Here is a 57,671-nt window from a genome sequence, read left to right on the forward strand (position 1 = left end):
ACGGTACTACACTTGAGGTTACAGCCAAGAGCATCATAATGGCCACCGGCGGTTTTTCGGGCAACAAAAAGATGGTTAAGGGGGGCTTTTGGTTTTGAAGGATCAATAGCGGGGCGGGGGCAAAAATTGGCGGAGGNTTGAGAAAAACGGGGGCCAGGTGATTACTGAGACGACCGCCAAAAAGCTGATAACCGGAACGAATGGCGAAGTTACGGGAGTGGTAGCCGAGAAGAAGGACGGTACTACACTTGAGGTTACAGCCAAGAGCATCATAATGGCCACCGGCGGTTATGCGGCCAACAAAGAGATGGTTAAGGAGGCCTTTGGATTTGAAGGCATCAATGGCGGGCTGGGGCAAAATATCGGCGAAGGACTGGAGATGGCCTGGGCAGCGGGAGCCAAGGTCCCGGACAACTTCGGCGGCCAAATGCTGCACCAAACACTTGCCAGAGCTACTGGTAAGCTGAAGGAGCAATACACTTCATTTGAAGCCAGCTATCCGCTGATGCTCAGCTACTTGCCAAACTTTATGAATGTCGGGCCATCCGGGGCAAGATTCCGCGATGAGGCGGCCACGTTAGAAGCGGTAGCTGCCGCTAATACAAGTGCCTTTAACGGTCCTTATCATTTGGTTATTGTATCTCAATCACAAATTGATGCATTGACGACACAAGGCATGAACGGTGTGAGAGCGCCTGGCCTTCCAGGCATGCCACCGGAGTTTTATGCCGACTTCCAAGCTCAATTCAAGCTGGATACGCCATGGAAAAATGCACAGCAAGTCTTTGACTCGATGGTGGAGAACGGAGACGGGTACAAGGGCGGCACGATCGAGGAGCTGGCGAAGAACGCCGGTATGGATGCCGATGTATTGAAGAACGCCTTCAATAAATATCAAGAGGCTATTCGTACCGGGGTGGATACTGAGTTCGGCAAATCGAAGGCTTATTTGCAATCGATGGGAGAGAGTGGATCGTATTATGCCATTATCGCTGAGATCAACAATCTCGGCTCAGTAGGCGGTTTACTCGTTAATACCGATTTTCAGGTACTGAATGACAAGCGGGTGCCGGTTCCTGGATTGTTCGCCGTGGGTCTGGAATCGGAAGGCGTACTGTTTAATGATACCTATGTCGGCAACGGCGTCGGGATCGGTTATTCATTTACTTCCGGTCGGCTTGGAGGAGAACGTGCGGCCGCTAAAGCGCTGGCCAACTGACTTTACTTGGGCTGTGAAGCTGTAAAACAATCTGTTTAATCATTTGATTCCAAAAAGGTCCAGCCGAGGGGGAAACCCCCGGCCGGACCTTTGAGCACTTATTCGAAATCAGAGGTTAAAAAATTTGAAAGGATGAAAACACAATGAGACTTACAAAAAGCAGTCTTATTTGTCTTGCCCTCGCGCTGATGATGTCGTTCACTTTTGTTGCTTGCAGCAGTGAAAGAAATATAACAAGCAATACCTTTTCCAGCATTGACAACGCTGACATTCCCGATATTTTAGAACAGACAGTTGGCACGTTAGGGAACACATATTTCACCTCCGGCATAACTGACAACAAGGAGTACCAATCTTATTTTCGCGTAATCTTTGAGAACACGACGGAAGACGATTATGCCACACTGATGACGCATTATCAATCGGATTCATCTGGAACCGATGAGAACGGCTCCCTGCTCTTTGAGTGGGGATGGCTCCAAGTAACTCCTGAAGATGGTTCAATAACTATTAACGCATACATCAAGTAAATATTTGGTTATAAGGGATTCTAGGAGAAATGTAAGGCTTGGGAGAGCCTAGAATTGTGGTGACTGTCCTTTTGACAGTCACCGTGCTTCGATTTGTACATTAGCTGAACAAATCGTAAAGGATAACGTATTGATGTCTTAAGACGACATAAGATAAAATGAAATCGAGACGCAAAACGAATAGGTGTGGCGAATCCGGACATGGAACAACAGTTACTATTTGATCTGAAAAGTACTTTTGAAGACCTCATGAAACAGAATCTTGCCGTAACAACTGAACGCATTAGAAAAAAGCTCAAAGCCAGTTATGAGGAAAGGCAAAAGAAATGCAGCAGAGGCATTTTTGGATATGATATTGCAGATAGGCGGGAAGACGAGGGGATCCCCTCGTCTTTTGCATGGGAGCCGCTTTGATTTCTATAAAAAGCTAGAATATAGTGGAGACATGGAATCGTGAGAACCTATCGGGGAGGAAATTACAATGCGTGTTGGTATTATAGGACTTGGCGATATTGCCAAGAAGGCGTATTTACCGGTAATGACAGATCGAGAAGATATCGAGCTCGTGCTGTGTACGAGAAATAGCCAGACTTTGGAGCATTTACAGGCTAAATATCGGGTCGCCGAGACGGCGGGAAGTGTGGAGCAGCTCATCCAGTCCGGAATCCAGGCGGCTTTCATACATACAGCGACAGAATCGCATGCCCGGATCGCTGAACAATTAATCATTCACGGAATTCATGTGTTTGTGGATAAGCCTATTTCATATCACTATGCGGAATGCGAGAGGATTGCCAAGCTGGCGGAGGAGAAGCAAGTGCTGCTTATGGTGGGCTTCAACCGCCGTTATGCACCCATGGTCGCTTCTTTGAAAAGCGAAGCAGCACCGCGAATGATCATGCTGCAGAAGAATCGCATTGCCCTGCCTGACATGGCGCGGCGGTTTATTTTTGACGACTTCATCCATGTGATTGATACCCTGCGTTACTTAGCTCCAGGTGGAGTGAAGCAGGTGAAGGTTTCGCCTTATATTCATGAAGGACAGCTCTACCATATTACGCTTCAGCTGGAAGGTGAGGGGTTTACGTGTATCGGAGTGATGAACCGCGACTCCGGTACGAATGAAGAAATTCTTGAGGTGATGAATCCCGGTAATAAATGGGTCGTGGATGGCTTGAATACTACCGTTCATTTTGCGAATGGCGAGAAGAAGCATCTAAAATTCAAGGATTGGGACCCCGTGTTATACCGAAGAGGCTTTGTCGATATGACAGATCACTTCCTGAGTTGTGTTCGGGAGGGCAAGCAGCCTCAAATTTCAATAAGCGATATGTTGGAGAGTCATCGAGTTTGCGAGTTGGCAGTGCAGGAGGCGGAAAGGTTAGGGGCCCTAACCTGGGAATCCAGCTCAGATACTTGATGGATGAAACCAATTTGCATTCTCTACGTTATAACTATCAAGAGTCAAAATAGGTTCTGGAAGGGTCTTCGGATAAAATGTCTCATCTGTATGACAGGCGGAGCGTCCATCGTGTTATTGCTGCAAGCCGGATATGAAATGCAACTTGGGGGCTATATGGGTTTGTCGCTATTCTTATCAGCATAATTATCCGTTCCGTTCGGTCGGACGAGAGTTATCCAGGCCTCTATGATTGGGGAGTTTGAACGTTAATCCGAACTAGGAATCCATTTTCAGAAAGCAGGGATGCGAATGTTTGAGGATTTGAATGAACGGCTTGCTGCGATGAAGGAAAAGGCACGCGGGATAGAGAAATGGGAGGCCAGGCTCCATCAGCTGCAGGAAGAATTGGCCGAGCTGGAGCGTACTAGGGATCAATCATATAGAAAGCTGGCTGCTGAGGAGAAGGATGTTGAACGCCTAAGCGGTACATCGTTATCCGCCTTTATCTACTCGATCCTCGGCAAGAAGCTGGAGAAGCTTGACCAGGAGCAGCGGGAAGCGCTGGAGGCGAAGGTTAAGTATGAGCATGCCGAACGGGCGGTTCAGGATGTGCAGCAGCAGATCGGGCAAGTACAGCAGCGGATTCGGGAGGTTCACAATTCGAAAGCGGACTATGAGCATTTATTTCAGGAGAAGGAACGACGTATTCTGGATAGCAACCCGGAGTTAAGGGAGCTTGCGGATCGTCTCGCTGAACTTATGGTACAGAAAAAAGAATTGCAAGAAGCATTGGATGCGGGAAGAAGTGTACAGGAGGATTTAAAACTGGCGGAGGAGAGTCTGAATTCGGCCAGGAACTGGGGCACTTATGATATGTTGGGCGGGGGTATGATCTCGACCCATATCAAGCACAGCCGCATTGATGAGGCGATGGAGCATGTGTATCGGGCGGAGAACCATCTGCAGCGATTCAGTAAGGAATTGCGCGATGTAGGCGGTACTTTAGCTGTAGATATGAAGATCGAAGGCTTTCTCACCTTTACCGACTATTTCTTCGATAATTTGATTACGGACTGGTTTGTTCAGGGACGGATCAAGGAGATATTAAATCAGGTCATCACCAAGGCATCCCAAGTGGATGAGCTCATGGATCATTTGTCCGGATCGGAGCGTCAAGCCGAACAACAAGTTGAAGTATTGCACCGGCAATATGTACAGATGGTTGAGACCTATCAATAGTGAACCGCGATGGAATAGAGACTGCGCACGTATGAAGTAGATACGTCCGTGGTCTCTTTTTTTATGAAATAGCGAATCTTTGACAGAAGTAACCTTCACAAAAAATCAGTTTGCCCGATTTGGAGAAGCAGTGTTACACTGTAACGCGGACAGTATATCAATGGACAGGAGTGTTCCTTCGTGTCAAAGATTCGCAGATTTTATCTCAATCATCTGAAGCGAAAAATGTTCAACAAGATTATTCTGTTGTATTCAGCGGTCATGATGGTGCTGTTCGTAACCGCAGCGGTTCTGGTGTATCAGTATCAGCTGCAGCGGATTATCCGCGAAGAGACGGATGCCAATATGAAGACGGCGCAGGTTCTCAGCATTTATCTTAATAGGCAATATGAGAATATTCAGAATACGATTCAGCAGATCTATGGGGATGCGACGCTTAGCGATGATCTGGTCTATTTTCTTAATAATCCCTATGAAAACTATCTGGGTTACCGTCTGAATCAATTTACGAAGACGAATGAGCAGCGGCTGCGCTCCTACAGCACCTTAGTTAAAAATTATATGGAGCAGGAGTCTGGGGCTAAGAGGGTGTCCATCTACAGCTACCCGCGCAAATTTGGCATGAATTTTGAAAGAGAGAAGCAACAGTTGCAATATGAAAGCGGTTCCGATGAGACATGGAACAATTGGCTGATGACGCGCCGCGCCTACACTTGGGACACGGTGAGCAATAGTCCGGAAGCCGGTACCACGGCAAAATCGACTTCTGCCCAGATTTATTCCTATGCGCGGGAGCTTCAGGATCCATGGACACTGGATCGAATTGGCATGCTGGTCGTTGATTTTGACAGCAAGCAGCTGGCAAATTGGTTAAGCAGTCGGGTACCTGCTACGCATGGGCAAATGCTGGTCATGACTTCACAAGGCAAGGTTCTATACGATTCCACAGGGGAATATGTTGGACAGGATTATCCTTATCGCTATGAGTTGAACACAGCAGGCAAATGGGTCGACTTGGATGAACCCTCCAGGATCAATGTGCTCGATACCGGGAATGCCGGATTGACCGTCATAGGCATCGTGTCCAAATCCTCGATTGAGGCAAGCACCGGCAGCCTTCGCAATACATTGATACTCATTACATTATTGTTCTTTGTGGCCAGCTTCGTGCTGACTTCTACCGTGATGAGGAAATTCTCCAAGAAGATTCGCAGAATCATCGTCTCGATGAGCCGCATAGGGGAAGGAGACCTGTCAACGCGGATTCAGATGCCTGGGGAGGATGAATTGCAACAAATTTCACAAAGATTTAATGATATGTGTGAGAGGCTTGAACAATATATTGATAAAATGTACACCTCGGAAATCAAACAGAAGCATGCTGAGCTGGTAGCTCTGCAATCCCAGATTAACCCGCATTTTTTGTACAATACGCTTGAGTCGATTCGGATGAAGGCATATTCGGAGGGAGCTCGGGATGTCGGCAAGATGGTGTATAGTCTTTCCGTGATGTTCAAAGGCATGGTGAAGAAAGACACGGTGATTACGATCAAGGAAGAGATTGAGATGTGCTCTATCTATCTTGATTTGCTGCAAATCCGTTACGAGGGCCGGATTGAAGTCGCCATCGAGGTGGAGCCTGTGATCAGTGGCTGTAGTATCATTAAGCTGCTTGTGCAGCCGATTGTAGAGAATTATATTGTGCATGGATTCCGATCTCTCGATGTTGACAATCAGGTGAGGATCTCTGCGGTGCGGGAAGGGGAAAGGGTGGTAATTACTGTTCGGGACAACGGAACGGGAATTCCGGCCGAGCGCATGCAGGAGATCGACAAGATGTTGTCCGGAGCTTCTCAGCTGTCCTCCAATCTCATGGAGAAGAGCAATCCTTCAATCGGACTGATTAATGTGCATGATCGAATCCGGATGAACTATGGGGAGGAATATGGTCTGAGCGTGTCCAGTGAGCCTGGAAAAGGTACGGAGGTGCGCATGGAAATACCGATGCTGAAAGAAGGGATACTTTAATGAAAAAGGTGTTTTTTGTAGATGATGAGCCATTGATCGCTCAAGGTCTCAGCTCGATTACCGACTGGCAGCAGTACGGTATTGAAATAGCCGGATCGGCGAATGATGGAGAGACCGCCTTGCAGCGGATTATGGAGGAACCGATCGATCTATTAATTACGGACATTATGATGCCCCGTATGAACGGACTGGAATTGATCCGCAGGGTGAAGCAGATTCATCCTCGCACGCGCTTTATAGTGCTGAGTGGCTATGAGGAATTCGAGTATGTAAAAGTGGGAATTACGCTCGGAATTGAGAATTACATATTGAAGCCGATTAACATTGATGAACTGGAATCGACGATCCGACATATTCGCGGAGATTGGGAGCGGGAAGAGCTGAATCTGTTCCGGTATGAGGAGGATTGGAGGGTGCTGCGCAGCAATATTCTGCAGCGCTGGGTTCTGGGCGAGATCGAAGGTCAGGAATTCAAGCATCGTGCCGAATTGCTGGGAATTCCGCTCCATTATAAATATGTTCAGGCCGTGATGTTCCGCGTCATCTCGGAAGAGAAGCCGATCTCCCGGCTGTACCGTCTGCACGGATTGTGCGAGGAATGCGGAGTTATCGCACGGGAAGCTATCGAAGAAGAGGATGAGGTGATCTGCTTCCCGGATGCGGACGAAGATCTGGTGATGCTGTATGTCTCTGATCATCCCGAGCATCATCAGTCCATACTGGAGAATGCCCCCGACACGGCGAGGAGAATCTCTGAGATGACGGGATTGCCGGTATGGGCGGTAAGCAGTGCTGTAAGCAGCGATTTCTATGGTGTTCAGGACAGCTACAAGCAAGCCAAGCAGGTGTTCCAGCAATGGCTGATCTCTTGTCAGGATCAAACGGTATATATGAATGGACCGCATACGAAAGTGGAGGGGGCTCATTCAGTAATATGGGATCAGGAACATTATGTGAGACTACTGATCGATGGGAAACAAGAGCCTGTTATCGAATTCATCGAGTCGCTGCTCCTCGGGCAGTTCGAGCATGATATTATCCCGAGAAGCGAATGTATGAATATGGCGATTCAGCTTATGCTGAGTGCGAAGGATATGGAGGCTCACCCCGATTATAGCGAGGTATTTGCCGCGCTTGCCAGGATGAACACGATTCAGGGATTGATTCGCCATGTTAGCTCTGTGGTACAGCGCAGCCTGGGGAACAGAGACACCGTTCAGCAGGAATATAGCGGGCATGTGGCCATGCTGCTTGAGCAGGTGAGAGAGCACTATGCCGAGGAATTGTCGCTTAAAACGTTAAGCCAGAAGCTGGATATGCATCCGAACTATTTAGGTCAGCTGTTTCAGCAGGAGGTTGGCCTTAGCTTTTCGGATTACGTGAACCAGTATCGGATTGAGAAAGCAACGCAGTTGTTAATTCATACGGATCAGAAGACGGCGGAGATTGCAGTCAGCGTGGGTTATATCGATACGTCTTATTTCTACCGGCAGTTCAAGAAATATGCGGGGGTATCTCCGACAGAACTAAGGCATATGTACACGAAGTAAATATCCTTTACCAGCGCTGGGAATCGTCCGTGTAATACGGGCGGTTCTTTAATTTTGTACATATTTCTTTAATTTGTACATATGATTCGAGCATTTTTCAACTTGTTGCAGGCAGCGCTTTCTTGGGAAAATAGAAGCAGTTAGAAGATGCTAGATTCCATATTCCATCCAAGCGGGCTTTTTAGGCACCAGAGGATGACAGCAGTAAAGGGGGGAGAGAATCATGGCAGCATTTTTGAAAAAAGTGATTAGAAACAGGGCCTTGCTGATCATGATTTTGCCAGGGACAATTTGGTTTTTAATTTTTGCTTATTTGCCTATGTTCGGTACGGTTCTTGCATTTAAGGATTTCCGAATTAGCCGCGATGGCTTCTTTGCCAGCGTGATTAACAGCAAGTGGGTCGGGTTCAAAAATTTCGAGTATTTGTTTTCAACTAATGATGCTTACATCATTACCAGAAACACGATATTGTACAATCTGTTCTTCATTTTCCTGGGGCTTATCATCGCGGTTGCTTTTGCGATTATGCTGAGTGAATTGGTGAACAAGAAGATGGCGAAGGTGTATCAGACAGGGATGTTCCTGCCGCACTTCCTATCATGGGTTATTATCAGTTATTTCGCCTTTACCTTCCTGAGCATGGATAAGGGAACGCTGAACCACCTTATTACACTCTTCGGCGGAGACAAAATAAGCTGGTATTCCGAACCGAAGTATTGGCCGTTCATCCTTGTACTTGTCGGGATCTGGAAAGGGGTTGGCTATAACAGCGTCGTCTATCTCGCTTCTCTTACAGGTATCGATAAATCCTATTATGAAGCTGCGGTCATTGATGGGGCGACGAAGTGGAAGCAAATTCGTTATATCACGATACCTCTGCTTAAACCGTTAATGATTATTTTGACGATTCTGGCTATCGGCGGAATTTTCCGTTCAGACTTTGGTCTGTTCTATCAATTGCCTAAGGATTCGGGTGCGCTGTATCCAGTGACCAACGTTATCGATACCTTCGTATATCGCGGCCTGATCAATATGGGTGATATCGGAATGAGTACGGCAGCCGGGCTGTATCAATCACTTGTTGGCTTGGTGCTGATCTTGCTCGCGAACTACATCGTCAGAAAAATCGAAAGAGATCATGCGATCTTCTAATTTAACGGAGGTGCTCATATGCCACAAGTTACGACTCAGCCCGCCGAACCGTTAGAAGCGGGGAGAAAAAAGAAGCGCGATTACAATTCTATATCGCCTTTCTGGAACGCAATATTTAACGTCATCATCGGATTGTTTACATTCTCTTGCGTCTTTCCGTTCATCTTCGTCATCATCATCTCGCTAACCGATGAACAGACACTGGCGCTTAATGGTTTTAGCTTGTTTCCAAGCAAATTAAGTACACAGGCTTACGAATATATTTTCAAATCAGGCAGCGAGCTGCTGGGTTCCTTCGGGGTAACGCTGCTCATCACTGTATTGGGAACCTTGCTCAGCTTGACGCTTGTTACGACCTACGCCTATGCGCTATCAAGAAGAAGCTTTGAATTCCGCGGATTTTTCAGCTTCCTGGCGTTCTTCACGATGTTATTCTCAGGCGGTATGGTTCCGGGCTACATCGTAATGACTCAGTTCCTGCACTTGCAGAACACGATTTGGGCTCTGATCTTCCCATTGTCGATGAACGCCTTTTTTATCATCGTCATGCGGACGTTCTTCCAGACTACGATTCCGGAGGAAATCATTGAATCTGCGAAAATCGACGGGGCAGGAGAGTTCCTGACCTTTGCCAGAATCGTATTGCCGGTATCGCTGCCAGGGATTGCTACGATCGGGTTGTTCAGCTCGCTCGGATATTGGAATGACTGGTTCAACGCGCTGTTGTATTTCAATAGCCCGAAGGTTACGCCTCCGATGCAGTTCTTGTTGATGAAGATTGAGAAGAACATGGACTTCCTGATTCAGAATGCGCAAAACATCGGTTCTTCGGTAGACTTTGCTGCAACGATTCCGCAGGAGACGGTGAGGATGGCGATGGTTGTTCTGGCAACCACTCCAATCGTTCTGGCGTATCCGTTCTTCCAGCGTTATTTCGTACAGGGCTTGACGGTAGGCTCCGTGAAGGGCTAAGCCAATCAGGAAGTTTAAAAAGATCGCTTTTGATCACGAAGCGAATCAAGAAGTAACTCGGCATCGAATCTTGAATTCACCCGGGTCTTCCGGTGCTCACGTACAAACTTCGTACGCTGCGCTCCTCAGACCCTAGCTTCATCCAATCTCTCGGTGCTGAAAACCGAACTTTTTGAACACTCATTAGTAAAAACCTAATTATGGTTGTCACCGCAGCAACATTTCGCTTCAGAAATTGGCCGGACATGGGGTCGGCCGGTTATCCGGGCAAATTGTTAAGCGGTTTCAATAAATGCAACACAAAATTTAGTCAGGGGGAAAGAAAATGACCAAGAAGAAGTTATCATTGTTGTCACTCGCGCTGGTTATGCTGCTGTCCGTAGTGCTTGCCGGATGCGGAGACAAGAAAGAGAACAACGCATCATCCGGTAAGGAGCAGAATGCCGTTCAGAATGACGGTACGATTGATGCTTCCAAGCTGGACCCGGTAACCTTGAAGCTGTATTTGATCGGACCTAACCAGAAGGATCTGCCTAAGGTACAGGAAGAGATCAATAAATATGTAACTGAGAAGATCAATGCGAAATTAGATATTACGATGATTGACTGGGGCGATTATAGCCAGCGCATGCAGGTGATCACCAGCTCCGGTGAAGATTACGATATCGCGTTTACAAGCTCCTGGGCATTCGACTACCTGCCAAACGCGGCAAAAGGCGCGTTCATGCCATTAAATGAATTGCTTGATAAGTATGGCCAAGGAATCAAGGAAGTGCTTGACCCTCGTTTCCTGGAAGGTACAAAGGTAAACGGAGTTAACTATGGTATCCCGGCCAACAAGGAATTGGCACAACAATTCGTATGGCGCTTCAACAAGAAGTATGTTGATAAATATAATCTCGATATTTCCAACGTAACGACTCTTGAGGATCTTGAGCCATTGCTGAAAACCATCAAAGAAAACGAGCCGTCGGACATTACTCCATTGGCCGTTCCTAAGAGCTTCAAGCCATATCTGCCAGTAGACTTCCTGCTCGGTGACGAAATTCCGATCGGTATGTATCTGGATACGCAGGATTTCAAATTCACAAACCTGCTGGAAACACCTGAATTGAAAGCTGCTCTGAATACAATGCGCAACTACTACAAAGCTGGTTATGTACGCGAGGATATCGCTACTTTGGATGGCATCGACAACATGAAGACCGGCAAATGGCTGGTTGACCGTGAGATTACTCAACCGTATGCGGAGCTTGGCTGGTCAAGAAGCGCCGGTTACGACATCATCACCAGACCGATGCAAGATCCTGTCATCTACACTAGCTCTGCTGCCGGTTCCATGCTTGCGATTTCTTCTTACTCGAAAAATCCTGAGCGTGCGATGATGTTCCTGAACTTGCTTAACACAGATACTTATCTGCGCAACTTGATTCAATACGGTATTGAAGATGTGCACTACAAGAAGCTGGAAGATCCGTACATTGAAGACCTTCCTGCCATGCAAGAGAGTTATGCTATGCCAGGCTTTGCGCTTGGTAATATGTTCCTGACTTATCTGCATGACGGTGAACCGAAGGATAAATGGGATGCATTTGAGAAATTCAACTCCTCGGCGATCGTAGCACCAACCTTTGGCTTCAACTTCGATACGGCTCCTGTTAAAACAGAAGTGGCTTCGGTAACGAACGTAGCTAAGGAATTCATTCCTTCGCTGTACACAGGCTCTGTAGATCCGGACGAATATTTGCCGAAGGCAATCCAGAAGTTTAAGGATGCAGGTATTGATAAAGTAATCGCTGAAGCTCAAAAGCAATTTGATGCTTGGAAAGCGGAGCAAAAATAATCGATTCATAAGGCAACAATTGGAGAAACGGTTGAAGGATGAACCGTTTCTCTCTTTCTAAAGAGGACTGCTTCAATAGATTTTTAATCAGACAAAGGAGGCAATTTCATGAAACGAGCAAAAGATAATTACTTGATTAGATCCAAGAGGAAGCATCAGATTGCCATGATGGCGGGGAGCGCAGTGCTTGCCATGACCTTGTTCGGCTTCAGCGGCCAAGCCAAAGCTGCGCAGCCCCATTCCTCGTATTGGTATCCGAATACACTCTTGGAATGGTCTGCGGCGAAGGATAAGGATGCGCCATTTAACCGGGGGACAGTGGAGTTGAAGGAGGGGCGTTTCCAGGGCTTAAAGACCAATGATACCGCTAAAGTTCAGCCAAAAGTGACAGCGCTTTCTTCAATGTATCCGAGTACGAGCGATGCTCCGTCTCAAGGCTCGGAGAACTTCCATTCCTATACGTTCAGTTTCTGGCAGTATATCGATAAGCTGGTGATGTGGGGCGGATCAGCCGGCGAAGGCCTGATCGTACCGCCGAGTGCGGATGTGATCGATGCCGCTCATAAGAATGGCGTACCCGTGCTAGGAACGGTGTTCTTGCCGCAAACAGAGCATGGCGGGAAGATCGATTGGATGAAGGATCTGCTGCAACAGCGCGAGGACGGAACCTTTCCGGTAGCTGATAAGCTGATTGAAGCAGCTAACTATTATGGCTTTGACGGTTGGTTCATTAACCAAGAGACTCAAGGGGCCAATAAGGAAGAAGCGGCGAAGATGCAGCAGTTCCTGAAGTATATGCAGCAGATCAAGGGGCCCAAGATGGAGGTTGTCTGGTATGATTCCATGATCGACGAAGGGCAGATTAAATGGCAGGGCGCTCTCACCGACAAGAACAAGCTGTTCTTCCAGGATGACAAGACCCGCGTCTCCGACCAGATGTTCCTCGATTTCCGCTGGCAGTACAAGGATGAAGTGAACGGCAAGTACGACTACGTGACGCCTTATTTGAATTCACCGCAAAAAGCAGCAGAGCTTGGCCGCAGCCCGTATGATCTGTTTGCGGGCATTGATGTGGAAGCGAACGGATACAATGGGGAGTATAATTGGCCGGTTCTCTTCCCGGATGGCAAAGAGGCTACGACCTCCTTGGGCATCTATCGTCCGGACTGGACGTTTAACAGCTCGAAGACGCAAGAGGAATACATGGAGAAGGAAGAAATATTCTGGGTTGGCCACAACAAAAATCCGCAAAATACCGCATCATCTGAGGCGGACAATCCGTACTCCTGGAGAGGCATTGCGCATGATATTGTCGATAAGAGTGTGATTGACGGCTCGGAATTTATCACGCATTTTAATACCGGCAACGGACATTTGTATGCGCTTAACGGCAAGGTGATGCGCGAGAAGGATTGGAGCAACCGCAGTCTCCAGGATATTCTGCCGACTTGGCGCTGGATCGCCGAGACGAAGGAGGGTGCAGCTCCGCTTGCTCCGAGCTTTGACTTCAGCACAGCCTATAATGGAGGCAGCTCTTTGAAGCTGGAAGGGGACCTGTCACCTGCAAATCCGACGCATCTGAAGCTGTATAAGGCGAATATGCGGGTTGAAGCAACCACGGAATTATCGGTGATCTATCAATCGAATTCAGAGGCTGGCAAGGTGAAGATCGGCGTTGCTTTCTCAGACGTTCCGGATAAGTATACTTTCTTCGAACCTAAGAAATGGACGCAGGTTGGGGACAGCAAGGATTGGCTGCAAGGTCAGGTGCGCCTGAATCAATATAAGGGCCGGACGATCGTCGGCCTGTCGCTGGAAATTGAGAGCGCGACGGCGATTAAGAATTACCAAGCGAATATCGGCCAGTTGGCGGTAACCCAAGTGAATGATAACGCCAAGACACCAAAGGCGGTTACAGATATCAAAGTAACGGAAAATGAGTTCCGCGATGGCATTTACGGCGACGCCAGATTGTCATGGAGTGCTCCCAAGAACCAGGAGGATGTGCTGTACTACCAAGTTTATCGCGTGAAGCCGGATGGCAAATATGAACTGATGGGGCTGACTGGAAATACGGTCTATTATATACCGGAAATGAGACGGCTTGAGAAGGAAGCGGAGACGAAGCTGGTCGTTATTCCGATGAATCGTCACTATGAGGCAGGCAAACCGGCTGGGGTTACCTTTGAGTGGCCGGCTTATCCGAAGCCAGTAGCTGCCTTTGAAGCGGATCAGACCCTAATCGCGCCTGGGGATAAGGTGAAATTTACAGATAAATCATCCGAAGTTACGGAGAGTTGGAATTGGAGCTTCCCGGGTGGTGAACCTTCTTCCAGCACGGAACAAAATCCAGTAGTTACTTATAAAGAAGAAGGAACCTATACGGTTACGCTCACAGCCAAAAATAGTGAAGGCGAAGATGCGGTGACTCGTCAGATGATTACGGTGACAAAGGAAGCGGCTGGCGGAGTTGCGGATCTTGCCTTGAATCAGAAGGCGACCGCATCCAGCTTTGTGAATGAGAAGGAAGCACCTAAGTTTGCCGTTGATGGCGATGACCGTACGAAATGGTGTGCGGTTGGCGATGCGCCGCATGCGCTGACCGTGGATCTTGGCGGGGAGCATAAGGTCAGCGAATTCGTCATCAAGCATGCCGAAGCAGGCGGAGAGCCAGCGGCGTTCAATACGAGAAGCTTCAAAATTCAGCTTAGCCTGGATGGGGAGAACTGGACGGATGTCGTAGATATCAATGACAATACGAAGGGAGTCAGCAAACATGCAATTGCGCTGACTTCGGCCCGCTATGCCAAGCTGATCGTTGAGAAGCCGACGCAGGGCGGAGACACTGCAGCGCGAATCTACGGATTCGAAGTGAAGGGATTAAAGTAACATAAATGAAGAAAAGACAGCGTCTCTATGCAGCAGATCTCTGCGGGAGATGCTGTCTTTTTGCCGTATATGAAGCAGGATCATCAGATAGCAGGATACCAGTTCAGTCCTTAGCGTTCATTTTGTAGCCCTTCAGAGCCTCAAGCGGGGTTTTTGCATAATCGTCCTTAAGGTATGAATGCTTAGCCGGGCGAGGCTTGTTGCTCTCTGGCAACGGCGGTGTTCTGTCCAGAAGTTCTTCCAAATAATAGGCGTTCATATCAAGACGTTCGATAATCGCACCGAGCGCTACAAAGATAATTCCGGACAGAAATCCGGATCCGATGACCGTAAATGCAGCGCCCCAGGCATGCTCTACCCATCCGAAATAGAGGAAACCCGATAGTAATCCGGCAAGGATGAGAACGCCGCCGACGCTGTATAGCAGCTTAGCCATCTTGGCAGAAACCTCCTCATTACTAGCATTTTCATAATAAGCCCTGACTGATTTATCTGCTACTTCAGATTATAATTCTTTCTTTGCACGATGAGAAGATAACAGATGACAGCACCGATATCCGCAACGGCGATCACGATCCCCATCGGCAGGGCATTCATGTCTCCGCCAAGACCGACCAGCGGTGCTACAGCGGCACCAAGAATATAAGGAAGCAGGCCGAGCAAAGCGGAGGCACTGCCTGCCGATTCGCCTTGATCCTGCATGGCCAGCGTGAAGCTGGCGGTTCCGACGATTCCGACGCAGGAGACGACGAAGAACAATGGAATCAGGATCGATAGCAAGCCTCCATGAACAAGAATGGCGATCAGCAGGGCAACGGATGAGATCGCAGCCAGGGCTAATCCGAAGCGAAGCAATTTGGTCTCTTTAAAGCGATTGACCAGACGTCCGGTAAGCTGGCTCGCGATAATAATGCCGGCCCCGTTCATCGCAAAGATTAAACTGTAGGTCTGTTCGGATACGCTATAAATATTTTGCAAAACGAAGGAGGAGCCGGATATATAAGCGAACATAGCCGCAGTAATCAATCCTTGAGACAAGCAATATCCAATAAACAAGCGATCCGCGAGCAGCTTGCGGAAGGTGCGAAGCGTGACTCCTAAGCCGCCGGATTGACGTCTCTCCTTCGGTAATGTTTCGGGCAGGCCAAGGAGAACCGACAGCATCATCACAACGCCGATGATGGACAATACGACGAATACGCCGCGCCAGGATACGTAGGCCAACAGCTGACCGCCGAAGATCGGTGCCAGGATGGGAGCTGCCCCGTTCACCAGCATGAGCATCGAGAAGAACTTGGTCAGTTCAGAACCGGAGTACATGTCGCGTACGACGGCACGGGATAACACGATGCCAGCTGAGCCTGACAGACCTTGGATGAAGCGAAGTACATTCAGCAAGCCTGCGGTTGGAGCGAATACGCAGAGCAAAGAGCTGATCGCGTACATAGTCAGGGAGATGATCAGCGGCATCCGTCTGCCGCGCATATCGCTCAAAGGACCCACGATGAGCTGCCCAATCGCCAGACCAAGCAGGCAAGAGGTAAGGCTGAGCTGAGCCATCGAAGTCGTTGTATTCAGATCCTTCGCCAGAGCTGGCAAGGCTGGCAAATACATATCCAAGGAGAATGGGCCGAAGGCGGATAAACAGCCGAGAATCAACACCGCTTGCAGACGGCGCGATCGAGTTTGAGGTGGTGGTGTAGAGACAGATGGTCCATCTGCTGTAAGACTCATAATGATTTCTTCCTTTCCAATCATAGGCACCACGAATGGGCCGTTATTTTTTCAGCATTTTAACATTATACTACAGGGTCGAAGGCAGGGGAGAAGTTTTTCTGATCCGTTGGGAATTCATTACAGTGAGGTGTTATACTTCTTGGTAGGATGGTTTAAAGTGTTATCCAGCGTGTTAGAACGAAATGAAGCAATGAGCTTGGATGTTGGTAATTACTCAAAAAATGAGGTGAGCCAATGAAGAGGATCTTGGATTGCCGTGCGTCCGACTTCCGTAGGATGGCGCGGGAAAAATTAAAGGCAGCGATTCTTGCTGCCGAAGGGCGAACGGTCATCGCGGAGACGGTAGCCGTCTCTCAGCCGATGCTGCCGGAGATCAGTAATGCTGAGCTGGCCAAGGCCTTCGGTGCAGATATGATTCTGCTTAATGTGTTTGATGTGTTTAACCCCGTAGTCCGCGGACTGGCCCCGCTTGATGTGTTTCACCCTACCGGTGAGGAGCGGCAAATCCACAATCCGATCGCTGAAGTCAAGCGGTTAACAGGGCTGCCGGTCGGAATTAATCTGGAGCCCGTGGATGCTGCTGCGGAAGTGCTCGAACAGTTGAATCAATTGCCTGAAGGGCGCAGGGCGACAGCTGCAAGTCTGGTCAAAGCCAGGGAATTAGGGGCCGACTTCGTATGCCTGACAGGCAATCCGAAGACAGGGGTTACCAATGAGCAGATTGCTCAGGCGATCCGGCTTGCGAACGAGCATTTTGGCGGACTGATTATCGCCGGGAAAATGCATGGTGCAGGAACGCGCGGTAAAGTGATCGATCGGGAAGCGGCGCTTGCCTTTACGGAGGCAGGAGCAGATATAATTCTTCTGCCTGCTCCGGGCACAGTCCCCGGGCTGCGCGAGGAGGAGCTGGCTGCGATCATTACCGAGGTGAAGGAGAAGGGGGTGCTTGCTTTGGCCGCGATCGGTACGAGTCAGGAGGGGGCCGATACGGAGACAGTCAAGGCGATCGCATTAAGTGCAAAAAGGGCGGGAGCCGATGTGTTTCATATCGGGGATGCAGGATACACCGGAATTGCGATTCCGGACAATATTATGGCTTTGTCCATCGCGATACGAGGTCGCAGGCATACGTATATTCGTATGGCGGCTTCGCCGCTGCGCTAATGATGAAGATCGGAGTTGTATCGGATACCCATATGCCGAAGAGAGCATCAGTGCTGCCGCCTGCGCTGGTCTCTCAATTCCGCAATGCGGATCTGATTATCCATTTAGGGGACTGGACCAGCATGGAGGTCTACAGGCAGCTGTCTGCGCTTGCTCCAGTTGAAGGGGTGGCCGGCAATAATGATCCTGAAGAGATCATCCAGCGGTTTGGTTATCACAAAATCCTCCAGTTGGGTTCACATAAGGTTGGACTTACTCACGGTTTTCTGCCTGAAGGCCGCGGCAATGCACGGGAGAAGGCGATGAAGATCTTCCAGGGGCAGGAGGTCGATGCCATTTTGTTCGGGCATTCTCATAAACCATTACTCAAGAGAGAGAACGGGCTGCTTCTGTTTAATCCCGGTTCTCCTACTGATAAGCGGCGTGAACCGAAATATTCTTTTGGTCTGCTGCAGATTTCAGGGGAGATCATCAAGGCGAAGCATATTTATATGGAGCGCAAGCAGTAACGGGCATGAAAAACAAGAGCAGGTTCTGAAAGAACCTGCTCTGATCTGGAAACTCAATGTGTTGTGCCGGCATTTCCGGATATATCCTCTGTTGTCTCCACCGCTGCTTCTACAGCATAGGTTAATGACTGGGCGATATCGCTCAAAGACATGGACGGGGTCCCAACAGGGCGGGTAATCACCTGGTCAGGTGAGAAGGGCACATGGATAAAGCCGCCGCGAATTTCCGGGAACTCCCGATCGATCATATATAATAGACGGTACATGATATCATTGCAGACAAAGGTTCCCGCCGTATAAGAGATATAGGCCGGGAGCCCATGCTCCTGGATCCTCCGGCACATCGCTTTAATCGGCAGAGATGTGAAATATGCCGTTTCCCCATCCTCCTCAAGCTTTGTATCGAAGGGCTGATTGCCCTTATTGTCCGGGATCCGCGCTTCTGCCAGATTGATAGCGACGCGTTCCAGGGATACAGCGGCGCGTCCGCCTGCTTGACCAACGCAGATCACAATTTCCGGCCGATGTTTCTTAATCGCCTGCTTGAGCACCTCACCGCTCTCTCTGAACACCGTTGGCACCTCTAGCTTGATAATCTCAGCGCCAGCTAATAGTTCCGGAATCCGCTTTACCGCTTCATAAGCAGGATTCACTTTATCTCCGCCAAATGGATCGAATCCCGTAACTAAAACCTTCATTAATTCATCCCCCATTTCTTATTTAAATAATATCATATACACAATTTGGAAAATGAGCATGAAACATGCGACAAACAGCTGATTTTTAATGGCGCCATATTTATCCTTCATTTCAAGAATAGCAACGGGTACGATGTTAAAGTTGGCAGCCATTGGCGTCATCAGTGTACCGCAATAACCGCAAGTCAAGGCGAGCATTCCGATCAGTGCCGGATTGGCTCCATGGCTGAAAACAAAAGGCGCACCGATCCCTACGGTCATTACTGTGATCGCAGCAAAGGCGTTGCCCATAATTACGGTGAAGAGGACCATGCCTAAAGCATAAATAATGATTCCAATGGTGACATTGCCTTCAGGTACGACTTGTCCAACTGCATTGGAGATGACCGTCCCGACGCCGGCGCTTGTAAAGACAGCGCCTAAGGAGGCCAGCAGCATGGGCAGCATACTTAAGGGCCCTACCGTCCCAAGCATATCCGCCGCATCATCCAGAAATGTCGTCGGTTTATTGTCGCGGGAAAAGAACATCAGGATGATCATGGCTACAAGGACTCCGGCGCCCACTCCCACGAGAGCTCCCAACTCAGTAAAGAGGACAAACAAAATGGCAAAAATACCGATACTCAAAGCGGGAATAAAGATTTTCATCCCTAATTTTGAGGACATGTTCTCCATGTAATCTTTTGCGGGAAGATGACTTTTCCCTTTGCCAACACGCCTGGCAATCGCAGGAATAGTCATTAGAAAAATCAGGATTCCGCTGGTTAGCGGCGGAAGCCAATGCCCTGCACCGATAACCATCCCCAGTATGCTCCAAAAGAAGAGGGTGCCGTATCGATGCGGATTGGTCTTGTCTGCCAAATTTCGTATGCCGGTATAGATCAGGACCAGGCCCATCAATATATAGAGAATCTCCAGTAACTTGGTACTCATCAAAATATTCGGGTCTGTAAAGAACGCCACATTACATCTCCTCCTTATTGTCAGCAGAATAATATTTCTTCGACAAGCGGCGTTCCTTTAAGTAGAAGTACACGCTCGCTACGACCAGCGCTGTAATAGCCACAGGAATTTCTACGGCCGCTAATTGGCCCAATGTCACCTCATAACCCAGGTCCTTCAAGGTGGACTGAACCAGCAGTGCGCCAGCGCCGCCGACAAAGAGGACTTGTCCAAAAAACCAGCAGATATTTTCCATGCCGGAGGCCATTCCCTTTAACTCCTCTTCATGATCAGGATTGATCTTTAGACCGCGGGATTCGATCGTTCCCAATGTCATAGGAAGTATGATAGGACGAACGAATCCGGCAACACCGCCGAAGCTGACATTAAATGCGGCGAAGATCATCCGGAATACCCCGTAAATATCGATGATCATTCCGGCGGAGACTTTCTTGAACCGCTGGATCAATGCAGCAGCAGATTCTTTGAGCCCGTTGCGCTCCAAAGTTCCGGTTGCCAGCATGATGATAATAAATATAGCCATCCCACGATTGTTGACGAAGCTGCTTCCTAGCAGTTCAAGCATTCCTTCCACGCCTAGCCCGCCGGTGAGAGCCGTCACGATTAGAGCAATTATTACGATCAGAATCGCGTCCAATTTCAAGGCGAATCCGACGATCACGATCAGAACTCCCAACAAGGTTAACAGATTTTCCATAGTCTTCACTCCTTTCTTAATAGATTTTTGAGCAGATAGCTGCGTCAAATTTTTTTTATTATAAGTTCTATGTATTCCGATTACTGTGACGTTCTTATCTCTGGGAAAAGCGAAAAAAAAGCAATTTTTCACCCAAATTCCACCAAATCATAGATTTTGGATTGACTAGAAATTGACCGCCATTTAATATGAGAATAATATAATCTTCCGAAAACGTGAGAAAGATCACGTTTTTGCGCTTTTATACTTTCATGGATAGAAGCGTTAACCGGATTTCGCATCGATTAAGTGAATTGTTAATGCAGTAAATTAAATTGAGGGGGTCTTTTGAAAATGGGGAAGAAATTGTGTCTATTATTAGTCATTTCTATCATGCTGGTAGCTGTGGTTGGCTGTGGTAGCTCGGGCTCGGGGAAGCAGTACAAGATTGCTATCTCACAAATTGTGGAGCATCCGTCGCTGGATGCAACTCGTGAGGGCTTTTTGGCAGCCTTGAAGGACGCGGGAATTATAGAAGGGGAGAATCTGAAGCTGGATTACAACAATGCGCAAGGTGACCCCAATAACAATATGACGATTGCCCAGAAAATTGCTGGTGAGAAATACGACCTGGTATTAGGCATTGCTACACTTCCGGCTCAAGCGCTGGCCAGTCAGGTGAAAAATTCGCCAGTCATGTTCGCAGCGGTGACGGATCCGCTCGATGCTAAATTGGTGGATAATCTGGAGCAGCCGGGCGGTAATGTATCGGGTGCTTCTGATACAAACCCTGAGGCTATCACTCAGTTGATGGACTTTATCGCTGGGAATTTCTCTGAGGTAAAGACCGTGGGTGTTGTGCTTAACCAGGGCGAGCCTAATGCTGTGGTTATGACTAATCTGGCAGAAAAGGCGCTGGAAAAGCACGGGATTAAGCTCGTTAAAGCTTCGGTTACGAATACCTCGGAAGTGAAGCAGGCTGCGGAATCCTTGGTAGGTCGAGCCGATGCGATCTATATTACACTCGATAACACAGTAGTCGAAGCGGTTAGCACGGTTATTCAAGTGGCTAATGACAATGATATTCCATTCTTTTCGAGCGATCGCGATTCCGTTGAGAAGGGGGCTTTTGCTACGGTAGGCTTCAAATATTATGATCATGGCTATCAAGCAGGACAAATGGCGCTGCAAGTCCTCAAGGAAGGCAAGAAGATCGGTGATTTGAAGGTTACCGTGCCAGAGAAGCTCGATCTTATTCTTAATCTGAAAGCTGCGGCAGAGCAAGGAATCACGGTCACGGACGCAATGAAGGACCAGGTTAAGGATAAAGAAACCAATATTCTCGAATAGGTGTTCCATAATTAGGAGGTAGTATCATCATGATGAACTCATTACTCGGAGCCCTAGAATCCGGATTGCTGTATGCCTTGATGGCGCTCGGCGTTTACATTACCTTTCGCATCCTGGACTTTCCAGACCTGACGGTGGACGGCAGCTTTACAACCGGCGGAGCCATAACAGCCATCATGATTACGAATGGGGTATCCCCCTGGGTCTCTACCATCTGCGCCTTTGGCGGCGGACTGCTAGCCGGTATGGTTACAGGGCTTATTCATACCAAGGGTCGTATCAACGGCCTCTTATCCGGAATTCTGATGATGATCGCATTGTATTCCATTAACATGCGAATTATGGGGAAGCCGAATGTCGGGCTGCTTGGCGAGAAGACGATATTCAGCTCCGTATCACCGCTGTTGCTGATGCCTTTTGTGGTCATCGCTATTAAGCTTCTGCTCGATTTGTTCTTTCGTACTGAGCTTGGGCTCGCGCTGCGGGCAACCGGAGACAATCAGCGGATGATCAGAAGCTTTGGCGCGAATACCGACAATACAATTATTTTGGGGCTCAGCCTATCCAATGGACTGGTAGCCTTATCAGGAGCATTAATTGCCCAGCAATCCCAATTTGCCGATATCTCCGCCGGAATCGGAATGATTGTGATCGGGTTGGCCTCGGTCATTATCGGAGAAGCAATATTCGGTGCCCGCAATGTATTTTTTGCTACGCTGGCCGTTGTGTTGGGCTCCATTGTCTACCGTCTGGTTGTCGCTCTGGCGCTGCGGATCGAGTGGCTGGAACAGACCGATCTGAAGGTGATTACGGCATTGATTGTCATCATCGCGCTGGTGCTGCCAACGGTACGCAGGTCATGGAAGCAGAAGGCGCTTGCTCGCAAGCGTTCGTTGGAACTCGTCTCCGACGCTGAGCAGAGAAGTGTGGGAGGTGGACTATAATGCTGCAGATTACCCATTTATCCAAGCTGTTCCATCCAGGTTCCGTCGATGAGAAAATCGCGCTAATTAACGTGAATCTACAGTTGAAGCCAGGGGATTTCGTGACCGTGATCGGCAGCAACGGCGCCGGTAAGTCAACGTTGATGAACATGATCTCGGGTGCGCTGAAGCCGGATTCCGGTACGGTCCATATTGCCGGCAACGATATTACGGACTTGTCCGAGCATAAGCGCAGCCGTTGGGTCGGCCGGGTATTCCAGGACCCGATGGCCGGGACCGCTCCGCATATGACAATCGAGGAAAATCTGGCGATGGCTTACTCGCGGGGCAAACGTCGTGGTCTCTCCATCGGGATTAACTCCGGACGAAGAGAACTGTTCCAAGAGCAGCTTCGCAAGCTTGGGATCGGCCTAGAGAACCGTCTGCGCGCCAAGGTAGGAACGCTGTCCGGTGGAGAACGTCAGGCGCTCAGCCTGCTTATGGCTACATTTACCGAGCCGCAGATTCTGCTGCTTGACGAGCATACTGCGGCATTGGACCCCGCACGGGCCGAGCTGGTCACCCAGCTCACACAGAAGATCGTCAGCGAGCTGAAGCTCACCACCTTGATGGTCACGCACAACATGGAACAGGCGATTCGCCTTGGCAATCGGCTAATTATGATGGATGGGGGCCGCATCATCCTCGATATCCATGAGCAGGAGAAGCAGCGGCTGACGATCGAAGGCCTGCTCGGAGAGTTCGAACAGATTAGCGGTCATAAGCTGAGCGATGATCGGGTCGTACTCGGCTCTTAGAGGATAGGCAATCCATAAATCTGTGCAAGGAAGAGTGTGTACAGGGAAGAAATACGGGTTATAAGGACCTTCAGCTCCGCTATTGAAGCGGGTTTGCGGGTCCTTTTCCCTTTTTGGATATAGGATTCATGAATGAACGAGCTGTTCTTGATTGAACGGGATGGGTGATAGGGGAATTAGAGTGGTCATATCGTTGGTAGTGTTGTGTTATTAGCGCTGTCGGTCCCGTTATCACCAGCGACTCAGCGTATCAAACATACGGGTTAGTGGGGTTAGTGGGGTTAGTGTAGTTGGGGTATCTGGTGTAGCTACTGTTGGTACCATTGAAGTCATTGATGCGCCAGACTCTAGCGGAAATTAAATCCGCTATTTTGGCGAATTCGACGATTCTGTAATTGTAACGGAAATCTGATCCTCTATTTGGGGAACGTCTGCCTTATTCTGCTGAAAAACTTCAATTAAGGGAATCCATTTCCGTTAGAATTCAAAAACGGCCCTTTCAGACCAAATAGCGGCACTGGTTTCCGTTAGATCTTTCTGCAAACGATTAGTGGACCAACCCGCTCGCCTTCACCAGCGGTTCAGCGTTATCGAACATACGGGTTCGTCTAGCTGGTGTAGTTAGTAGCGGCGGATTGTTGGGGAATTAGTGCTGTTGGGGCTATTAGTGCTGTTGGTCGCTTGTTGATGCTTGTTGGTTGCTGGCGGTGTCGTTAGTCATGTTGCTAGTGCTATTGGTGCTTCTGTGTTCTTACTGCTTCTGTGCTGTTGGAGCTGTTAGTGGCATTGTGTGGCGTTAGTGACTTGGGAGTCATTGGCTGTTAGTGCTGTTGATGTAGTTATGCTCTTGGGGCTTCAGCGCTCTTACTGCTTCTGTTGTTCTTAGTGCTTCTGTGCTCTTGACGCTGTTAGTGGCATTGTTAGAGGTTTTCTAATAATCGGACAATTGGAAAAATCCGATTCATTATGCCAAGATGCCATGCTATAATCAGGAAAACGGAGGGGATGGTGACGATGATACTTGAAGTAGCCCATCTGCAGGTGAAACCGGGCACGATTAACGATTTTGAAAGCAGCTTCCGGCAGGCATCGAAGATCATTTCTCAAATGCGTGGATATTTGGGACATGAGCTACATAAATGCGTAGAGACCGAAAATAAGTACATTTTGCTCGTGAAGTGGCATTCGATTACCGATCATGAGGTTGGGTTCAGACAATCTCCTCAATACGAAGAATGGAAGGAATTACTGCACCATTATTATGATCCCTTTCCATTGGTTGAGCACTATGTTCAGATTAAATTAGAGATGTGAAGACATCGATGGAGGTAATGAGCATGAGTACAAATGAAGCTATTTTTGATCAGATTGAATTTATAAGAAGTCAAACCTTGAAGATGGTGCAGGGGTTAACAGAGGAAGAGGTGCGGACGATTCCTGATGGGTTCCGCAATCATATTTTGTGGAATCTGGGGCATATCGCCTTCGTACAGGACCGTTTTGCCTTTCTTCTCGCTGGACTTCCCTCGGGGCTGCCGGAGCAATATCGGGAATGGTTCGCTAACGGAACATCACCGCTGGAATGGACGGGTCAGGAACCTGACTTCGCGGAGGTGTGCCGAATCGCTGGAGAGCAGCCGTCAGAGATCAGAAGACTATTGTCTGGGCGCTTGAATGAACCTACGGTACAGCCATTTACGACTAGCTCAGGCTTCACGATGGATCGCATCGGATCTTTGCTGAGCTTCAGTCTGTACCACGAAGGGATGCACTTCGGCATCATTAAACAGTTCAAGAAGACGATACAAGGTTGATTACAGTCAGACTTGCAGAACTAGGAGAGGTACACGGATGGATGAACAATATGTCATTGAGGATGCGGTTCTTGAAGATCTGGGCCGCATTGTAGATATATATAATGAGACGATTACCGGACGGATGGTTACGGCTGATTTGGAGCCGATCACTGTAGCCAGTCGCCTATTATGGTTTGAAGAGCACGCCCCGGATTTTAGACCGCTATGGGTACTTAAGGAGGGGGAAAGAATCGTTGCATGGCTCAGCTTTCAATCGTTCTATGGACGACCAGCTTATCTGGCGACGGCGGAGATCAGCATCTATATTTCCGCAGAATGCCGTGGTAAGGGCTTGGGCAGTCTGCTGCTTCAGCGGGCGATCGATTTCTGTCCGCGAATCGCGGTGAATACGCTGCTTGGTTTTGTGTTTGCCCACAACCAGCCGAGTCTCTCCCTGTTAGAGAAGTTCGGGTTTGAACGGTGGGCGCACCTGCCTCGTGTTGCTAATATGGATGGAATTGAGCGCGATCTTGTTATTTTGGGAAGAAGAGTTGAACACTAATCGAGCTTTGGGCCGAAAGAGATTTCTCACTGCAAAGTGATATTGTTACACATCTTGGCCCGAAGAGTCGAGAATGGAGAAGAAATCGCTTGAATGAATGGATAGAACAATGGACGAGTTGGCTGATTAATGCCACACAGCTGGGCGGTTTTTCTATACTGATCATTACGATTCCGCTGGCGCTTCTGCAAGGAACGATCGGCATATTCCCGTTTGCGACAATCGTCATGCTGCATATCTCCGTATTGGGGATCGCGGATGGACTCATCGCCAGCTGGATCGCCGGAACGGCCGCCGGGATGATCATATATTTACTATGCGGCTACTTATTCGCTGACTGGTTCAACCGCAAATGGCTGCGTAAGCTGCAAAAATATGAGAAATGGCAAAGAGGCCTGGAGCGGTATGGCGTATGGGCAGTAATATTTCTGCGCACCCTGCCGATTATGCCTAACAATTTGATCTCGTTCATGTCGGCTATATCCAATATGAAGCTATCATCGTATACATGGTCAAATATGGTTGGCAACCTGTCCGGGATATGGCTGTATGGAATATTAAGCGCATCGGTCGTATTTCCAGACACAGATCTTCGCAAGCTAATATTCAGTTATATTATTTTTCTGGTCGCCCTTACCATCATCTTCTGGTTCAGAAATCGGAATATGATCAAGCGGGACCGCAGCATGACGGCATAATCGCCTATAAAGTATAATGTAAAATAGAGATATGAGTGGAGAATGGGGTGGCACAATGAGTACAGCAAATATAGCGGCGAAGCCGAAGACGAGGAAGCTGTTATTTAGCGCTGGCTTCAGTTGGATGTTCGACGCGATGGATGTCGGGATTATATCGTTTATCGCCGCTGCTTTGGCGGCGGACTGGGGGCTGACCCCACAACAAACAGGCTTGTTCACAAGCATTAACTCGATCGGCATGGTGTTCGGGGCCGCTCTGGCGGGTCTGATGGCCGACAAATTCGGCCGTAAAGCGGTGCTGCTCTGGACGCTGGTTATTTTTGCTGCAGCGAGCGGTTTGTCCGCTGCTGCTACAGGATTTGCCATACTGTGCGTGCTTCGCTTTATCGCCGGCTTTGGGCTTGGCGGTGAGCTGCCCGTAGCATCCACCTTGGTCTCGGAATCTGTACCCGCCAAGGATCGGGGGCGGGCTGTCGTTTTGCTAGAGAGCTTTTGGGCCCTCGGCTGGATTCTGTCAGCGCTGATCGCTTATTTTGTAATCCCGGATTACGGCTGGCGGATGGCTTTTGTCATTAGTGGTGTGCCAGTCTTGTACGCCTTGTATTTGCGTCGCTCAATTGAAGATCCGCCGCGGTTTATCGAGCAATCGAATGCCATGAAACAGCGGTTTTCGGTCAGAGAGAAGCTGCAATCTGTATGGTCAGCTCCTCATCGACGCTCGACGATCATGCTCTGGATTTTATGGTTTACTGTAGTCTTCTCCTATTACGGCATGTTCCTATGGCTGCCTTCGGTCATGGTCCTGAAGGGCTTCAGCCTCGTCAAGAGCTTTGAATACGTGTTGATTATGACCCTGGCTCAATTGCCGGGTTATTTCACGGCTGCCTACTTCATAGAGAAGTTCGGCCGGAAATTCGTATTAGTCCTGTACCTGGTGCTTACCGCTGCAAGCGCGGCCTGGTTTGGCAGCGCAACGACGGAAGGGATGCTGATCGCCTCGGGAATTTGCTTGTCCTTCTTTAATCTGGGGGCGTGGGGAGGCATGTATGCCTATACGCCGGAGCTGTATCCGACCAAGGTCCGGTCGACAGGTGTTGGCTTCGCTGCTTCCTTCGGCCGGATTGGCGGGGTAATCGCTCCGTTCCTGGTTGGCTGGCTTGTAGCCCGGGAGGTAGCGATCAGTTCGATCTTCTGGCTGTTTTTCGTTACGGTTCTGATCGGCGCGATTGCCGTCCTCTGGCTAGGTACCGAGACAAAAGGGAAGGAACTTTTGGACTAGCTTTGGATTAGCAAGCGCCTCTGTGCCTGTCTGTTCAAGGGAGCGCTAATGAAAAATTGAGCTGGCATAAAGGGGAGAACAAGGTGATGCAGAAGCGAAACGCTGTTTGCTGAAGCGAATCTGCATCTGCTTCTTGTTGTAAGTTTCGCACGGCATTATGTTGGTCGGGATATGGTACTTCCCGATTTGATTCGGGAAGGCAACATGGACCCGATTGCGTAATCTACTATTTTGGAGATTCTAACGAAACGTGGTATCGTTATTGGCTTCAAATCGGGGCGCTGAGATTTTTAACGAAACTGGGTATCGCTATTGAACAAGAATTATCTCTTTTTGCTGGTATTTCGCCCAAATAACGATATGGTGTTTCGTTAAAAATAATTTCCCGCTTTTTGGGAGCCAATAACGTTCTGTAGTTTCGTTAGAAATAAAAATAGCTGCTGATAAGCAGCTATTTTTATTTGGTCCAGCATTGGTCCAGCATTGGACTAACATCGGACTAGCGTCGTGCCAGTATCAGGCCAGCATTGGCCCAGTATCGTGCCCGCATCGGACTAGCATTGTGCCCGCATCAGGCCAGCATTGGCCCAGTATCGTGCCCGCATCGGACTAGCATCGTGCCAGTATCAGGCCAGCATTAGCCCAGTATCGTGCCCGCATCGGACTAGCATCGTGCCAGCATCAGGCCAGCATTGGCCCAGTATCGTACCCGCATCGGACTAGCATCGTGCCAGTATCAGGCCAGCATTGGGCGGTAGGTGCAGCCGGTGCGGTCGGTTATGGGCGGATGGCCTGACCAGCTGGGCTAATGGCCCGGATACAAAATAAATAGAGCGGTCGATGAAGTGAGACGAGAATGGTCAGTTAACGCTCCAATTGAGCTTGATCGAGGCTTTCGCCCGGCAGCAGGGCATGGCCGGATATGCCAAGCTTTTGCAATTGGTGGGCGAATTGTGCTCCGTCCTGCTTGATGAGGCCAAATGTATCGTAGTGAACCGGGACCACGTGCTTGGCGCCGATCCATTCGGCAGCGAGCAGGGCGTCCTCCGGTCCCATGGTGAAGAAATCGCCGATCGGGATGAAGGCGAGATCGATCTTATGTTTGCTTCCGATGAGCTTCATATCGCTGAACAGTGCGGTATCACCGCAATGATGGACGATGAAGCCGTTGATATTAAGCACAATGCCCGCAGCAACTCCCAAGTAGACATTGGTTCCGTTCACTTCTACGGATGAACTGTGGAGAGCCGGGGTGAAGGTTAACTTGCCGAACGGGAAGTTGGATGAGCCTCCCAGGTTCATCCCGGTTGCCTTAAGCCCTTTTTGCTTAAAAAAGTCGGCCAGTTCAACAATAGCTACGATGGTGGCTCCAGTCCTTCTGGCAATCGCCTCAGCGTCCCCGATATGATCCGAATGCCCATGGGTAAGCAGGATATAATCGACATCGATATCTTCTGCCACAGCAGCTGCTTTAGGATTTCCGGTCAAGAATGGGTCGATGATCAGACGGTAATCGCCGGTATCTAAAAATACGCATGAATGTCCGAGATACGTTAGTTTCACAAATATCGCTCCTTTTTGGCAAAATAATGAACTAACTCTATTATAGCGAAGCAGAGGCATGAGTAAAATTTTGCTGGCTGGCCAGTGCAGTATTAACATTTTGCGCCTGCCGGATCACTGCATAGCTGTGAGCTATGATGATCCAGACGGTAACTAATCCCGGTCAAAACAGCGGCGGCAATGGTGACTATTCCCCCGGACCAGGACACATCGATCAATCGACTGTTTATGGCAACGAAGCCGCCAAGCGTCGAACCGAAGGCAATATAGATAGGGTTTGCACTTGCTTACCGAGTATAACGTTCCAGTAAAGGGGAGAGTCCAGAGATCGTTTGCTATAATCTGTGGAATTCTTATAAAAGAATTCAAAATCAAGAGTAGAAATGAGCTATAGCGAAAATTAGAGAGCGCCATATCAATGTAAGCGGTATATTTTCGTATTCCTTTAAATTTATCGCTTTTTTTGCCAGGAAGTTGGCTTTACAGTCAACCCTTGCAGCGGTATGATTCAATCCATAATCCATAATCAATATTAACCAATTCCGATCGCTTAATCTCTGGGATATTCCAGGGAACGGGGGAACCAACAAGTGCTTGCTGCGTGATGATCAATGCGGCTTGCGCGACGTCTGAAGGGCCAGGGCTGGTGTGAGAGCCAACACAGGCCCATTCGGACAGGGGTGAATCCTGAGGAAGAGACCATGGACTCTTCTCGGGTAGGGCGACTCTCACCGCCCGAATCCGTCAGCTAACTCCGTCAGCGTGGGTATGAGAGAGGAAAGGTGACTGCGAGCCGCAATAAATTCGGCCACAGAGGACCGTTTGCCTCTGTGGTTTTTTGCGCCCTAATTTGAAAAATGAATTGAAATACAATGAAATGATCCATCAAAAAACGCTGAATGCTGTCGTGGATAGGACAGCAGCGGGGGAACCAACGGTACTGAGTGATGTCCGCTCCGCGGGCTTCTCAACCTTAGTTCCATGGGGTGAATCGCTTGGAGGATAATCTATTCTTCAAGGTAGGGCGACTTCCGCGCCCGAATCCGTCAGCTAACCTCGTAAGCGTCAAGGAAGAGGCAACCACCAAAGGCCGAATAGTGGGTCCAAGACCACCCATAAAGCCGCGGGGAAGGTTACTATCTTTCCTGCGGCTTCTTTTGTGTTGTCCTCTGCAAATTCAAGGAGGGTGTTCTCAAGTGGAGGGAGAGTTTGTTCTGGTAGCAGCCCCGAACCCGGTTGGACTGAAGTTCATTTTGCTGCTGATGGCAGCGAAGCGTAATTTCGCGGTACTGGTGAACAACAAGAAGGAGGAAGAAGTCCTTCATAAACTGGGCGTAAGACATGTATTGCGCATCAAGACGGATGACGAGCAGAGCTGGATCGTTCCGCCGTTTCCAATCGGCCGCTGCTATATTTTTGAACTGAGTATGACATTAACTTGTCGCTATTTGCAAATCTGCCGGAGATGGACGCAGGATCAGATTTTCATTATTACTCCGAATAAAAATCCGCGCATGATTTACAAAGGGCTCGGAGCTTCTTATGTCATCCATTCCGTGAGCGGAGAGGTTGGATTTCTGCTTACGGCAAAGCCACAGCTTGAGCAATAAGCCGGAGCTTAAAATTTATAAACAGGATTCCTGATGGGGTGAGTGTGTAATGGATTATTTACAAATGTTCATCGTGATCGGCGTCATATTATTGCTGGTAAAGCCGGTCGGAACTTATATATATCATGTTTTCTCCAATGTACCGAATCGTAGTGATCGCATCTTCGGAGCAACAGAGCGGTTTATTTTCAGCATAGCCGGCTACCGGCGGCGCGAAGGGATGGATTGGAAGAAATATATTATCAGCTTGCTGGCCACCAATGTGGTGTTGATGACCATCGCTTTCCTGCTTCTCAGCCTGCAGCAGTGGTTGCCTTGGAATCCCGAAGGAAGCGGTGGTATGGAGCCGACGCTGGCATTCAATACGGTAATCAGCTTCATGACCAATACGAATCTGCAGCATTATAGCGGGGAGACAGCACTGAGCTATTTCTCGCAAATGGCTGTAATCACCATGATGATGTTCACATCGGCGGCTACAGGTCTATGCGTTGCTATTGCTTTTATCCGCGGGATTACCGGGAGAGGCCAACGGCTGGGGAATTTCTTCGAGGATTTTGTAAAGGCGATCGTTCGTATTCTTCTGCCTGCTTCGCTGATCGTAACGTTTCTGCTGGTGGCGCTCCAGGTTCCGCAAACCTTGCAGCCTGCCACGGCTGTGAACACGCTGGAAGGGACTGTACAGCGAATCTCGCTTGGGCCGGTGGCCTCGCTGGAATCCATCAAGCATTTGGGTACGAACGGGGGTGGATTCTTTGGAGCAAATTCCTCTCATCCGTTCGAGAACCCCAGCGGGTTGACGAATGCAATAGAGATGTGGTCCATGTGGCTGATCAGCGCATCACTGCCTTATACATTCGGTTTATTTGCCCGCAATAAGAAGCAAGGTTGGGTTATTTTCTCCGCGATGATGGTCTTGTTCCTTGGATTTCTATCTTTGGTCTATTTCAGCGAGAAGGCCGGGAACCCGCTCTTCCATACGCTTGGAATAGACGTCACGCAAGGTAATATGGAGGGCAAAGAGGTGCGTTTCGGGGTTGCGGGCTCGGCGATTTTTACGGCGATTACGACCGCTGCGACTACGGGGAGCGTTAACAATATGCATGATTCGCTTACTCCGCTTGGCGGCCTGGCAGCTCTGGCCCAGATGATGCTGAACGTCGTCTTTGGCGGGAAGGGCGTCGGACTTATGAACATGGTGATGTACGCCATACTCGGCGTATTTATTTGTGGATTAATGGTCGGCAGAACGCCGGAGTTCCTTAGCAAGAAGATTGAAGCCAGGGAGATGAAGCTGATCGCCATTGCGATTCTTATCCATCCCTTGCTTGTGCTTGCGCCAACAGCAATCAGCGCTATGACAGGGTTAGGGTACGACGCAGTCACAAATCCGGGGTATCACGGTCTGTCGCAAATGCTGTATGAGTATGCATCCTCTGCCGCAAATAACGGCTCCGGCTTCGAGGGCCTCGCGGATAATACTGCATTCTGGAATATTATGACCGGCTTGGTCATGCTTCTGGGCCGCTATATATCCATGATTGCTTTGTTAGCTGCCGCAGGGTCCTTAATGCAGAAAGAGCCTGTCATGGAGACGATCGGTACGCTGCGGACTGACAATAAATTATTCGCTGGAATTCTCGTAGGAACGGTATTGCTAATCGGAGCTCTTACTTTTCTGCCGGTGCTTGCCGCAGGTCCTGTAGCTGAGTATTTGACGCTAAAATAATTTAAAGAGGTGTGCTAAACATGAGCACTGGGCATAAATCGATGTTATCCGGAAAAATGATGCGAGGAGCCGCGCTGGAAAGCTTGAAAAAGCTGAATCCGCTGTGGATGATCAAGAATCCGGTCATGTTCGTTGTAGAAATCGGAGCTTTCCTCGTACTCCTGCAAATCCTGTTCCCCGGATTGCTTGGGGAAGATCACAATACGGGGGTTAATGTGGCCATCTTCTTAATCCTGTTGATTACGATATGGTTCGCGAATTTTGCTGAAGCTCTTGCGGAAGGTAGAGGGAAGGCCCAGGCGGACAGCCTGAAGAAGACGAAGCAGCAAGTTATGGCAAACCGATTAATAGGCGGCAGTACGAAAAGCGTGCCTTCCTCCGAGTTGTGCAAAGGCGATATTGTCGTTGTCTCGCAAGGGGAGATGATCCCGGCAGACGGTGAAATTATCGAGGGGCTGGCTTCGGTGGATGAATCTGCGATCACGGGGGAATCGGCTCCGGTCATTAAGGAAGCTGGCGGCGACTTCAGCTCCGTTACAGGCGGAACTCTGGTCGCCAGCGACAGGATTGTTGTTCGTGTTACGAACGATCCTGGACAGTCATTTATCGACCGGATGATTTCATTAGTTGAAGGTGCAGAACGTCAGAAGACGCCAAATGAAATTGCTTTGGGGACTTTACTTACCGTATTAACGGTTATTTTCCTGATTGTGGTTATTACCTTAAAGCCGATTGCTGATTATCTGAATATTCATCTGGAGATCACCGTACTGGTATCGCTGCTGGTCTGTCTAATCCCGACAACGATCGGAGGACTGCTGTCCGCCATCGGGATTGCCGGAATGGACCGGGTGACACAATACAATGTACTGGCGATGTCCGGTAAAGCCGTAGAAGCCGCCGGAGATATCAACACCATGATTCTCGATAAGACAGGGACGATCACCTTTGGCAACCGAATGGCGGCGGAATTTCTCCCCGTTGCTGGTAGAGCTGAAGAGGAGCTTGCCCGTTGGGCTGCGGTAACCTCAAAATTCGATGAGACACCCGAAGGACGGTCCGTGCTTGAATTGCTTCGCAAACAGGGGCTCGAATATGACGAATCCTTAGCCGCTGCCGGGGAGAGCATTGCGTTCAAAGCGGAGACGCGTATGAGCGGCGTCGACCTGCAGGATGGCAGGAAAGTCCGCAAGGGCGCTGTGGATGCAATTACAAAATGGGTCAGCAGTCTAGGCGGTTCTATTCCGAATGACCTGGAGGCAACAACTAATCAAGTGGCTACGGCGGGCGGGACGCCGCTGGCGGTTGCGGTGGATGAAGTGATCTATGGCATTATTCATCTCAAGGACACCGTTAAACCAGGCATGAAAGAACGATTTGAGCAATTGCGGAAAATGGGAATTCGAACGATTATGTGCACCGGTGATAATCCGCTGACCGCTGCTACGATTGCCAGAGAAGCTGGGGTGGATGATTACATCGCTGAATGCAAGCCAGAGGATAAGATCGATGTCATCCGTCGTGAGCAAGCGCAAGGAAAGCTAGTTGCAATGACCGGTGACGGGACGAATGATGCTCCTGCATTAGCGCAAGCGGATGTGGGTCTGGCGATGAACAGCGGGACGGTATCCGCCAAGGAAGCGGCGAATATGGTGGATCTCGATTCTGATCCGTCCAAGCTGATCGAGGTCGTAGGAATCGGCAAGCAGCTTTTGATGACGCGCGGTGCATTAACTACATTTAGTATTGCTAATGATATCGCCAAATATTTTGCAATTATTCCAGCGATGTTTATGCTGGCTATCCCGGAGATGGATGCACTTAACATGATGAGGCTTGGTTCGCCGCTCTCGGCGATTTTGTCCGCCCTAATCTTCAATGCGGTCATTATTCCGCTCTTGATCCCAATTGCTATGCGTGGAGTCAAGTATCGGCCCATGAGCTCACAGCGTCTGCTAAGCAGAAATTTGCTGATCTTTGGCTTGGGCGGTGTGGTGGCCCCGTTCATCGGTATTAAACTGATCGACCTGCTCGTGCATTTATGGGTCTAATTTATGGATTCAGAAAGGAAGTAATCAAGTATGGCAGTTACTAAATCCGGTAAGCAATCGTGGTTATCTGTCTCGGGCTCGGCCTTATGGGTTGCTCTCCGCTTCAGCATCATTTTTATCATTCTCTGCGGAATTGTCTACCCACTGGCAAGTACAGGCTTGGCACAAATTCTGTTCCCATGGCAGGCTAATGGAAGCTTAATTAAGGACAACCAGGGAAAGGTTATTGGTTCCGAATTGATCGGTCAATCCTTCACGGATCCGAAGCTGTTTCATGGACGAATATCCAGTATTGATTATAATGGGGCAGGCTCAGGCTCCAGCAATTACGCGCCTTCCAACCCGCAGCTGATGCAGCGGATCGGGTCGTCGCTGGACGCATGGAAGAAGGCTAATCCGGACGCGCCGTTCAGCAAACTGCCCATTGATTTAATGACGAACTCGGGCTCCGGACTTGACCCTCACATTACGCCGCAAGCGGCGGAATCGCAGATTCCGCGAATCAGCAAGCTGACCGGCATTGCGGTGGATAAACTGGAATGGATGGTACAGGATGCAACCAGCGCACGGGATCTGGGCCTCTTCGGTCAACCGAGAGTGAATGTGCTGCGGCTTAATATGGAGCTGCAGGAGCAACTTCTAAAAATCAACTCTTAGTTTGATCCAATCTGATTAACTTGTTCTGGCTGAAGAATGTGCGGAAGGTGGATATACCGATGACCTATCGAAGGAAGACGCCGGAAGAAATATTGCAATATATGGAACGAATGCGGCGTGGCAAACTTAAGATCCTGATCGGAGCGACTAGCGGCGCGGGCAAAACGTATCATATGCTGCGCGAGGGGCAGATTCTTAAATCGCAGGGAATCGATGTGATTGCCTGTGCAGTCACAACTTCCCGGCGCCAAGAGACCGTGGAGCAGCTGCACGGAATCGAACGTTGGCCGAGTATTCACTGGATGAAGGAAGGGATAGAGAAGAAGGATCTTCCTCTGGGACAGCTCTTGCAACGCAATCCGGAAGTAGTGCTTGTTGACAATCTGGCTCATCGCAATCGGGAAGGGGCGCGCTTCTCAACCCGTCTCGAGGATATCTCTTTTCTGCTGGAACAAGGGATCAGCGTTATAACGACGATCAATGTATATGAATTGTCCGGCGCTGACATCATTGCCAGGCATTATACCGGAATCCGCGCGGAAAATACCGTGCCGCCGGAAACCCTGGATATGGCCGATGAGGTCAGATTCATCGATGTATCACCGGAAACCTTGCTGAAGCGGGTTGAAGACGGATTACTTGGTCATCAAGTCCCTCTAGCTATTTGCCACAGGGACAATGTCGCGGTACTTCGCGAGCTGTCCCTCAGGTTGATGGCCGATGGGATGAGCGATATGCTGGATAAGCATCGCATGTCGGAAGGTCTTGTCGGCCCTTCAGGGACCGCGGAACGGATTCTGGTCTCCGTCCAATATCATTGGAATGGCTCGATCTATATCCGGCGTGGGCAGCAGATCGCCAAGCGGCTGAATGGTGAGCTAATCGTCGTCGTTTATGTGAAGGCGGGCGTGGAGTTGACGCCGGAGCAAGCCGCCTTTAAGAGCTCGATTCAGCAGCTGTGCGATAAGATTGATGCTGAGTTTATCGAGCTGCCTTTACAAGGACGAAGGAAACTGGCAGGTCAGCTCGCCGAACTGGCGTTGGAGCGTAAGGTGACACGGATCGTAATGGGTCACTCCAAAATGAGCTTATGGCAGGAACTAAGAAAAGGCTCAGTGATAAAAGGCTTGCTGCGCAAGCTGCGAAGCACGGATTTATTCCTGATGGCTGATCGCGCCGAGAGCGAGGGCGAGCGGATCATGGCCATGCGTCCTGCCAAGCCCAATTCAGATAGAAGCGCTGCGTTTCGCCGGCCAAGCCAGGAGGAAGCCAACCAGCGGACCAGGAGTCTTCATAAGGGCTCGCTAAAGATATATATCGGTGCTGCCCCCGGCGTAGGCAAGACCTATACGATGCTGCGGGAAGGCAATCATCTTAAGGCCAAAGGGATCGACATTGTCATCGGATTGCTGGAGACTCACGGGAGGGAGGAAACAAAGGAGCAGATCGGAACGCTGGAACTGATTCCGCGGAGAAAATGGCCGTACCGGCAGACTGAATTGGAAGAAATGGATACAGAAGCGATCCTGCAGCGCAATCCCGAGGTTGTTCTGATCGATGAGTTGGCACACTCCAATGTTCCAGGTAGCAGGTTCAAGAAGCGATATGAGGATATACAGCAAATTCTCGAAGCGGGAATTTCCGTTATTACGACGGTGAATGTGCAGCATCTGGAGAGCTTAAATGATGCAGTTGAACGATTGACCGGGATACGGGTTCGCGAACGGGTTCCCGATGCGCTGATGCAAATGGCGGATGAGATTGAGCTGATTGATGTCACTCCGCAGATGCTGCAGCAGAGGCTGCGTGAAGGGAAGATTTACGCTCCTGCGAAAGTGGAGCAATCGCTGGACTCCTTCTTCAAGCTGGGAAATCTGATTGCGCTTCGGGAACTGGCACTTCGAGAGCTGGCCGATGATGTGGATGAACGCCTGGAGTCCTGGGAGAGCAGGACGTCTTTGCGGGGACCATGGCGTAAGAAAGAGTTCATCTTTGTATGTATTACTCATAGCGATGGTGCTGAACGGATTATCCGTCGCGGCTTCAGGCTGGCCTACCGTCTCAAAGCGGAATGGCATGTGGTCTATGTGGGAAATAATAATATAAGAAATGATTCACCAGAGCTGGTCAAGATCAGAAGCTTAACTCAGCAATTAGGCGGCCAGTTTGAGTTATTGCAGACGAGGCGGCATAAGGAGACAACAGCGAAGATGCTGGCTAGGGCGGAGGATTTGGGCGCATCGCAGCTCATTATTGGGCAAGCGAAGCCGAAGAAGCTGCGCTTGCCCAATAATGAAGCATTATTTATGCATTTGCTCCGCGGCTCCAGAGTACGGGATGTGCTCATCGTCTCAAGAGAAGAATATTAACCTGAGAAAACATGAAAACGCAGATCCATAAGGATCTGCGTGTCTTGTTTGTTAATTAGACTTGTAATTATTAAAAAACTATGTTAAAATGACGGATAGCCAAAACACAGGCGTTTCAATGCAATATTTAAATTTATATTAGCATAAACGCACTAAATTGTCAAATAGGCACACTGCTGGTAGAAATATTGAAAGCGGGAGTTATTTGTTTTTTATTTTTAGGGTGGGGGTCTGACTGATGGCAGAGGATTTAAAACATACTGAATCATACTTGACAGATGACCTATCGTTACCTCCTGGGGTTAAAATCGATGATCCGGTCAGAATGTATCTTAAAGAAATTGGACGCGTTCCTCTGTTGTCGGCTGAAGAAGAAATTGAGTTGGCACAAAGGGTAGAACAAGGTGATGAAGAAGCGAAACGCCGTTTGGCGGAAGCGAATTTGCGCCTTGTTGTAAGTATCGCACGACGTTATGTCGGCCGGGGTATGGTATTTCTCGATTTGATCCAGGAAGGCAACATGGGCCTGATCAAGGCGGTAGAGAAATTTGATTATTCCAAAGGATTTAAATTCAGTACGTATGCAACATGGTGGATACGTCAGGCTATAACGAGAGCGATTGCCGACCAAGCCCGGACGATCCGTATTCCGGTGCATATGGTTGAGACGATCAATAAGCTGATTCGCGTATCGAGACAATTGCTTCAGGAAATCGGCCGCGAGCCAACGCCGGAAGAGATTGCCGCTGAGATGGAGATCTCGCCGGAGAAGGTGCGCGAGATTATGAAGATTGCCCAAGAGCCGGTCTCTCTGGAGACGCCAATCGGTGAGGAGAATGACTCCAATCTGGGCGATTTTATCGAGGATCATGAGGCGCTGGCGCCAGCGGATGCAGCTGCCTTCGAACTGCTGCGCGAACAGCTTGAGGAAGTGCTGGATACACTTACAGAGCGTGAGGAGAATGTGCTTCGACTGCGTTTCGGAATGGACGATGGGCGCTCCCGTACGCTGGAGGAAGTGGGCAAGGAATTTGGTGTTACACGGGAACGGATTCGTCAGATTGAAGCCAAGGCGCTGCGCAAGCTAAGACATCCAAGCCGCAGCAAACGCTTGAAGGATTTCATGGAATAACCACATCATCTTCATTATTATATCTCTAAACAGGACCTGACTATCCGTCAGGTCCTGTTTACGGTTCATCGGAAGTTCTCATTTCCCAGTCAACAATTGTTCATCCGTGAGGTTATTTCGACTTGTTGTTTGTCTTGCATGTGCGGCAGGAGATTGACTTTAGCGTCTTAGCGGATAATGGATGTGTATATAGATAGCGTTTCTGTTTGCCGCGGTTTGGTAAGGAGAGAGACTGCTTACCGCTTCTGGCGACTCTTGCACCGAATACCTTCATGAACCAGTCAATCGGGTAAGAGATGGAGAGAAGGCCGTTATCAGAACCGGCGAAATTGACGGCTGCGGCTTTATTGCCTTTCTTCGTCAGCCAGACGGAGCCAGAGTCTCCGGGTAAAGAGACCGGGTTCTTGCCGCGTATGATGCTCTGATTCTTGAAGGTAATCGTCCCCAGATCCCCATAATCACCGTAATTTACCTGGATATCCGTATGAATGGATTCCACTGTGCCTGTAACCACTCCGCTTGTTCTACCTACCTTCTTGAATTTATCGCCTACTTTGTAGCTGGTAATATATCCGGGAACGTTTCCATACACAGCATATTTCGGCTTCACCAAGCTTCTCCTGAGCGGGCGAGAGATGGCAGCATCTATATAATTGTTTTTTTTCTTATGCAGCTTGACGTATTTGCTCATGTAACCGACAAGATCCTTCTTGATCGTCCCGCCATCGGCGCCGCCGGGCTGAATCGTCGCTGAAGTACGGTTTGAATTGTTGTTTACGAGCACATGGTTATTGCTAAGGATATATCGATCTAAGCCCTGAGGATCGGTACTTACAATCAGTCCGGCGGTGCCTGATTCATTGGCCCTGCCAATACTGTACCCGGCGATCACCGGACGTATGCGCTTCATGAACTTACCGCTGTCAGCATTCTTTTTGAAGCCTTTGGAACGAACAACCCGTACCGGGACGCCGGATATTTTCTTGGCAATATTCGTTGACGGCTGCCGGGTGTGCGAGGTTTTGCGCTTGCGGGGGCTAGCGGTTGCCGCTGCCGGAGCAGCATAGACGATGACGGCCGCACCCTTGCCCGGCTTGCCCGGTTCCTTCAATCCGACACCAATCCCGTGGATTCCCCGCTTTTTAAGCATGGTGTTGGCGATGCGCTGCTTCAATAAGTACGCTTTACGAAAACTGGTCAATTGGCATTCACCTTTCTCTGCGCTTTTTGTTCCATTCTATGCAGCAGGCATGGCACCTGCCTGCCCAAGCTTAAGCAGCTTGTCATTGCCATCCGGATCGAAATTGGATTGACGTTGCTCTGCTAATGTAATATAATTTCTCGTAGTGATTTGAATAATATAGGCGATGGAGTTCGCCATAACCGCCGTGAGGCTAATGACTCCTACCAGGTATGGATATCCTGGTAGGAGTCTGTTTTTTTTAGCGCTGGGAGAAACGGAGTATCTAGCCTTTCACGCGGCAGCAACATTAAGCCAGAGAAGAGGAATCAGATGATGAATGAACAAAACGGGGAGAAGAGGGAACGCCTGTTGTATAGTTTCCCGCATATTGCTTATTTGGGCTCTTTTTTGAAGTGGCTTGTTCTTGGTGGGATAGTTGGAATCCTCGCCGGGAGTGCCTCGGCCTTATTCTTGCACAGTCTGGATTACGTAACACAGCAGCGTATTTCCCATCCTTGGCTGTTATTCCTGCTGCCTGTTGGCGGAGCGTTGGTCAGCTATATGTATATGAGGTTCGGCGGCAGCAGTTCAAGAGGGAATAACTTGATTCTGGAAGGGATCCAGAATGGAGGGGAGACTATTCCATTGCGAATGGCCCCGCTTGTCCTGTTGGGCACGCTGATTACGCATTTATTCGGCGGCTCGGCCGGACGGGAGGGAACGGCAGTACAGATGGGAGGAAGCCTGGCAGAGTGGTTCGGTAAAATGATTAAAATCGATGCGCTGGATCGACGGATTTTACTCATGTGCGGCGTCAGCGGCGGCTTCGGCTCCGTGTTCGGCACACCGCTTGCCGGAACGGTCTTTGGCCTTGAAGTTATTGCGATTGGCCTGATGAGTTATCGCGCGCTTATTCCGTGCTTTGCAGCCAGCTTCATTGGAGACATAGTAGCGACTCATGTATGGGGCGTCCATCATACGAGCTATTCCGTTGATTGGATTCCGCCCTTGTCTGTTGGTGTCGTGTTAAAAGTCCTGCTGGCTTCCGTGATCTTCGGCCTGGTCAGTCTCTGCTTCAGTGAGCTCACTCATTTTTTTAAGAGAACCTTTTCCAGGGTATTTAAGAACCCGATAATAAAATCCGCCGTTGGCGGTGCAATCGTCATTGCGCTTGTGTATATCGCAGGCAGCCGTGATTATTTGGGGTTGGGCATACCTCTGATCACCTCCTCGTTGACGGAAGGAGTATCTCCATTCGCTTTCTTATGGAAGCTTCTATTTACTTCAATTACGCTTGGGTCCGGATTTCAGGGAGGCGAGGTAACGCCATTATTCGTTATCGGCTCGACCCTTGGGCATTCCCTGGCAAGTCTACTCCATATATATGGCCCTTTCCTGGCTGCGCTTGGTTTTATCGCAGTCTTCTCCGGGGCAACGAGTACACCGATCGCCTGCTTTATCATGGGGGTTGAAATCTTCGGCTCCGAAGGGGCGTTGTATATGTTCATGGCTTGTATCGTAAGCTATGTGTTCTCGGGGCATACGGGAATATATTCTTCTCAACAAATCGGCATGTCCAAGAGCGGGTTGCTGCAGGTGGATACAGGGTCCTCGCTTGAGGATTGGAAAAACACGAAGAAAACGAAGAAGAAAGCAGCACAATCGAGCAATAAGTAACCTTTATAACGCAAGGCAGCACAGGAGGCTGCTCAGTAATATGAGCAGCCTCCTGTTTGATGCATGTCGCTTGATTCAGGAAGTAATTGTGATGACGGGTGCGGAAATATCCGGTGGTGTTGACAGAGTCGATGATACGTTGGCAAAGCTGACGATCTCCAGTTGGATTGGCGTACCGGCGGAAAGATCGGGCGTCGTCGCGGTCAATACAAGACTGTCTGTTGCCAGTGTGGATAGTGATTGCTGCTGAATAACTCCGTTAATATAGACGTTGAAGTAGTCATTGGCGGTTAACGCTGGCAGCGCAGTGATTGCAGTATCCGTGTCGTCTACGAAGCTTCCGGCTGGAATTGTAGTATCCGTAGCTCCTAACATGCCTGCAGTCAGTGTGGCAAAATATCGGGTTGTGTCCGGGTTTAATGTTGTTGTAACTGCGCCGCCGCTGGCAACGGGGGCGCTTGCTGTGGCTGTAAATACCGGTTTAATAACGGCCATGGATTCTCACTCCTTATAAATATATGACTAGATCGAGAGATTCTCGATTTATAATATATAATGATTATTTTATAGAATGGCAACGGCGTTTCTACATAGGGATTATTTTTAAACATTTGCCCCGAATTTGGGTAATGTGTCCATTTCTTCGCCATGGATTCAACATAAGATAACATAGTCAAGAATCATGGATCGAGGAGGTGGGTTAATGGTTTTACGCAGTCTTAACCGACGAAGAATAAAGCGGCGCAGACGTTCCTATGCCTTTAGATTGGAACGGATAGGGCAGCATGCAAAATTAGCCAAGTGGCGCAAAGGAAAGAGACATCCCAATAAAACGCATCACTTCGAGAAGAATAAACGGCGTTGGAGGAAACATCATGAGGAAGTAATCCAACTTCCCCATTGTGCTCCTCCACCCCCCAATAAACCGTCGCATCTGCCCCCGGATAGCCACGCAGGTTGGAACAATCCCCCTGGCATAGGAACACCTGGTTCACGAGGTCCGGAAGGCAAACCGGGATTGCAAGGTTCAGAAGGGCTTCCAGGACCGCATGGCCCCCAAGGACCGCAAGGTCCGCCGGGGCCACAAGGGATACCCGGATCCATAGGGCCTGGAGGGCTTCCAGGTCCGCCGGGAGATCAGGGACCGCCCGGGCCACCGGGAATCCAGGGATTGCGGGGATTTTCCGGTCCTCAAGGAGATCCGGGGCCTCCCGGGCCTGCGGGACCACAAGGGCCACCAGGACCACCCGGGGGAAGTAATTTAAGCGTCATCGTATTGCCCTTCCGCTATTTCTATTTTCCTGATTCAGACCTGCAAGCTTCCGTGGTCATACCTGTAGAACAATTCCAGAATGATGATGGAAATAATGCCACTCAGTTTCTTGGTCCCGACCCTAGCAATTACTCGAATTTGTATATTAACGGTCTTTTGCAGGAGGGGCAAATATATGAGGTCACCGCCGATTCATTAATGCTTGAGCTTGGGGATGATACCGTATTTGCCGGTACGCCGATTATCCTGGAACAAGTAAAAATCAGCTTGCGAAGCAGCGGATAAGGAGGACGGATCGCAACGTCAGGTCGGAAGAAGCTTAGACATCAGGAATCCGGCATGGCGTTGTGGTTCGTGGATGAATAGTAGATCAAACGGTGGAATTACCGTGACTTTTAGGACAGATCAGTTAGAATAGGAAGTAGATTGGACAAAATTATGTGAATGATCTGATAGATCATCGCTGGCGAGTGCTTGAGATTGGAGAAGAGAGAACGTATATGAAGAAATTCAAGAAATTTTATATTGAGACGACGAGCATTTGCAATTTGGCCTGTAGTTTCTGCCCGCCCACGGAGAGACAAGCCCGTTTTATTAAAGTGGAGGATTTCAACAAAATTCTGGATGACATTAAGCCGCATACGGATTACATATATTTTCATGTAAAAGGCGAACCGCTGCTTCACCCCAAGATCGATCAATTGCTTGATCTAAGCTATGAAAAAGGTTTTAAAGTGAATATAACAACAAATGGGACGTTGATTCATAAGGCAGCTCCGAAGCTGCTCGGCAAGCCTGCGTTAAGGCAAATGAATTTCTCCTTGCACAGCTTTGACGGACATGCCGGGTCTGAGAATCGTGAAGGCTATTTGCGGGAGATCTTCAATTTCGTACGCGAAGCGACGGCGCTATCGGATTTGATCGTGTCCTTCCGACTTTGGAATCTAACGAGGGATAATGTCGAGAATCATATTCGCAGCCGCAATAGAGCTACTCTAGGTTTGATCGAAGAGGAGTTCGGACTGGATTACCGGATTGAGGAGAAGGTAGTTCCTGGCAGCGGTGTTAAAATTGCTGAGCGGATTTATTTAAATCAGGATGTAGAGTTCGATTGGCCTGATCTGAAAGCGGAAGAGGATGATGGACGCGGGTTCTGTCATGCGCTGCGCAACCAGGCGGGAATTCTAGTCGATGGTACAGTGATCCCTTGTTGCCTGGATGGAGAGGGAGTTATTAACTTAGGCAATGTGTACGATAAGCCATTCTCTGAAATTGTAGAGGGGGAGCGCGCAAATCGCTTGTACGAAGGATTCTCACGCAGGGAAGCTGTCGAGGAGCTGTGCCGCAAATGCGGGTATCGCCGCCGATTCGGGAAATAAGGGGAGTTAAGAAAATGTATCGCTGGAAGCGATGCAGGAGGAATCATGTCAAAAATTACGCGTTTGTTTGAAATTGTATATATTTTACTGGATAAGCAGATCGTCACCGCCAAGGAGCTTGCAGATCATTTCGAGGTGTCGCCGCGCACGATCTATCGGGATCTGGACATTCTTAGCGAGGCCAACATTCCGATCTATACGAACAAAGGAAAGGGCGGCGGAATCAGCCTGCTTGAGAGTTATGTTCTGAACAAGTCATTGCTATCCGAGCAGGAGCAGCGGGACATTCTCTCCGTGCTTCAGGGCATGAAGGCAACTCATTATCCTGAGGTCAATCGGATTCTTACGAAAATGAGCGGAATGTTCGGGTTCCAGCAAGCGAACTGGATTGAAGTTGATTTTACTCACTGGGGCGATGAGAAGCAGGAGCGTTTCCAGCTTATCAAGACCGCTATATTGGAACGGCATCGGCTTTCCTTCGACTATTATGGTGCAAGTTCATATGAGAAAACAGCACGGGCGGTAGAACCGATACAGCTCTGGTTCAAAGGGAGGACCTGGTATTTGAGGGCGTATTGCCTGGACAGACAGGCGATGCGTGTGTTCAAGCTGTCAAGGATGAAGGACCTGATTGTGCTTGAAGAGAACTGTACCCGAAGTCTTCTGGCGACCGACCATGTGGAGCAGGAACAGACAGGCTGGGCATCCCAGGCGATGGTTACATTAAAGCTGAAAATAAACGGCGCGTTATTGTACCGAATTTATGATGAGTTTGAAGAGGAGCAGGTCGCCCGCTGTGAGGATGGAAGTTTCATTGCAACAGTGTCTTATCCGGAGGATGACTGGGTGTACGGCTATATCCTGTCTTTTGGCGATATGGCTGAGGTGCTCGAGCCCGCACATATCCGTGAAATTATAGCCAGTAAATTAAAAAATATGATCGGAAGATATAATTAAGGTTAACCGAGCAAATATCCGAAGTGATAAATATTATCCATGACTAAAAAGTAGAGAATGCCCCTAACAGAGAACGTATGCCGTTCTCATGCTTAGGGGCATTCTTCTGAAGTAAATGTGGCAATGACTTCGGATTCGGCGAACAAAAAAGGGAGAAATGATAGAAACATAATCTTAATATGACAGCAAGCTGTCAGTTAGGCATCTATATAATAAAAATAGATTCAATGATTTTACAACTAATAATTAGTAGGGAGGAGGGGACGAGTGGCAAAGACAAGTACGGAAATGGTGGAGGAGTATAACGGGTTGATCCCGTTCGTTGCTTCAATCTGCGGCCTGGAGGATCAGTATTGGGATACCCCGATTGCAGTAGGGAAGTGGACGGTGAAGGACATGTTATGTCATATCATGCTCTGGGATAAGTATTTCTACGAGGAGGCGATTGAGAAGATCAAGCTGGGAGAACCGCTGACTGTGAAGCATCAGGACTTCAATCCGTTTAATGCTCAAGCGATCCGGTATGCGAAATCGAGGACGAAGCTGGAAATCTATGATCAATTCGTAGAGTATCGCACGAAGATTATCCGCGCTATTTCCGGTTTGCAGGAAGAGGAGTATTTGCGGGATTATGTGGACGGAGACGGTAAAAGGTTTAGCATCCGCAGCTATTTGCGCGGATTTATCCCGCATGACAAGAAGCATAAGCAGCAAATACAAAGCTTTTATCAAAGCAATGGATGGAGCCAAGCTGAATATTTGAATGGAGGAATTTGAGATGAATGAAATGAAGCTATGCCAGAGCTGTGCTATGCCGATGAACCAGCCTGAAGCTGAATATGGGACGGAAGCAGATGGATCGATTAGCGAGGACTATTGTCATTACTGCTATAAAGAGGGGAGCTTCACGGCGGATGTGACAAAGGATGAAATGGTCGAGATATGTGTTCCCCATATGGTGTCAGATGAGCCGGGAGGCATGAGTGAGGAGACAGCACGTTCTATGATGCAGGGGCTGCTTCCTACGCTGAAGCGCTGGCAATAGGATTTCCGCAAACAAAAAGCTGCAGCTAAAACCGTTTTAACGATTTTTGGCTGCAGCTTTTTATTAGTTGGGCTTCCTTTTAGATCGAGCCTCTTACCTGAAAAATATCCGTTTCCTATACTCGCAATGCTGCAGGATCAATGGCCGGAACCAGCCCCTCATCGGCGGCGCGGCTGAGCAGTGCAGATATCGCAGCATAGCCGTCATCGCCCAGATCTGCTGAGTATTTGTTCACGTAGAGATTAATATGGGCTTGCGTAACGTCAGGAGACATCTCTTGAGCATGGCTAAGTACATAATCTGCTGATGCTTCCGGATGGGCCCAGGCATATTCTACGGATTGCTTGATCCAGCTGCGAATCGAGGCAAGATCAAGGGAACGGTCGGCAATGATCGCACCTAGCGGAATCGGTAAGCCCGTATCTTCTTCCCACCAGTTGCCAAGATCGGCCATCAGCTGCAAACCATAGTTTTTATAAGTAAAACGCGCTTCATGAATGACCAGTCCGGCATCGATGGAGCCATCCTGGACCGCAGGCATGATCTGATCAAACGGCATGACAATAATCTCGCCAACGCCTCCCGGTACATGTTGGGCGGCCCAAAGCCGGAACAGCAAATATGCTGTGGAGCGTTCGCTAGGTACTGCAACGCGTCGGCCGGAGAGGGAAGCAGGATCGCCAAGCTGCTCGGAATTCCCCTTGGTCAATACAAGCGGTCCACAGCCGCGCCCAAGCGCTCCTCCACACGGAAGCAGGGCGTATTTATCCAGCACCCAGGGCAAAGCGGCAAACGATATCTTCATAATATCTCCGCCTTTTCCCTTAGCCGCCCATCCGTTCGTTCGATCGATATCGGCATAGGTCACTTCAAATTCAGGAGTTCCCGGGATCAGGCCATGGACCAGGGCATGGAATACAAAAGTGTCATTAGGACAGGGTGAAAAAGCAATTCTCATCGTTGTAATACCTCCGCTAAAATATAGCAGGCCTGTTCAAGCGCCTGCAGGGCGTCGCCAATCCGCCATAGCTCACGATTACGCGGGCCCACAGCATTGGAGATCGTCCGGATCTCCATGACGGGGATGTTCAGGCGGTGAGCCGCAAATGCCGCACCATAACCTTCCATGGCTTCTGCCACAGCTCCGGGAATTCTTTGCTTCAGCTCATCGGCCGTTTTCTGAGTTCCGGTCACCGTGGAAAGGGTTAGAATAGGCCCGCTGCATACTGCCCATCCGGCATTTTGAATCGACTTAGTCAACTCTTCAGAGAGGGCAGACGCCACCGGAACGCTTGAAGAACCGAAGCCAAGCTTGTCCACGCTGGAGAAGCCATCCCCGGTCTCGGCTCCCAGATCGGCAGCGATAATGCTATCGGCGATGGCGATCGAACCGATCTCGGCCCGTTCTGTGAAGCCGCCGCCGATGCCGGCGCTAAGGACGAGATCATAATTCGGATTGGCGGCCAGATAGGCGGCGGTTTCCGCAGCCGCTGAAATGGGGCCGACCCCGCATAATTGCACATCAAACTTTGCTTGCTCCGCAGAACCTTGCTCACTCGCAGCCCTGGCAATGCCGCGCAGCACGGCCTCGCGCTCGGCCTCTACTGCAGTCATAATCAGGATATTTCTGTAGTTAAGCGTTGTCTGAGTTTTTTCCATATCGTGCATCCTTAGAACGCCCGATCATACTGCTTCGGGGGCTGAATCTCAGCGCCTAGCTCTTTGGCTGCATGCAAGGTCCAATAGGGGTCCTTCAGCAGCTCGCGTCCGAGGAAGATCAGATCGGCTCTGCCGTTGCCGATTATCTCCTCTGCGTGCTGCGGGCTTGTAATAAGTCCTACCGCGCCAGTTGGAATCTCGGCTTGATGGCGAATCTGTTCGGACAGATGCACCTGATAGCCAGGGAAAATGTCGATATGAGCGGGGACAAGGGCACCTGAACTGCAATCGATCAAATCAACGCCCTGTTCCTTCATTTTACGGACATAATGGATGTAATCCTCAAGATGGTTGCCGCCTTCCGCGTATTCCTCGGCGGAGATGCGCACGAATAGAGGGCCGTCCCATTCCTGCTTGACAGCCTCAATCACTTCCCCGAGCAAACGATAACGATTGTCGGCACTTCCGCCGTATTCATCTTCACGATGGTTGGAGAGCGGCGACAGGAACTCGTTCAGCAAATAACCGTGAGCGGCATGAAGTTCAATGACATCGAATCCAGCTTCTTTAGCGCGGCGAGCCGCATCCCGGAATTTTTGCACGATTCCCTGAATCTCTTCAAGATCGGCGGCCTTTGGCGTCTTCATAGCAGCGAACGGAATCGCCGATGGAGCCAGAATCGTCTCTTCAAGATCAGCCTTGCGGCCTGCATGGGCAAGCTGGATACCGGCTTTGGCTCCGTTCTGCTGCATTAGCGATACAAGTCTTTGCAGCCCTTCGATATGCTCGTTATCCCAAATTCCAAGGTCTCTATAAGAGATCCGGCCTTCAGGCGATACAGCGGTAGCTTCGACAATAATCAGACCTACGCCGCCAACTGCCCGAGTCGGGTAGTGGACGAGATGCCAATCAGATACCTTGCCGTCTTTATTCAGTGAAGAGTACATGCACATCGGGGACATCACTACCCGGTTTCTGAATGTCGTATTCTTGATCGTAAAAGTGGAAAATAGCTTTCTGTCCATTTTTGTCTACACTCCTTTTTTGTCTATTTTAAAGTCTAAGTAAGTAACTCTCATAACTCTGCAATTATTATGTTAAAACATTAGGGAGCGGGTTACAAGCGAGGGAATATTTTAAGGATGCCTAGTTCTCGTGTTAATCGCATTGAGGGCTAATCCATAATTGATATAAATACTTTTGTCATTCGGTCAAGAATTTTTTCGGGATGCAACGTTATAATTTGTCCAGACAGAGTGTAAAGCCTGCAGCGTAAAAACCCGAAACAAGTTTTCTGCCCATTCTATAAGTCTTTATGGGTATTAATACAGTACCTATGCTGGAAACGGAATATCCTGTTTAAAAAAGGTGATGTAAAAATGACATTCTGCTCCAAATATCCTTCTAAAAGGCGTGTGCCAAAGCTAAAACGTCGACGTAATAATTCTTGCCATCACAATACAAAAGGAAGACGAAGACGTCCTGGAGCTACAGGAGCCATATGTCTGCCGGGCCCCGCCGGACCCACGGGCCCTGCCGGAGCTATGGGTCTGCCAGGTCCTACTGGAGCTGTAGGTCCTGCGGGGGCAAGGGGACCCACAGGAGCTATGGGTCTGCCAGGTCCTACTGGAGCTGTAGGTCCTACGGGAGCTATAGGGCCAGCAGGGGTTATGGGCCAGCCAGGCCCCGTTGGAGCTACAGGCGCTACTGGAGCTGCAGGTGCTATTGGAGCCACAGGCGCTACCGGCGCTACTGGGGCCACAGGTGCTACCGGGGCTGCAGGTGCTATCGGAGCCACCGGAGCCACAGGCTTACCAGGTCCTACGGGAGCCACTGGAGAGGTTGTGTTGGCCTATGGTTCCTTAAGGGGAAATAGCATAGAGACGCCCGGGGCTGCATTTGAACCTGTACCCTTTAGTATCGTCGGTCCGTTATCCATGAATATCACAGTTAGTCCATCGGGTAATGAATTAGTCGTCGGTGAAAGTGGAATTTATCAAATCACAATCTCTATTAATGCCGAAGCCACAGTTGATCCAGATCCGTCAGAACCTTATTTAAATGCCATTATTACTAACAATGGTGTGCCGATTTTTGGGGATACAACGACCTTTTTCAAGATACCAAATAGAAGCAGTTCCTCTTTTGTGATTCAAGCCCCTTTAGCAGCAGGAGATGAAATAGGTGTAAGTATTAGTACGGCTTTCCCTCAGTTAGGATATATGAATCGTTCATTAACGATAGTTCAATTAAGCAACTTAACATAAAGATACAGCAATTTTTGAAGGGTGGCATGGAATTAAGATAGATGTTAAAATAAGTGTGTATTGATAAGTTTAAGAGTACAATTTGTTCTCTAGGGTTCCGCAGCGGCTTGATGCTGGACTGGTCCGAGAGAGAACGCACAGGCACAAAAGTCTGTGGACACGGAGGGATAAAAGCCCGGGAGGATATCAGAAGGATATCTTCTCCGGGCTTTTTTTGGTTTTTTCGAGGTCTCGGAGAGGAGAGGTGATGTGAAGGGAACCTTAACTAGCGTATCCATCTGAACATCGTTAGAGAGGAGTGAGGAAATGAGCCGTAACTGGTCACTAGTATTCATTGCTGGATTGCTTGAGATTAGCTGGGTCATCGGACTGAAGCATGCAGGGACCGCACTGGAATGGATGGGAACTGCGTTTTCGATTGTGTTCAGTATGTATCTGTTGATTCTGTCGACAAAGAAGCTGCCGGTAGGAACGGCGTATGCGGTATTTACAGGCATCGGAACCGCGGGTACCGTACTGACGGAGATGTTAATCTTCAATGAACCGGTCAAGCTGGCAAAAATTTTATTGATTTTGCTGCTGTTAGCCGGCGTAGTGGGTCTGAAAATGATTACGAAAGAGCATGGAGTGAAGGAGGAGGGATAGTCATGGCTTGGATCTTGCTTGTGTTGGCCGGATTCGGAGAGGTGCTGGGCGTGGCCGGAATCAATAAGCTGAACCAGCGTAAGGACATCGTATCCTTCTCCCTTTTGTTCGGCGGTTTTATTTTTAGTTTTGTATTGCTATCTATTGCAATGGAGTCGATCTCCATGGGAACTGCTTACGCGATCTGGACTGGAATTGGCACGGTGGGCAGCGCGCTTGTTGGAATGATTCTCTACGGAGAATCCAGAGAATGGAGAAGGATACTGTTCATCGCTATGGTTCTGTCCGCAGCCGTTGGGTTGAAGCTGATCGCTTAAGCGGCTAAGCGATAGTCATTAGCGCTTTATCATTTAACGCCCCCAAATCGTCAGTTATTTTTTTGACATTGGGGGCGTATTTAGAAATCATGCGTATAAGGTTAATCCTGTCTCCGCAAAAATCTGCGCAGCATCACATACACGGCCAGCAGATGAACGCATAATCCAGTCAATATGAGCAGCAGCGCTCCCCACGGACCTTCTTCATAGCTGCGGCGCAGTATTTCGTAGATCCAAAAAGGGGGAAAGATGCCTAATCCATATTTTAAAGGGGGAGGTATGAACCATGCTGCCGCCGGAATGGCTACGATCAGACTCGCTCCTTTGGATAGGGCAAGACCCTCCACTTTATTAGCTGCAAAAGCAACCAGGAACAATGCGATAACAGGTGCTTCAAGCGCAGCCATCGGTACCAGGCATAATACCTGTGCTGTACTCACTGACTCGGGGGCCGCCACCAAGAGCAGGATCGCATCGTAAACAACGGACAGGATAACCGCCGTGGCGAGTCGGCATACCAGATAGCCGCTGCGGGATAGTGGCGTCACTGCAAAATATTGAATCAAATGGTCATCCCGCTCATCCAGCATCATATATCCGCACATACAGCCGAGAATCAGGCTAACCAGGAGAAGGGATACCGCGGTAATAAGACCGTAATATTCGGATAAGTTGAATTGGAAGTAAATCGCAAGCGCTTTGTCTGCCGCCGGCACTCCAAATTTTAGAGCGGACATAAGAAATAAGGGGGCAAGGAGATAGAAGAATAACATGGAATCCCGGCCAACGAGCTTCATATCGCTGCGGAGTAAACGCAGTGCAGGAATCATGATCCATCCCCTCCCAACCTCAGCATAATAAACTTCCGGAAAGAATACCGCGTCCAGAGGAAAGCAAGACCACCCCAGCCTGCAAGCAGCAGAACCGCATATAGGATTTGCAACCAGGGCATGGGCTCGAAGGCTGCACGGAGCAGGATGAACGAACCTTGAGTTGGCAATATATAATAAAAGGGCGTAGACCAGATAGGAAGATAGTCCATTATCGGCAGCATGAACACGAATGTCACCACAGTAGACAGAAAGAAGAAACCGTTTAATGAGCGGGAGCGAAAGGCCACGGCCATGCCCAGCAGCGTGAAAAATACAGACGTCAGGAACACACCGGTTATAAACAACAGAGGATTTGTCGTAAAGCCAAATTGACTGATATGAATCAAATAGCTGCTGATCATAGATAACAAAGTAAGCGACAGTGTTTTTGACACCATGTACTCCTCAGGCTTATAAGGCGTAACAAATAGCGTATGATGAATATCCTGGCCTTTTTCCAACAACACCAGGCCACCGATAAAGAAAAAGCCAAGCATGCTTGGATCGGTAAACGTTAGCAAAATATCGGCCATTTCACGAGAGGAAGCAGGCAAAAGGCGCAATAACCCAATGTAGAATAGGCTGATCACCAGGTAAGCATAATAAAATCCGTGTCTATGCTGCAATTTAATATCGTATGCGATGGCGCCCGCCATTCTCATTCCAGATTCCTCCCCGTTACCTTGATAAAAATCTCCTCCAGAGTGGCTTCCTCCGTATGAATCGTTTCAATTTCTTCCCGAAGCAGCAGTTCCGTGAATATCGGATTAGCCCCGATTCCGCTTAATGCGAAATGTTCTTGTGTTACTTGCTTCCCTTTCCTGTACTCCACCCGGACACGCCTTTTGCCATGCTGCACTTTTAATTCACGAGGGGTGTCAATAAGGGCGATTTGTCCGTCAACGATAAAAGCGATCCGATCGCAAATTTCTTCTGCCGTGCGCATATTGTGCGTTGTAATCAGAATCGTTTTCCCCTCGGCTTTCATTTGCAGAATGATTTCCATGACTATCCGGGCATTTACTGGGTCCAGTCCAGAGGTTGGCTCATCCAGAAATAAAATATCAGGTTGATTCAGCAGCGCACGACACAGGTTAAGCCTCATTTTCATTCCTTTGGAGAAGTTCTCTACCTTGGTATGGCCGTATTTCGCAAGTCCGACTCTTTCCAGCAGCTCCTCAGGTTTGTGCGTTGCTCCCTTATAGAGAGAACGAAACAGACGGAGATTCTCCAGCGCGGTAAATCGCCCATAAAAATTAGGAAACTCAAAGGCCACGCCAATTCTCTCGTAATAATCAGATTTAGCCTCGCAGACATTTCTCCCCAAAACGGTAACCTGCCCTTCATATTGCTTCAGGATGCCGATAAGGATTTTCTGAGCCGTGCTCTTGCCGGCACCTGAGGGACCCAGGAAACCAAATATTTCCCCCTGCGGAATGGAGAAGTTGAGCCCGTGCAGAACCCGTTCCTTGCTTCCGGGATACTTGTATGTCAAATCAGTTGCTTCAATCATAAATCCTCCAGCTCCTCTTCATAAAATAGTGTAGTAACATCCAGATCCGTTCACGCGCTGTTGCTTGGCTCCAATAATGAATTGTAATTCACTTTTAAAATACGCTGATCCATTTATAAAGTCAAGATCATTTCATCCCCTTTTAGAAGTGCGTTGACAACTCAGTTCGGACATGCCTATATTTAAAAGTGAATGGAGGTTCACGCTTATGCAGGTTTTAAAAGACGAGCTGCGGCAAGCTATGCTGAGAGTGGCACAAAATATGTTCCTGGATCCCGGTTATGAGAAGACATCCATGAAGGATATCGCGGCTAAAGTGGGGGTATCGGTGGGCAACTTGTATCGTTATTTTCCCAATAAAGAAGCCTTGCTGGAGTCCGTTACGATGCCGGCATACGAACGGTTGCTTGAGCTTATGGAAAATAGTGAGGAGATCTCGGCGGATCGTATGCCGATGATCCTGGATCAATTAGAGAGCTTGCTGGCGGAGTTCCTGCGCGAATATCGGCAGAGTTTGCTGATTTTATTGTACAAAAGCAAGGGAACACGGCAAGAAAATATAAGAAATGAATTTTTTGATCGCTTTGTTAGTCATGTTGAGATGCATTTTGCGGATCATAACCGGAAGATGTCAGCAGCGAAGCAGCTCAACTCGGATGCGGCGCGGCCGCTGGCGATTGCGTTTTTGGAAGGATATTTTGAGATCATTCGCCTTTATAGCGAGGAAGAGCAGATCGTCCAGGCTGCCCGGGCATACGTAACCATTTGGTTCTCAGGACTACAGATTTTGCTGTAGCGGACAAATAGAAAAAGCCTGAGCCGGTATAAAAACCGGCCACAGGCCTTGTTCATAAACGTCAATCAGGGAAGCGACTTAATTCATGCCCGTTTGGTTGCTTGGGCGAATCGATCCTTGATTTGTTTGCTGTTACGTTTCACAGCAATTCGCTGTTCCTCCAATATTTGCGACGAATCCTTCTTAGGAGGGGCAAATAATAATGCTTCCTTGGGCTGAATTCCAATCGCTTTGCTTACCCGTCCATTCTTGGATACGAATACACCGCTACCCACGCTGCATCCCTCCTAGACTTAGTTTTATGAATTCGATAATAACAGGATTTTTACTTATTATAGCATGGTTTACACTTTCTTTATAGCGGATAAACTTCCTATAATCCCAATCAGGTTCAGCCGGATAATGTAAAGTGATGACATAAGGCCCGGAACGGATGCAATAGTAGAACATATTCTTGGCGGCGGTGAAGAAGACCTGTTCACGCTGATCGCCCATCTGGTAAGTTAAAACGGCATAGGAGCTCTTGTTGTCCAGCTTATAGTACGGAGGGCCTTGCGCCTTGCCACATTTGGCGACCAGATGAAGTTGATCCTCCTGGCTCACATATAGGGTTATCGCGGAGCAATCTCCGTAGCTTCCGACACTCTCCGTCATATATTTCCCGTAGCCGTGTTCAATCATACCCCCGCAGGCGCGATCCTTAATCAGATTCAGAAATTTCTCCGCGTCACGAAAGCCGCTGATCTGCATTTGCGGCATTAAACCAGCGATCAGATCAAAAGCCTCATCCAATTGCTCCAGCCGGTTGCCGCTAAGCTGGATGGACTCCTCAAGCGGAAGCAGAAGGGAGCCCCTGCGCAGTAGATCGCTAAAATAGCTTCTCCAGTCGATGGGTACCCCCAATGATAAATCATCTACATACACGCTGCGCAAAATCATGTCGTAGAGGAAATACCATACATAAGGGTCGATATGCCCGGGAACTTGCTTATGTTTACGAAGTGCATCCATCATATGAAGCGGGGAAGGGAAGCGTTCCTCTTTGCTGATATATTGATCGATATATTGGTCAAGCAGCGGCTTGACGGTACTGAAGAAGATCCGCTTAACCTCGACATCCGCGAATACCAGGATGGTAACTTCCTGTTCCTGCGCTTTGATAAATTCCAGGTGAGTGATCGTTCTTTCCGCCGCCTTATCATAGGTGCCGGCCTTGCTGGCGATGAACAACAGATAGATATCGCATTGCTCAACCGCTTGCAGACAGAGTGTAACGGGATCAGCGCTAGCCAGCCACGGTCCGATATTCTCCTCCCACATCACCGGCTCATGGCCAAGGGTCTGAAGCTCATGAAACACGCTTTTGCGCAGCGGCTTCAGCCCATCCTCGTTCACAGAACTTATGAAGATTTTCGTTCTTGCCAAGGTATGTAACACTCCTATAATCGTTTTTTCCAGTATAACCCATGTAAACCCGGATAGGAATATATCATTGGTCATGCTTATAGAGGAAGGGAGCTAAAAAGTCCGCCTCTCCATTCCTGGCTATATCTCACTGAGGCACTATGTGCAATAAACCTAAAGAAGGGCTCCAACTGCGCAGCCTACTCAAAGCTTGCGTCCACAGGCGCTCATCATGGGATGAGTCAGTGAGGACATCCCGCGTCTGGCCCCAATCGTAGTCAGCGTTGGTGCTGAATACCCGTTTAGTCCTTGTTATGCGCTTACTTTTTGAATGTAGATAACTTTTTATGAAAAAGCACTTGCAATAGGCAGATCGCTTGTGTAATATATAAATATAAGTCGCTAATAAATAGTTAGTACAGAACTTTATTTTAGAGAATTGGCCTATAATTGTTGAATGGTTTGCAGTTTTAAGGCCAAAATAAGATGAAAATGGATAGGAGAATGAATAATAATGAGTCAATTTGTCGATTTGCTGAAGAACAGACGCAGTGTGTATGGAATTAACAAGGAAACGGTTATTTCTGATGAGAAGATTGAAGAAATCGTAAAAGAAGCGATCCTTCACACTCCTTCATCTTTCAATTCGCAATCTTCCCGCGTGTTGCTCGTGCTGAATGAGCAGCATGACAAGCTGTGGAATATTACCGAGGATACTCTGAAAAAGGTGGTTCCCGCTGAAAACTTCGGACCTACCGCTGAGAAGATGGCCGGATTCCGCGCTGGTTATGGTACAGTGCTGTTCTTCGAGGATCAAGCTGTAGTTGAAGGCTTGCAGCAACAATTCGAGCTTTACAAAGACAACTTCCCAGTATGGTCCAACCAATCCAGCGGCATGTTGCAATTGGTTGTCTGGACTGCGCTTGCCAATGAAGGCTTTGGTGCAACGCTTCAACATTACAACCCGCTGATTGATGATGCTGTGAAGGCGGAGTGGAATGTTCCAGCTTCCTGGAAGCTGATCGCCCAAATGCCATTTGGCAAACCAACGGCACAGCCGGGCGAGAAGCAATTCGCTCCAGTCGAAGACCGCATTAAAGTCGCAAAATAAGCTATTAATAGGATAAAGGCTGTCCCTGAGAAGATCGCATAGCGGTCTCGCGGGGGCAGCCTTCGTGTTTATTCAGGCAAACCTTAGTTCTATGAACGGTTGGCCCTTATTTGCGTACTGATCTGTTGCACTTAGTTGGTCACGAGCAGTTTCCTGAATTCTTCCGTCAGGATGGGGACGACCTCAAAGAGATCGCCAACGATTCCATAATCCGCGATTTTGAAGATCGGGGCCTCCGGGTCTTTGTTAATGGCGATAATGATGCGGGATTGACTCATTCCGGCCAAATGCTGAATCGCTCCGCTAATGCCACAGGCGATATAAATTTCAGGTGTGACCACTTTACCGGTCTGGCCGATCTGCAATGAATAGTCGCAGTAGCCGGCATCACAAGCGCCACGTGAAGCGCCGACAGCTCCCTGAAGTACATCGGCCAGTTCCTGGAGAGGCTGAAAGCCCGCTTT

56 protein-coding genes, 2 pseudogenes and 4 riboswitches (2 of these 62 cut by a window edge) are annotated in these 57,671 nt (G+C 49.0%); of the genes and pseudogenes, 39 read left to right on the forward strand and 19 right to left on the reverse strand.

All coding sequences use genetic code 11. The annotated features are described in order from the left end of the window. The 12 genes and pseudogenes from BN1360_RS16780 to BN1360_RS16835 all read left to right on the forward strand — a co-directional run. On the forward strand, positions 1-98 hold the final stretch of the coding sequence (locus BN1360_RS16780) for an FAD-dependent oxidoreductase (RefSeq protein ID WP_068781011.1). The gene continues 1,003 nt to the left of window position 1, outside the view; only the last 98 of its 1,101 coding nucleotides appear in the window; its start codon lies off the left edge, out of view; it ends in the stop codon at positions 96-98. Positions 99-151: 53 nt separating this feature from the next. After that, positions 152-1,219 (forward strand): annotated as a pseudogene (locus BN1360_RS16785) (FAD-binding protein); the annotation flags it as partial. Positions 1,220-1,362: 143 nt separating this feature from the next. After that, positions 1,363-1,749, forward strand: a complete 387-nt coding sequence (locus BN1360_RS16790; protein WP_068781012.1) for a hypothetical protein — start codon at positions 1,363-1,365, stop codon at positions 1,747-1,749. Positions 1,750-1,950: 201 nt separating this feature from the next. Further along, positions 1,951-2,163, forward strand: coding sequence for a hypothetical protein (locus BN1360_RS16795; RefSeq protein ID WP_068781013.1), 213 nt, complete (start codon positions 1,951-1,953; stop codon positions 2,161-2,163). Positions 2,164-2,230: 67 nt separating this feature from the next. Then, positions 2,231-3,169, forward strand: coding sequence for a Gfo/Idh/MocA family protein (locus tag BN1360_RS16800; protein WP_068781014.1), 939 nt, complete (start codon positions 2,231-2,233; stop codon positions 3,167-3,169). 291 nt (positions 3,170-3,460) lie between these two features. After that, on the forward strand, positions 3,461-4,390 hold the full coding sequence (locus tag BN1360_RS16805) for a hypothetical protein (protein ID WP_068781015.1): 930 nt from the start codon (positions 3,461-3,463) through the stop codon (positions 4,388-4,390). A 180-nt stretch (positions 4,391-4,570) separates the two neighbouring features. Beyond that, entirely contained in the window at positions 4,571-6,418 is a 1,848-nt protein-coding gene (locus BN1360_RS16810; protein WP_068781016.1) for a sensor histidine kinase, read from the forward strand. Next, positions 6,418-7,968, forward strand: a complete 1,551-nt coding sequence (locus tag BN1360_RS16815) for a response regulator transcription factor (protein ID WP_068781017.1) — start codon at positions 6,418-6,420, stop codon at positions 7,966-7,968. The genes BN1360_RS16810 and BN1360_RS16815 overlap by 1 nt, the downstream gene beginning before the upstream one ends. A gap of 223 nt (positions 7,969-8,191) precedes the next feature. Beyond that, positions 8,192-9,121 (forward strand): ABC transporter permease, encoded by a 930-nt coding sequence (locus BN1360_RS16820; RefSeq protein WP_068781018.1) that lies wholly within the window; start codon positions 8,192-8,194, stop codon positions 9,119-9,121. 18 nt (positions 9,122-9,139) lie between these two features. Further along, complete coding sequence (locus tag BN1360_RS16825) at positions 9,140-10,093, forward strand: carbohydrate ABC transporter permease (protein WP_068781019.1); 954 nt, start codon at positions 9,140-9,142, stop codon at positions 10,091-10,093. A gap of 325 nt (positions 10,094-10,418) precedes the next feature. Continuing rightward, a complete protein-coding gene (locus tag BN1360_RS16830) occupies positions 10,419-11,936 on the forward strand; it encodes an ABC transporter substrate-binding protein (RefSeq protein WP_068781020.1) in 1,518 nt (505 codons plus the stop codon). Positions 11,937-12,044: 108 nt separating this feature from the next. Then, positions 12,045-14,825: an endo-beta-N-acetylglucosaminidase gene (locus BN1360_RS16835; RefSeq protein ID WP_068781021.1), complete on the forward strand. Its 2,781-nt coding sequence runs from the start codon at positions 12,045-12,047 to the stop codon at positions 14,823-14,825. 103 nt (positions 14,826-14,928) lie between these two features. On the opposite strand, the gene BN1360_RS16840 is transcribed toward BN1360_RS16835, so the two are convergent. Continuing rightward, positions 14,929-15,261 carry a hypothetical protein gene (locus tag BN1360_RS16840; protein WP_068781022.1) on the reverse strand — a complete coding sequence of 111 codons (333 nt, stop codon included), beginning with the start codon at positions 15,259-15,261 and terminating at the stop codon, positions 14,929-14,931. Positions 15,262-15,320: 59 nt separating this feature from the next. Next, a complete protein-coding gene (locus BN1360_RS16845; protein WP_068781023.1) occupies positions 15,321-16,559 on the reverse strand; it encodes a multidrug effflux MFS transporter in 1,239 nt (412 codons plus the stop codon). A 237-nt stretch (positions 16,560-16,796) separates the two neighbouring features. On the opposite strand from BN1360_RS16845, the gene BN1360_RS16850 reads away from it, so the two are divergent. Next, a complete protein-coding gene (locus tag BN1360_RS16850; RefSeq protein WP_068781024.1) occupies positions 16,797-17,726 on the forward strand; it encodes a DUF7916 family protein in 930 nt (309 codons plus the stop codon). Then, positions 17,726-18,235 (forward strand): metallophosphoesterase family protein, encoded by a 510-nt coding sequence (locus BN1360_RS16855; protein WP_324254274.1) that lies wholly within the window; start codon positions 17,726-17,728, stop codon positions 18,233-18,235. Before BN1360_RS16850 ends, BN1360_RS16855 begins: the two co-directional genes overlap by 1 nt. A 53-nt stretch (positions 18,236-18,288) precedes the next feature. On the opposite strand, the gene pcp is transcribed toward BN1360_RS16855, so the two are convergent. The 3 genes from pcp to BN1360_RS16870 are packed head-to-tail and all read right to left on the reverse strand — an operon-like array spanning position 18,289 to position 20,593. Further along, on the reverse strand, positions 18,289-18,933 hold the full coding sequence (gene pcp, locus BN1360_RS16860; protein ID WP_068781025.1) for a pyroglutamyl-peptidase I: 645 nt from the start codon (positions 18,931-18,933) through the stop codon (positions 18,289-18,291). A gap of 18 nt (positions 18,934-18,951) precedes the next feature. Next, positions 18,952-19,896 (reverse strand): DUF979 domain-containing protein, encoded by a 945-nt coding sequence (locus tag BN1360_RS16865; RefSeq protein ID WP_068781026.1) that lies wholly within the window; start codon positions 19,894-19,896, stop codon positions 18,952-18,954. 1 nt (position 19,897) lies between these two features. After that, the gene (locus BN1360_RS16870) at positions 19,898-20,593 is read right to left on the reverse strand and encodes a DUF969 domain-containing protein (protein ID WP_068781027.1); all 696 of its coding nucleotides are present in this window, start codon (positions 20,591-20,593) and stop codon (positions 19,898-19,900) included. 333 nt (positions 20,594-20,926) lie between these two features. Here BN1360_RS16870 and BN1360_RS16875 point away from each other — a divergent pair, with 333 nt between their 5' ends. From BN1360_RS16875 to BN1360_RS16910, 8 genes are all read left to right on the forward strand, one after another. Further along, entirely contained in the window at positions 20,927-21,922 is a 996-nt protein-coding gene (locus tag BN1360_RS16875; protein ID WP_068781028.1) for an ABC transporter substrate-binding protein, read from the forward strand. A gap of 29 nt (positions 21,923-21,951) precedes the next feature. Continuing rightward, positions 21,952-22,866, forward strand: a complete 915-nt coding sequence (locus tag BN1360_RS16880) for an ABC transporter permease (protein WP_068781029.1) — start codon at positions 21,952-21,954, stop codon at positions 22,864-22,866. Next, positions 22,866-23,663: an ABC transporter ATP-binding protein gene (locus tag BN1360_RS16885; RefSeq protein ID WP_068781030.1), complete on the forward strand. Its 798-nt coding sequence runs from the start codon at positions 22,866-22,868 to the stop codon at positions 23,661-23,663. Before BN1360_RS16880 ends, BN1360_RS16885 begins: the two co-directional genes overlap by 1 nt. 1,014 nt (positions 23,664-24,677) lie before the next feature. Continuing rightward, positions 24,678-24,977 (forward strand): antibiotic biosynthesis monooxygenase family protein, encoded by a 300-nt coding sequence (locus BN1360_RS16890; protein WP_068781031.1) that lies wholly within the window; start codon positions 24,678-24,680, stop codon positions 24,975-24,977. A gap of 23 nt (positions 24,978-25,000) precedes the next feature. Further along, entirely contained in the window at positions 25,001-25,477 is a 477-nt protein-coding gene (locus tag BN1360_RS16895; RefSeq protein ID WP_068781032.1) for a DinB family protein, read from the forward strand. A gap of 37 nt (positions 25,478-25,514) precedes the next feature. Then, on the forward strand, positions 25,515-26,021 hold the full coding sequence (locus BN1360_RS16900) for a GNAT family N-acetyltransferase (RefSeq protein ID WP_068781033.1): 507 nt from the start codon (positions 25,515-25,517) through the stop codon (positions 26,019-26,021). Between the two features lie 89 nt (positions 26,022-26,110). Next, positions 26,111-26,719, forward strand: coding sequence for a TVP38/TMEM64 family protein (locus tag BN1360_RS16905; RefSeq protein ID WP_068781034.1), 609 nt, complete (start codon positions 26,111-26,113; stop codon positions 26,717-26,719). 55 nt (positions 26,720-26,774) lie between these two features. Then, on the forward strand, positions 26,775-27,998 hold the full coding sequence (locus BN1360_RS16910; protein ID WP_068781035.1) for an MFS transporter: 1,224 nt from the start codon (positions 26,775-26,777) through the stop codon (positions 27,996-27,998). A gap of 864 nt (positions 27,999-28,862) precedes the next feature. On the opposite strand, the gene BN1360_RS16915 is transcribed toward BN1360_RS16910, so the two are convergent. Then, complete coding sequence (locus tag BN1360_RS16915; protein ID WP_068781036.1) at positions 28,863-29,561, reverse strand: metal-dependent hydrolase; 699 nt, start codon at positions 29,559-29,561, stop codon at positions 28,863-28,865. 92 nt (positions 29,562-29,653) lie between these two features. Further along, positions 29,654-29,779 (reverse strand): hypothetical protein, encoded by a 126-nt coding sequence (locus BN1360_RS26255; RefSeq protein WP_267490892.1) that lies wholly within the window; start codon positions 29,777-29,779, stop codon positions 29,654-29,656. 319 nt (positions 29,780-30,098) lie between these two features. Further along, positions 30,099-30,339: riboswitch (cyclic di-AMP (ydaO/yuaA leader) on the forward strand. Positions 30,340-30,444: 105 nt separating this feature from the next. Continuing rightward, positions 30,445-30,641: riboswitch (cyclic di-AMP (ydaO/yuaA leader) on the forward strand. Between the two features lie 116 nt (positions 30,642-30,757). Here BN1360_RS26255 and BN1360_RS16925 point away from each other — a divergent pair. The 6 genes and pseudogenes from BN1360_RS16925 to rpoD form a co-directional block, all read left to right on the forward strand. Further along, positions 30,758-31,171, forward strand: a complete 414-nt coding sequence (locus BN1360_RS16925; RefSeq protein ID WP_068781037.1) for a hypothetical protein — start codon at positions 30,758-30,760, stop codon at positions 31,169-31,171. A gap of 49 nt (positions 31,172-31,220) precedes the next feature. Then, a complete protein-coding gene (gene kdpA / locus BN1360_RS16930) occupies positions 31,221-32,900 on the forward strand; it encodes a potassium-transporting ATPase subunit KdpA (protein ID WP_068781038.1) in 1,680 nt (559 codons plus the stop codon). Between the two features lie 20 nt (positions 32,901-32,920). Then, the gene (gene kdpB, locus BN1360_RS16935; RefSeq protein WP_068781039.1) at positions 32,921-34,951 is read left to right on the forward strand and encodes a potassium-transporting ATPase subunit KdpB; all 2,031 of its coding nucleotides are present in this window, start codon (positions 32,921-32,923) and stop codon (positions 34,949-34,951) included. Between the two features lie 30 nt (positions 34,952-34,981). Then, on the forward strand, positions 34,982-35,608 hold the full coding sequence (kdpC, locus tag BN1360_RS16940; RefSeq protein WP_068781040.1) for a potassium-transporting ATPase subunit KdpC: 627 nt from the start codon (positions 34,982-34,984) through the stop codon (positions 35,606-35,608). Positions 35,609-35,667: 59 nt separating this feature from the next. Further along, positions 35,668-37,977 (forward strand): histidine kinase, encoded by a 2,310-nt coding sequence (locus tag BN1360_RS16945; protein WP_068781041.1) that lies wholly within the window; start codon positions 35,668-35,670, stop codon positions 37,975-37,977. Between the two features lie 271 nt (positions 37,978-38,248). Further along, positions 38,249-39,109: pseudogene (gene rpoD / locus BN1360_RS16950) on the forward strand (RNA polymerase sigma factor RpoD); the annotation flags it as partial. A 112-nt stretch (positions 39,110-39,221) separates the two neighbouring features. On the opposite strand, the gene BN1360_RS16955 reads toward rpoD, so the two are convergent. Beyond that, the gene (locus BN1360_RS16955) at positions 39,222-40,310 is read right to left on the reverse strand and encodes a chymotrypsin family serine protease (protein ID WP_068781043.1); all 1,089 of its coding nucleotides are present in this window, start codon (positions 40,308-40,310) and stop codon (positions 39,222-39,224) included. A 36-nt stretch (positions 40,311-40,346) separates the two neighbouring features. Further along, positions 40,347-40,490 carry a hypothetical protein gene (locus tag BN1360_RS16960; protein ID WP_157259353.1) on the reverse strand — a complete coding sequence of 48 codons (144 nt, stop codon included), beginning with the start codon at positions 40,488-40,490 and terminating at the stop codon, positions 40,347-40,349. Then, a riboswitch (Fluoride riboswitch) is annotated at positions 40,464-40,523 on the forward strand. (Overlaps the previous gene by 27 nt.) A 99-nt stretch (positions 40,524-40,622) precedes the next feature. Between BN1360_RS16960 and BN1360_RS16965 the strand changes: the two genes are divergently transcribed. Further along, complete coding sequence (locus tag BN1360_RS16965; protein ID WP_229521027.1) at positions 40,623-41,969, forward strand: voltage-gated chloride channel family protein; 1,347 nt, start codon at positions 40,623-40,625, stop codon at positions 41,967-41,969. A gap of 75 nt (positions 41,970-42,044) precedes the next feature. Here BN1360_RS16965 and BN1360_RS16970 read toward each other — a convergent pair whose 3' ends face one another. Continuing rightward, the gene (locus BN1360_RS16970; RefSeq protein ID WP_068781044.1) at positions 42,045-42,464 is read right to left on the reverse strand and encodes a DUF4183 domain-containing protein; all 420 of its coding nucleotides are present in this window, start codon (positions 42,462-42,464) and stop codon (positions 42,045-42,047) included. Positions 42,465-42,672: 208 nt separating this feature from the next. On the opposite strand from BN1360_RS16970, the gene BN1360_RS26260 reads away from it, so the two are divergent. From BN1360_RS26260 to BN1360_RS16995, 5 genes are all read left to right on the forward strand, one after another. After that, positions 42,673-43,527 (forward strand): DUF4183 domain-containing protein, encoded by an 855-nt coding sequence (locus BN1360_RS26260; RefSeq protein WP_218652839.1) that lies wholly within the window; start codon positions 42,673-42,675, stop codon positions 43,525-43,527. A 215-nt stretch (positions 43,528-43,742) separates the two neighbouring features. Then, positions 43,743-44,621 carry a radical SAM/SPASM domain-containing protein gene (locus tag BN1360_RS16980; RefSeq protein ID WP_068781047.1) on the forward strand — a complete coding sequence of 293 codons (879 nt, stop codon included), beginning with the start codon at positions 43,743-43,745 and terminating at the stop codon, positions 44,619-44,621. A 45-nt stretch (positions 44,622-44,666) separates the two neighbouring features. Continuing rightward, positions 44,667-45,578 carry a helix-turn-helix transcriptional regulator gene (locus tag BN1360_RS16985; protein ID WP_068781048.1) on the forward strand — a complete coding sequence of 304 codons (912 nt, stop codon included), beginning with the start codon at positions 44,667-44,669 and terminating at the stop codon, positions 45,576-45,578. Positions 45,579-45,845: 267 nt separating this feature from the next. Continuing rightward, complete coding sequence (locus tag BN1360_RS16990) at positions 45,846-46,355, forward strand: DinB family protein (protein ID WP_068781049.1); 510 nt, start codon at positions 45,846-45,848, stop codon at positions 46,353-46,355. 1 nt (position 46,356) lies between these two features. Next, a complete protein-coding gene (locus tag BN1360_RS16995) occupies positions 46,357-46,623 on the forward strand; it encodes a zinc ribbon domain-containing protein (protein WP_068781050.1) in 267 nt (88 codons plus the stop codon). A 115-nt stretch (positions 46,624-46,738) separates the two neighbouring features. Here the strand turns inward: BN1360_RS16995 and BN1360_RS17000 are convergent, their stop codons facing one another. From BN1360_RS17000 to namA, 3 genes are read right to left on the reverse strand one after another with little or no spacing between them, the layout of a single operon-like run. Next, positions 46,739-47,581 (reverse strand): 1,4-dihydroxy-6-naphtoate synthase, encoded by an 843-nt coding sequence (locus BN1360_RS17000; protein ID WP_068781051.1) that lies wholly within the window; start codon positions 47,579-47,581, stop codon positions 46,739-46,741. Then, positions 47,578-48,291, reverse strand: coding sequence for a futalosine hydrolase (locus tag BN1360_RS17005; RefSeq protein WP_068781052.1), 714 nt, complete (start codon positions 48,289-48,291; stop codon positions 47,578-47,580). Before BN1360_RS17005 ends, BN1360_RS17000 begins: the two co-directional genes overlap by 4 nt. Before the next feature lie 2 nt (positions 48,292-48,293). Further along, the gene (namA, locus tag BN1360_RS17010; RefSeq protein WP_068781053.1) at positions 48,294-49,307 is read right to left on the reverse strand and encodes an NADPH dehydrogenase NamA; all 1,014 of its coding nucleotides are present in this window, start codon (positions 49,305-49,307) and stop codon (positions 48,294-48,296) included. A 519-nt stretch (positions 49,308-49,826) separates the two neighbouring features. Here namA and BN1360_RS26325 point away from each other — a divergent pair. The 3 genes from BN1360_RS26325 (at position 49,827) to BN1360_RS17025 (ending at position 51,511) form a co-directional block, all read left to right on the forward strand. Next, a complete protein-coding gene (locus BN1360_RS26325) occupies positions 49,827-50,549 on the forward strand; it encodes a collagen-like protein (RefSeq protein WP_324254275.1) in 723 nt (240 codons plus the stop codon). 78 nt (positions 50,550-50,627) lie between these two features. After that, a riboswitch (guanidine-I (ykkC/yxkD leader) is annotated at positions 50,628-50,733 on the forward strand. Positions 50,734-50,855: 122 nt separating this feature from the next. Next, the gene (locus BN1360_RS17020; RefSeq protein WP_068781054.1) at positions 50,856-51,194 is read left to right on the forward strand and encodes a DMT family transporter; all 339 of its coding nucleotides are present in this window, start codon (positions 50,856-50,858) and stop codon (positions 51,192-51,194) included. A gap of 2 nt (positions 51,195-51,196) precedes the next feature. Then, positions 51,197-51,511 (forward strand): DMT family transporter, encoded by a 315-nt coding sequence (locus BN1360_RS17025; protein ID WP_068781055.1) that lies wholly within the window; start codon positions 51,197-51,199, stop codon positions 51,509-51,511. A gap of 101 nt (positions 51,512-51,612) precedes the next feature. Here BN1360_RS17025 and BN1360_RS17030 read toward each other — a convergent pair whose 3' ends face one another. The 3 genes from BN1360_RS17030 to BN1360_RS17040 are packed head-to-tail and all read right to left on the reverse strand — an operon-like array spanning position 51,613 to position 53,896. Beyond that, complete coding sequence (locus tag BN1360_RS17030) at positions 51,613-52,341, reverse strand: hypothetical protein (RefSeq protein WP_068781056.1); 729 nt, start codon at positions 52,339-52,341, stop codon at positions 51,613-51,615. Continuing rightward, the gene (locus tag BN1360_RS17035) at positions 52,338-53,045 is read right to left on the reverse strand and encodes a fluoroquinolone export ABC transporter permease subunit (protein ID WP_068781057.1); all 708 of its coding nucleotides are present in this window, start codon (positions 53,043-53,045) and stop codon (positions 52,338-52,340) included. The genes BN1360_RS17030 and BN1360_RS17035 overlap by 4 nt, the downstream gene beginning before the upstream one ends. Further along, complete coding sequence (locus BN1360_RS17040) at positions 53,042-53,896, reverse strand: ABC transporter ATP-binding protein (protein ID WP_068781058.1); 855 nt, start codon at positions 53,894-53,896, stop codon at positions 53,042-53,044. The genes BN1360_RS17035 and BN1360_RS17040 overlap by 4 nt, the downstream gene beginning before the upstream one ends. Before the next feature lie 208 nt (positions 53,897-54,104). Between BN1360_RS17040 and BN1360_RS17045 the strand changes: the two genes are divergently transcribed. Next, complete coding sequence (locus BN1360_RS17045; RefSeq protein ID WP_068781059.1) at positions 54,105-54,692, forward strand: TetR/AcrR family transcriptional regulator; 588 nt, start codon at positions 54,105-54,107, stop codon at positions 54,690-54,692. An 83-nt stretch (positions 54,693-54,775) separates the two neighbouring features. Here the strand turns inward: BN1360_RS17045 and BN1360_RS17050 are convergent, their stop codons facing one another. Together BN1360_RS17050 and BN1360_RS17055 are read right to left on the reverse strand one after the other, a co-directional pair. Next, entirely contained in the window at positions 54,776-54,967 is a 192-nt protein-coding gene (locus BN1360_RS17050) for a hypothetical protein (protein ID WP_068781060.1), read from the reverse strand. Then, a complete protein-coding gene (locus BN1360_RS17055; protein WP_179013608.1) occupies positions 54,960-56,117 on the reverse strand; it encodes a DUF4062 domain-containing protein in 1,158 nt (385 codons plus the stop codon). Before BN1360_RS17055 ends, BN1360_RS17050 begins: the two co-directional genes overlap by 8 nt. Positions 56,118-56,610: 493 nt before the next feature. Here BN1360_RS17055 and BN1360_RS17060 point away from each other — a divergent pair, with 493 nt between their 5' ends. Beyond that, complete coding sequence (locus BN1360_RS17060) at positions 56,611-57,207, forward strand: nitroreductase family protein (RefSeq protein ID WP_068781062.1); 597 nt, start codon at positions 56,611-56,613, stop codon at positions 57,205-57,207. 131 nt (positions 57,208-57,338) lie between these two features. Here the strand turns inward: BN1360_RS17060 and BN1360_RS17065 are convergent, their stop codons facing one another. Continuing rightward, positions 57,339-57,671 carry the 3' portion of an electron transfer flavoprotein subunit alpha/FixB family protein gene (locus tag BN1360_RS17065; RefSeq protein ID WP_068781063.1) on the reverse strand. Its footprint extends 642 nt past the window's final position, so only the last 333 of its 975 coding nucleotides appear in the window; the start codon falls outside the window, past its right edge; it ends in the stop codon at positions 57,339-57,341.

The sequence above is a fragment of the Paenibacillus sp. GM2 genome, assembly GCF_900069005.2.
GTDB lineage: Bacteria > Bacillota > Bacilli > Paenibacillales > Paenibacillaceae > Fontibacillus.

What these genes read in the sequence shown, in the direction of transcription:
- BN1360_RS16845 (WP_068781023.1), bottom strand. Translation starts at nt 16,559, where the DNA reads ATGAGTCTTACAGCAGATGGACCATCTGTCTCTACACCACCACCTCAA.
- BN1360_RS16825 (WP_068781019.1), top strand. Translation starts at nt 9,140, where the DNA reads ATGCCACAAGTTACGACTCAGCCCGCCGAACCGTTAGAAGCGGGGAGA.
- BN1360_RS17005 (WP_068781052.1), bottom strand. Translation starts at nt 48,291, where the DNA reads ATGCACGATATGGAAAAAACTCAGACAACGCTTAACTACAGAAATATC.
- BN1360_RS17045 (WP_068781059.1), top strand. Translation starts at nt 54,105, where the DNA reads ATGCAGGTTTTAAAAGACGAGCTGCGGCAAGCTATGCTGAGAGTGGCA.
- BN1360_RS16855 (WP_324254274.1), top strand. Translation starts at nt 17,726, where the DNA reads ATGATGAAGATCGGAGTTGTATCGGATACCCATATGCCGAAGAGAGCA.
- BN1360_RS16885 (WP_068781030.1), top strand. Translation starts at nt 22,866, where the DNA reads ATGCTGCAGATTACCCATTTATCCAAGCTGTTCCATCCAGGTTCCGTC.
- BN1360_RS16875 (WP_068781028.1), top strand. Translation starts at nt 20,927, where the DNA reads ATGGGGAAGAAATTGTGTCTATTATTAGTCATTTCTATCATGCTGGTA.
- namA (WP_068781053.1), bottom strand. Translation starts at nt 49,307, where the DNA reads ATGGACAGAAAGCTATTTTCCACTTTTACGATCAAGAATACGACATTC.
- BN1360_RS26260 (WP_218652839.1), top strand. Translation starts at nt 42,673, where the DNA reads ATGGTTTTACGCAGTCTTAACCGACGAAGAATAAAGCGGCGCAGACGT.
- BN1360_RS16995 (WP_068781050.1), top strand. Translation starts at nt 46,357, where the DNA reads ATGAATGAAATGAAGCTATGCCAGAGCTGTGCTATGCCGATGAACCAG.
- BN1360_RS16985 (WP_068781048.1), top strand. Translation starts at nt 44,667, where the DNA reads ATGTCAAAAATTACGCGTTTGTTTGAAATTGTATATATTTTACTGGAT.
- BN1360_RS16850 (WP_068781024.1), top strand. Translation starts at nt 16,797, where the DNA reads ATGAAGAGGATCTTGGATTGCCGTGCGTCCGACTTCCGTAGGATGGCG.
- BN1360_RS17040 (WP_068781058.1), bottom strand. Translation starts at nt 53,896, where the DNA reads ATGATTGAAGCAACTGATTTGACATACAAGTATCCCGGAAGCAAGGAA.
- BN1360_RS16805 (WP_068781015.1), top strand. Translation starts at nt 3,461, where the DNA reads ATGTTTGAGGATTTGAATGAACGGCTTGCTGCGATGAAGGAAAAGGCA.
- BN1360_RS16910 (WP_068781035.1), top strand. Translation starts at nt 26,775, where the DNA reads ATGAGTACAGCAAATATAGCGGCGAAGCCGAAGACGAGGAAGCTGTTA.
- BN1360_RS17000 (WP_068781051.1), bottom strand. Translation starts at nt 47,581, where the DNA reads ATGAGAATTGCTTTTTCACCCTGTCCTAATGACACTTTTGTATTCCAT.
- BN1360_RS16795 (WP_068781013.1), top strand. Translation starts at nt 1,951, where the DNA reads ATGGAACAACAGTTACTATTTGATCTGAAAAGTACTTTTGAAGACCTC.
- BN1360_RS16895 (WP_068781032.1), top strand. Translation starts at nt 25,001, where the DNA reads ATGAGTACAAATGAAGCTATTTTTGATCAGATTGAATTTATAAGAAGT.
- BN1360_RS16870 (WP_068781027.1), bottom strand. Translation starts at nt 20,593, where the DNA reads ATGGAAAATCTGTTAACCTTGTTGGGAGTTCTGATCGTGATCGTCGGA.
- BN1360_RS16840 (WP_068781022.1), bottom strand. Translation starts at nt 15,261, where the DNA reads ATGGCTAAGCTGCTATACAGCGTCGGCGGCGTTCTCATCCTTGCCGGA.
- BN1360_RS16960 (WP_157259353.1), bottom strand. Translation starts at nt 40,490, where the DNA reads ATGGCGAACTCCATCGCCTATATTATTCAAATCACTACGAGAAATTAT.
- kdpC (WP_068781040.1), top strand. Translation starts at nt 34,982, where the DNA reads ATGGCAGTTACTAAATCCGGTAAGCAATCGTGGTTATCTGTCTCGGGC.
- kdpA (WP_068781038.1), top strand. Translation starts at nt 31,221, where the DNA reads ATGGATTATTTACAAATGTTCATCGTGATCGGCGTCATATTATTGCTG.
- BN1360_RS16890 (WP_068781031.1), top strand. Translation starts at nt 24,678, where the DNA reads ATGATACTTGAAGTAGCCCATCTGCAGGTGAAACCGGGCACGATTAAC.
- BN1360_RS16970 (WP_068781044.1), bottom strand. Translation starts at nt 42,464, where the DNA reads ATGGCCGTTATTAAACCGGTATTTACAGCCACAGCAAGCGCCCCCGTT.
- BN1360_RS26325 (WP_324254275.1), top strand. Translation starts at nt 49,827, where the DNA reads ATGGGTCTGCCAGGTCCTACTGGAGCTGTAGGTCCTGCGGGGGCAAGG.
- BN1360_RS17030 (WP_068781056.1), bottom strand. Translation starts at nt 52,341, where the DNA reads ATGATTCCTGCACTGCGTTTACTCCGCAGCGATATGAAGCTCGTTGGC.
- BN1360_RS16815 (WP_068781017.1), top strand. Translation starts at nt 6,418, where the DNA reads ATGAAAAAGGTGTTTTTTGTAGATGATGAGCCATTGATCGCTCAAGGT.
- BN1360_RS17020 (WP_068781054.1), top strand. Translation starts at nt 50,856, where the DNA reads ATGAGCCGTAACTGGTCACTAGTATTCATTGCTGGATTGCTTGAGATT.
- kdpB (WP_068781039.1), top strand. Translation starts at nt 32,921, where the DNA reads ATGAGCACTGGGCATAAATCGATGTTATCCGGAAAAATGATGCGAGGA.
- BN1360_RS16880 (WP_068781029.1), top strand. Translation starts at nt 21,952, where the DNA reads ATGATGAACTCATTACTCGGAGCCCTAGAATCCGGATTGCTGTATGCC.
- BN1360_RS16980 (WP_068781047.1), top strand. Translation starts at nt 43,743, where the DNA reads ATGAAGAAATTCAAGAAATTTTATATTGAGACGACGAGCATTTGCAAT.
- BN1360_RS16965 (WP_229521027.1), top strand. Translation starts at nt 40,623, where the DNA reads ATGATGAATGAACAAAACGGGGAGAAGAGGGAACGCCTGTTGTATAGT.
- BN1360_RS16800 (WP_068781014.1), top strand. Translation starts at nt 2,231, where the DNA reads ATGCGTGTTGGTATTATAGGACTTGGCGATATTGCCAAGAAGGCGTAT.
- BN1360_RS16945 (WP_068781041.1), top strand. Translation starts at nt 35,668, where the DNA reads ATGACCTATCGAAGGAAGACGCCGGAAGAAATATTGCAATATATGGAA.
- BN1360_RS17025 (WP_068781055.1), top strand. Translation starts at nt 51,197, where the DNA reads ATGGCTTGGATCTTGCTTGTGTTGGCCGGATTCGGAGAGGTGCTGGGC.
- BN1360_RS16790 (WP_068781012.1), top strand. Translation starts at nt 1,363, where the DNA reads ATGAGACTTACAAAAAGCAGTCTTATTTGTCTTGCCCTCGCGCTGATG.
- BN1360_RS16830 (WP_068781020.1), top strand. Translation starts at nt 10,419, where the DNA reads ATGACCAAGAAGAAGTTATCATTGTTGTCACTCGCGCTGGTTATGCTG.
- BN1360_RS17060 (WP_068781062.1), top strand. Translation starts at nt 56,611, where the DNA reads ATGAGTCAATTTGTCGATTTGCTGAAGAACAGACGCAGTGTGTATGGA.
- BN1360_RS17035 (WP_068781057.1), bottom strand. Translation starts at nt 53,045, where the DNA reads ATGAGAATGGCGGGCGCCATCGCATACGATATTAAATTGCAGCATAGA.
- BN1360_RS16835 (WP_068781021.1), top strand. Translation starts at nt 12,045, where the DNA reads ATGAAACGAGCAAAAGATAATTACTTGATTAGATCCAAGAGGAAGCAT.
- BN1360_RS16820 (WP_068781018.1), top strand. Translation starts at nt 8,192, where the DNA reads ATGGCAGCATTTTTGAAAAAAGTGATTAGAAACAGGGCCTTGCTGATC.
- BN1360_RS16900 (WP_068781033.1), top strand. Translation starts at nt 25,515, where the DNA reads ATGGATGAACAATATGTCATTGAGGATGCGGTTCTTGAAGATCTGGGC.
- pcp (WP_068781025.1), bottom strand. Translation starts at nt 18,933, where the DNA reads ATGAAGGTTTTAGTTACGGGATTCGATCCATTTGGCGGAGATAAAGTG.